The sequence below is a fragment of the Kitasatospora sp. NPDC058063 genome (genome assembly GCF_042885395.1).
In the GTDB taxonomy this organism is placed as follows: Bacteria; Actinomycetota; Actinomycetes; order Streptomycetales; family Streptomycetaceae; genus Kitasatospora; species Kitasatospora lactacystinica.
Window position 1 is genome coordinate 119,614 of record NZ_JBHVSD010000023.1, and the last position, 42,604, is coordinate 162,217.

A 42,604-nucleotide genomic window follows, 5' to 3' on the forward strand; every position below is an offset into this window, starting at 1 on the left:
AGTAGGCTGGTCGGCGAGCGAGAGGAACTGGCATGCGAGGCGGCCCCGAGCTGTTGCTGGCGGGACGGTACCGGCTGACGGACCGTCCCGGACCGCTGAGCGCCCACGCGGTGGACGAGCGGACCGGAGAATCGGTGCTGCTGAGCGCCCTGGAGCTGCCGGGGCTGCTGACGGTGGGGCAGGATCCGGAGGACGCCGCCGCAGCACAGGCGGACCGCCTGGTGCGGCGGGTGGCGGCGGTCGGTTCGGCCGCGCCGGTCGCGCACCCGCGGCTGCTGCGGGGGGTCGGCGCGTTCGTCGAGGGCGAGCTGCTGTGGACGGTGGAGGAGCGGCCGGCCGGGTGGACGGTGGCCGAGCTGCTCGCCGAGGGGCCGCTGCCGCCGTACCGGGCGGCCGAATTGGCGGCGGATCTGGCGGGCGCGCTGCGGGCGCTGCACGCGGCCGGGCTGACCCACGGCGGCCTGACCGCGGAGTCCGTGCTGGTCTGCGAGGACGGTGCGGCGATGCTCGGCGGACTGCTCGCCGGGGTGGCGCAGGAGGCGCTGGCCGAGGAGCTCGGCGGGCCGGCCGGGCGGCGCCGGTACGAGGTGCGGGCGACCCTGGTCGGTCCGGTGGCGGAGCGTTGGCCGCTGGACGGCGGCCCGGCGGGCGACTGCTGGGCGCTCGGGGTGCTGGTGCAGCGGATGGTCACCGGCCGCGCGCCGTACCCGGAGCGGAACGTGCCGGAGCTGGTGACGGCCGTACGGGACGGGCGGCGCGAGCCCTCGGTGGTGTGCGGGCCGCTCGGGCCGCTGGTGGAGCGGCTGTTGCAGGCCGATCCGGTGCGGCGGCCGACGGCGGAGGCGGTGCGCGGGGAGCTGGCGGAGCTGCTGGCGGGGGCGCCGGAGCCGGTCGACGAGGAGCGGGTGGCGGCGATCGCGGTGCCCGCGCCGCCGGTGTCGAGGCAGCCGCGCCGGCGGGGCGGGAGGACCGGGGGCCCCGGGGGCGGCAGGAGTGCCCGAAAGGGCGGGAACGGCGGGGACTTCGGGGCAGGAAACGGTGCGAAACCGCCCCGGATACCCCCGGCCCTATTGGGCCCGCTGATGGTCGGTGGAGTGTTCGCGCTGCTCGTGCTGGGAATTGTCGCGGTGGTGCTGTTCGCGGGCTGACGATCCGCTGGGATTCCGGTCCTGCGGTTCAGCGGGTGGGCATGATTACCCGGGGCGGCAAGGTGCGCCTAATGTGTGCGTGGGATTTGTTCGAACAGTGGTCTGCACCAGGCCCTCCGTCGCTGTGACGGCTGGCGGAGTGTGTGGGGGAGCGGGCGCAGATGGGCGTGCAGGACCGGCCGGAGGCGGCCGAGGCGGAGCGGTTGCTGGCCGGGCGGTACGAGCTCGGCGAGCGGCTCGGCCGGGGCGGCATGGGCACCGTCTGGCGGGCCTGGGACCGGATGCTCGACCGCGAGGTCGCGGTCAAGGAGCTGACCGTCAACCACCTGCCCGAGGAGGACCTCCAGATCCTGCACACCCGGATGAAGCGCGAGGCCAGCGCGGCCGCGCGGATCAAGCACCCCGGTGTGATCACCGTGCACGACGTGCTGGAGCAGGACGGCCGGCCGTGGATCGTGATGGAGCTGGTCGACGGCCGCTCGCTGGCCGATGTGATCAGCCAGGACGGCACCCTGCAGCCGCGCGCCGCCGCCGAGGTGGGCAGCCAGGTACTGGCCGCGCTGCACCGGGGCCACCAGCTGGGCGTGCTGCACCGGGACGTGAAGCCGGCCAACGTGCTGCTGGAGCGCGGCACCGGGCGGGTGGTGCTGCTGGACTTCGGCATCGCGAAGTACGAGGGCTCGACCGAGCTGACCCGGCCGGGGGACCTGGTCGGGTCGCCGGACTACCTGGCGCCGGAGCGTGCCCAGGGTGAGCGGCCCGGGCCGGCCTCCGACCTGTGGGGCCTCGGGGCGACGCTGTACGCGGCGGTCGAGGGCCAGTCGCCGTTCCGGCGGGATTCGCCGATCAGCACGCTCGCCGCGGTGGTCGACGAGCCGCTGCCGGAGTCGCGGCGGGCCGGGCCGCTGGGGCCGGTGCTGGCCGCGCTGATGGCCAAGGACCCGGCCGAGCGGCCCACCGCGGACGAGGCGGCCAAGATGCTGGCCGAGGTGCAGGCCGGGCACACGATGGGCCTGAAGTCGGTCGCGGCGGTGCGCACGCCGACCCGGTCGGTGCCGGTGGTGGACCGCAGCGACGGTCCGGCGCCCGAGGCGGAGCCGGCCAAGGGCTCCGAGGAGCCGACCGAGCCGAAGGCCGCCGCACCCGCCGCGTCCGCTGTCCCCGCCGTTCCCGCAACGCCCGTCGTCCCCGCCGAACCGGACACCACCGGGGGCGCACAGGCCGCTGCCCGGGCGCACACCGGGCCCGTCGCGCCGGTGCCGCACTCCGTCACGCCCGAGCGGGGACCGGCCAAGCGCCGCAGCCTGCTGAAGATCGTCGGCATCGCGGTGGCCGTCGGCCTGCTGGCCGCCGCGGGCACCTTCCTCGTCACCCGGCACGTGGTCGGCGGCGACAGCCCCAACGACCCGACGCCGACCGCCGCGGAGTCCACCGGGCCCGAACCCACCAGCGACGCCACCCCCGCGGTGGCACCGCCCAGCGGCTACCACTGGGTCGACGACCCGGCCGGCTTCCGCTTCCCGCTGCCGAACGGCACCCCGCCCTGGCAGCGGATCAGCGCCGGCGACAACCAGATCTTCTACAGCCCCGACGGCAAGGTGCACTACCTCCAGTTCGCCGTCACCGTCGGCCAGTCGGTCAAGCCGCTGGAGCACATGCGGCAGATGGAGACCAGCGTCTCCAAGTCGCTCAAGGACTACAAGCAGCACCGGATGGCCGGCACGGCGGTGAAGGGCCAGGAGGCGGCGGTCTGGGAGTTCAGCTACCTGGCCAAGGACGGCGGCCGCCGGCGCGCGATCGAGACCGAGTTCATCAGCCAGGACGGCACCAGCTACGCGATCTACTCGTCCAGCCCGGAGCGGGGCAGCGAGTGGAACGAGGCCGAGCAGCGCTTCTACGCCGTGCTCAACAGCTTCACCCCGACCCGCTGACCGGGGCCGGGCGGGGCGCCCGCTTTCACCCGACTGCGGCAGATTCTTGTTACCGACGGGTACCGGACCGGGCGCCGAACGCCTAGGCTGCGCCGTATGTCGGACCTCACAGCAGACGCAGTGGCCACCGGACACCCCGGCACGGGCAACCCGGCGGCACCCGGCGGCGCGCGGACCGTCGCCGCGGCCGTCCCGCCGTCCCTGGTCGCCAAGCTGGCGACCGGCGTCACCGCCACCGGCGAGCCCGACCTGGTGGAGACCGTCGCCCCGCTGACCGGCGAGCGGCTGGCCAGCCTGCCGCAGTCCACCCCGGCCGACGTCGAGGTCGCCTTCCAGCTGGCCCGCCGCGCCCAGGCCGCCTGGGCCGCGCTGCCGGTGCGCCGCCGGGCCGCCGTCCTGCTGCGCTTCCACGACCTGCTGCTCAAGCGGCAGGACGAGGTACTGGACCTCGTCCAGGCGGAGACCGGCAAGGCCCGGCTGCACGCCTTCGAGGAGGTGCTGGCCGTCGCCATGGCCGCCCGGCACTACGGGCGGGCCGCGCACGGGTACCTCCGGGACAAGCGGCGCGGCGGCGCGCTGCCGGTGCTCACCCAGGCCGTCGAGGCCCGCCGGCCCAAGGGCGTGGTCGGCCACATCTCGCCGTGGAACTACCCGCTGGAGCTGTCCGTCGGCGACGCCCTGCCCGCCTTCGTGGCCGGCAACGCGGTGGTCAACAAGCCCGACACCCAGACCGCGCTGACCGCGCTGTGGGCCCGCGAGCTGCTGATCGAGGCCGGGCTGCCGGCCGACCTGTGGCAGATCGTGATCGGCGACGGCCCGGTGATCGGCCCCGCCGTGGTGGAGCACGCCGACTACGTCTCGTTCACCGGCTCCACCCGTACCGGCCGCGACGTCGCCCAGCGCGCCGCCGCCCGGCTGGTCGGAGCCTCGCTCGAACTCGGCGGCAAGAACGCCATGCTGGTGCTCGCCGACGCCGACCTCGACGCGGCCGCCGCCGGCGCCGTGCGGGCCTGCTTCTCCTCCGCCGGACAGCTGTGCATCTCGATCGAGCGGCTGCTGGTGCACCGCTCGGTGGCCGACGAGTTCCTGGAGCGCTTCGCCGCCCGCACCCGGGCGCTGCGCCTCGGCGGCGGCCTCGCGTACGGCGCCGACATGGGCTCGCTGGTCTCCGTCCGCCAGCTGGAGACCACCACCCGGCACGTCGACGAGGCGGTCAAGGCGGGCGCCACCGTGGTGGCCGGCGGACGGGCCCGGCCGGACCTCGGTCCGTTCTTCTTCGAGCCGACCATCCTCGACGGCGTCACCCCGGACATGGCGGTCTGCGCCGAGGAGACCTTCGGCCCGGTCGTCTCTGTCTACCGCTTCGACACCGACGAGGAGGCGGTGGCCGCCGCCAACTCCACGCCGTACGGCCTCAACTCCAGCGTCTGGACCAGGGACCTGCGGCGCGGCCGGACGGTCGCGTCCCGGCTGCGCACCGGCACGGTCAACGTCAACGAGGCGTACGCCGCCGCGTACGGCTCGATCGCCTCGCCGATGGGCGGGATGGGCGACTCCGGGCTGGGCCGCCGGCACGGCGCCGAGGGCATCCTGCGCTTCACCGAGGCGCAGACCATCGCGACCCAGCGGCTGATGCCGATCGCGCCCTCGTTCGGCCTGGACGACAAGCAGTTCGCCGCGGTGATGACCGGCGGCCTGCGGGCGCTCAAGGCGCTGCGCTTCAAGTAGGCCCGCTTCACGTGGGTCCGCTTCACGTGGGTCCGCTTCACGTGGGCCCGTTTCGCGCGGGCCCGGGCGGCGGGCCGGGCCCCGCGGTTGCGCGCAGCCCGGCCCGCCGCCCCACAGACAGGTTCACCCGGCGAAGGAGCGGTGGCAGATGGTGCAGTCCGGCGGTGCGGCGGAGTTCGACTACGACGTGGTGGTGGTCGGGTCCGGCTTCGGCGGTTCGGTCGCGGCGCTGCGGCTGACCGAGAAGGGCTACCGGGTCGCCGTCCTGGAGGCCGGGCGGCGCTTCGACCGGGACGAACTGCCCAGGAACTCCTGGGACCTGCCGAACTACCTGTGGGCGCCGCGGCTCGGGCTGTACGGCATCCAGCGCATCCACCTGCTGGCCAATGTGCTGATCCTGGCCGGCGCCGGGGTCGGCGGCGGCTCGCTGAACTACGCCAACACCCTGTACGTGCCGCCGAAGGCCTTCTTCGAGGACCGGCAGTGGCGCCACATCACCGACTGGCAGCAGGAGTTGGCACCGTTCTACGACCAGGCGCAGCGGATGCTCGGGGTCCGGCTCAACCCGACCCTCACCCCGTCCGACGTCCACCTCAAGGCGGCCGCCGAGCGGATGGGCGTCGGCGACACCTTCCACATGGCGCCGGTCGGGGTCTTCTTCGGCGACGGCGAGGACGCCGGGGGCACCTCCCGGACGGAGTCCGGGGGAGGCGCGGCCGAGGCGGCCCCGGGGGGCGAGGTGGCCGACCCGTACTTCGGCGGCGCCGGCCCGGCCCGCAAGGCCTGCGTGGAGTGCGGCGAGTGCATGACCGGCTGCCGGCACGGCGCCAAGAACATGCTCACCGAGAACTACCTGTACCTGGCCGAGAAGGGCGGCGCGGAGATCCACCCGCTCACCACGGTGGCCCGGATCCGGGAGATCGGCGGGGCCGACGGGGGCCGGGGCTTCGCCGTGGACGTGCGCCGCACCGACGCGCGTTCGAAGACCGACCGGGTGAAGGCGGGTGCGCGGACCATCACCGCGGCCCGGGTGGTCGTCGCGGCCGGCACCTACGGCACCCAGTCGCTGCTGCACCGGATGCGGGACGGCGGCCACCTGCCCCGGATCTCGGAGCGGCTGGGCGAGCTGACCCGGACCAACTCCGAGGCCCTGGTGGGGGCGCAGACCACCGACCGGCGCTACGGCGCCAAGGCGGACTTCACCAAGGGCGTGGCGATCACCTCCTCGATCCACCCGGACGCCAACACCCACATCGAGCCGGTCCGCTACGGCAAGGGCTCCAACGCGATGGGCGCACTGTCCATCGCCCAGGTCAGGGGCGGCGGAACGCTCCCGCGCTGGCTGCGCTACCTGGGCAACTCGGTGCTCCATCCGGTGACCTTCGCCCGCTCGATGAACCAGCGCGGCTGGTCCGAGAAGACGATCATCGGCCTGGTGATGCAGTCGCTCGACAACTCGATCACCGTCTCGCTGAGGAAGGGCCCGCTCGGCAAGGCCCGGCTCACCTCCGCCCAGGGCCACGGCGAGCCCAACCCGACCTGGATCCCGGCGGCCGAGCGCGGCGCCCAGGCGCTGGCCGACGAGATCAACGGCTTCCCCGGCAGCACCGTCGGCGAGATCTTCGACATCCCGATGACGGCGCACTTCCTGGGCGGCTGCCCGATCGGCGACGCCCCCGGGACCGGCGTGGTGGACCCGTACCACCGGCTGTACGGCTACCCGGGGATCAGCGTGGTGGACGGTTCGGCCGTCTCCGCCAACCTGGGCGTCAACCCCTCGCTCACCATCACGGCGCAGGCCGAGCGCGCCCTGTCGATGTGGCCGAACAAGGGCGAGGCGGACCCGCGCCCCGCCCAGGGCGAGGAGTACCGGCGGGTCACGGCGGTGGCGCCGGTGCGGCCGGCCGTGCCCGAGGGCGCGTTCGGCGCGCTGCGGCTGCCGCTGCTGCCCGTCCCGGAGGTCCCGAAGAAGCGCGGCTGAAGCCGGTCCGGCGGGCCAATCCGCCTGCGCCGGTTCCCGGTTGACAGCCGTTCGGGTCCGATGGGATAAACGGGCTCCCTGGGGCGGCCAGGAACTCGTCGAGCGGGGGGAGCGCGGGCCATGGCCAACTGCGCATCGTGCGGGGCGACTTCGGAGGAGGGGGCGCCCGCCTGCGGGTCGTGCGGCCGGCCGTTCGCGCCCCCGGCCCCGCCGGCCGCCCCGCCGGCCGCCGTCCCGCCGCCACCGCCGGGTGCGGCCGCGCCCGTCCCGCCGCCCGTGCCGCCGCCCGGGTACGGGCCGCAGCCGGAGTACGGTCCGCAGCCGGGGTACGGGCCCGCGGCCGCGGCCCCGCCCGCCCTGGGCAGCTGGGGTGCCGGGCAGTCGTACGACAGGCAGCCCGCCCTCCAGCGCCTGCTGACGGCCGCGGACTGGCGCCCGGCGACCAGGGCGGCCGTCGCGCCGACCCTCGTCCTGCTGGCCGTGGCGCTGATCGCGGCGGTCCCGAGCGACTACCAGTACCAGTACCGGTTCGAGGCGCCCGGCTTCGGCGAGCGCTTCGGCGCGATGCTGTCGATGACCCTGAACGCGCTCGGCGCGCCGTTCCGGCTCGCCTACCAGAGCTCGGTGGGCCGGGGCCCGGACGGCTGGACCGAGACCGTCCGGGTGCTGCCGATGACCGTAACGGTCCTGTGGTGCCTGGCGCTCTGGCTCGGCCTGCGGGCCGGGCTGCGCCGGCGCAAGGCGGCCGAGGGTCAGCTGACCCGGGGCCAGGCCGCCGCCGAGGCGATGCGCACCGCGGCGGTCCTCGCGGCGGTGAGCCTGGCGCTCGGCCTGGTCGGCGGTACGGACTGGAGCCCGGACGGCCGCGGCGTGAAGTCCGACTACTTCGACTCCCGGGGGAAGCCGGAGCTGCTGGTCACCGCGGACTCCGGCTGGCTGGAGGCGGTCGCCTGGACCGTGGTGCCGGCCGCCCTGCTGACCTTCCTGGTGTACGGCACCGACGCGCTGCGCTGGGCGGCCTGGCGCAGCCGCTCGGTGCGCGGCTGGGCGGTGGCCGCGCTGACCGCCGGCCAGGCGCTCGCGGTCTCGGTGGGGCTGTCCTCGGTGGCGGCCTTCCTGCTGGTGTCGCTGAACAGCGAGGACGGGGCGTTGACCGGGGTCTCGCTGGCCTTCCTGCCCAACCTCGGCCTCGGCCTGCTCGGCTTCGGCTCGGGGGCGGGCTTCCGGACGCACACCGGTCTGTCCGGTGACGGCGGCGGCTCGTGGCGCGACCGCAGCAACGACACCGAGTTCTCCTTCTTCGACCTGCGGGACCTGAGCGCCGACTGGCGCTGGGCCGGCCTGGCCGCGCTCGTCGCGGCGGGCGTGCTCGGCTGGGCGGCGTACCGGCGGCGCCTGGACGCGACCGACCGGCTGCGCCTGGCGGCCCTGCACGCCGGGGCGCTCACCCTGCTGATGGCGCTCTCCGGGGCGCGGCTGGTGGAGACCACGTCCATGACGGGCTGGACCGAGACCGCCCGGATGGAGTTCTCCCAGGAGTCCTCGGCCGGGCTGGTGTTCCTGGGCACGCTGGTGGCCAACGCGGTCTGGGCGCTGGTCGGCGCCCTGCTGGTGCCGCCGCTGCTGGTGGCCGTCCGCGACCGGGGCGCGGGCGCGCCGAACGGCGCGGTGCCGTACGCCGAGTCCCCGTTCGCCCGTGCCCAGGGTGCCGCGCCGCACCCGGCGACGGTGCCGCCGCAGGTGCCGTACGCGACGCCGCCGCACGGCGTTCCGGCGCAGCAGGGCGGTCCGGTGCCGGGGTACGGCGTTCCGGCGCGGGCCGTCGTGCCGCAGGACGCGCCGTTCGACTCCGGGGGCGGGGTGAGCGAGGTGCTCGGCTCGCACGAGGAGCCGCCCGCCCCGGCCGGCGGGGCGCCGGTGCCCGGCGCGGTGCCGCCGCCCCCGGCCGAGGAGCCGGTCGACCCGAGTGTCTGGCGCAAGCACCCCTGACCCGGGCGGCCGACGGGGTGCCGGAGGCCGGAGGCCGGGAGCACGGTGCCGGAGGCCGGGAGCACGGGGAAAGGGCAAAGGGCCCCGCGGGGGAACGGGGCCCTTTGTCGTTCAGCACTCGGCGTCAGGGCCGCGCCGGTGCTGGGGTGACGGCGCCGGGGGAGGAGCGCCGTCGTGTCGGTCGGCTTCGGGGTGCGCCGCGCGGCTCCGGCGTGGGTGGCCGGCCGTGCGGGGCGCGCACCTCCGTGCGCGGCGGGTCGGCACGCAGGTCTGCGCCGGTCCCACGCTCACGGAGCGTGAACTGACAATCGCTGCCACCGCCCTGCGGCGCGGCTGCGGAGAACGCCGTCGTGGGCCTCCTCGGTGGGCCGTGAGGCGCCGGGAGAACCGCTTACAACGAGCATCGTGCTGGACGAGGGGCTCGCTCTGCAACCGGTTCGGCACAGTTCGGCACAGAGCATTTCCCGACGGGGCCGCCGTCGATGATCACGGTGCGTAGTGGTTCGGATGGTTGTGGCGCACGGGGACGCGCGTAGCGGCACGAGTGGGACGGGGGAGTGCGCCCGGGCGCGCACCGGAACGGACCGGGGGTGCGACGGCCGGTCCCGGGCGTCCCCGGACTCCGGCCGTCCCACCTCTCGGCCCAGTCGCGGCCGGGGTCGCTGTCCCCTGCTCGCCGGCCGCGGCACCCGCGCACGGTCCCACGGAGCCGCGCGCCCGGCTGGCCGGGCGGCGGCACCACGTGCGCCGGTGGACTGGGGTGGAGCTCCACGCGTGGTCCTGCTGCCGTACGGTGCCCCCGCGGGGGCGGGCGGCGCGTCTGGCGGACGCGGCGCGGCCGTACGTTCGTCAGAAGCAACGAACCGCGGCCCCGCCCGGTCACGGTTCATTGGACGGGCAGACGAGTGAAACCGGACAGCCCGGTAGAATCGGTGTCCAGACACCCCACACCGTCCGCCGCAGCCGCAGTCCCGCCGGGGAGGCGGCCACGCGTGACACCTCGATACCGCTGCCGGAAGGCCGTCTGTGTCCTCTGCAATTCCCGTCCAGTCCGCGCCGGACAACGACCCCGTCCTGGTGGTCGACTTCGGCGCCCAGTACGCCCAGCTCATCGCCCGTCGGGTGCGTGAGGCGCGGGTCTACAGCGAGATCGTGCCGAGCAGCATGCCGGTCGCCGAGATGCTCGCCAAGAACCCCAAGGCGATCATCCTCTCCGGTGGCCCCTCGTCGGTCTACGAAGACGGCGCGCCGCAGATCGACCGCGCGATCTTCGAGGCCGGTGTCCCGGTCTTCGGCATGTGCTACGGCTTCCAGCTGATGGCCAAGAGCCTCGGCGGCACCGTCGACAACAACGGCGCCCGCGAGTACGGCCGCACCCCGCTGACCGTCTCCCGCACCGGCTCCACCCTGTTCGAGGGCGTCCCGGCGCAGCACTCGGTGTGGATGTCGCACGGCGACGCCTGCTCCGCCGCCCCGGAGGGCTTCGCCGTCACCGCCTCCACCGACCTGGTCCCGGTCGCGGCCTTCGAGAACGACGAGGCCCGGCTCTACGGCGTCCAGTACCACCCCGAGGTGCTGCACTCCGACCACGGCCAGCAGGTCCTGGAGCACTTCCTCTACCGCGGCGCCGGCATCGCCCCGACCTGGACCACCGGCAGCGTGGTCGACGAGCAGATCGCCCTGATCCGCGAGCAGGTCGGCGACAAGCGCGCGATCTGCGGCCTGTCCGGCGGCGTGGACTCCGCGGTCGCGGCCGCCCTGGTCAACAAGGCCATCGGCGACCGGCTGACCTGCGTCTACGTCGACCACGGCCTGATGCGCAAGGGCGAGACCGAGCAGGTCGAGAAGGACTTCGTGGCCGCCACCGGCGTCCAGCTGAAGGTCGTCGACGCCGCCGAGCGCTTCCTGAACGCACTGAAGGGGGTCACCGACCCCGAGGAGAAGCGCAAGATCATCGGCCGGGAGTTCATCCGAGTCTTCGAGCAGGCCCAGGCCGAGATCGTCGCCGAGGCCGGCGAGCAGGGCGAGTCGGTCGACTTCCTGGTCCAGGGCACCCTGTACCCGGACGTGGTGGAGTCCGGTGGCGGTACCGGCACCGCCAACATCAAGTCCCACCACAACGTCGGCGGCCTGCCCGAGGACCTCCAGTTCCAGCTGGTGGAGCCGCTGCGCAAGCTGTTCAAGGACGAGGTCCGGATGGTCGGCCAGGAGCTGGGCCTGCCGGAGGAGATCGTCCAGCGCCAGCCGTTCCCGGGCCCGGGCCTGGGCATCCGGATCGTCGGCGAGGTCACCAAGGAGCGTCTGGACCTGCTCCGCGACGCCGACGCGATCGCCCGCGAGGAGCTGACCGCGGCCGGTCTGGACCGCGAGATCTGGCAGTGCCCGGTCGTGCTGCTCGCCGACGTCCGCAGCGTGGGCGTGCAGGGCGACGGCCGCACCTACGGCCACCCGATCGTGCTGCGCCCGGTCTCGTCCGAGGACGCCATGACCGCCGACTGGTCGCGCCTGCCGTACGACGTGCTGGCGAAGATCTCCACCCGGATCACCAACGAGGTCCGCGACGTGAACCGCGTCGTCGTCGACGTCACCAGCAAGCCGCCGGGCACCATCGAGTGGGAGTAACCACTCCCGCCGGCCGCCGGGACGCCACTTCGTCCTGAGGCCGATGCCTGAACGGTCGCGCCGTCGTTCCCGTACTTGAGGGAGCGACGGCGCGACCGTTTGCGGTGCGGGCGTCGCTCTCCGGGAGGACCTCCCACCGAAAGCGGCCGGGAGCGGGCAGAATGCGGACCGGACCTGTCAGGGACTGGCAGGCGGCGAGGGAAGGTGTGAGGGATGTCGGAGGCCAGCAACTCGGTGCCGGCCGGTGGCGGCGCGGCCGGCCGGGCCGCCAGGGCGGCGCAACTGCGGGCGCTCGCGTCCAAGTACGCGCTGCTGCCACTGCGGCTCTTCCTCGGCGTCACCTTCGTCTACGCCGCGCTCGACAAGCTCTCCGACGCCCACTTCCTGGCCGGGGCGGGCGACCCGGCGTCCTTCGTCTCGCAGACCCAGGCCGCCAAGGCGGGCGGCAGCCCGATCTCCTTCCTGCTCGGCCCCGCCCTCGACCACCCGACCCTGTTCGCGCTCGCCGTCGCCTTCGGCGAGCTGGCGGTGGGCCTGGGCACCCTGCTCGGCCTCTGGGGCCGGGCCGCCGCGCTCGGCGGCGCGCTGCTCAACCTCAGCCTGTGGCTGACCGTCAGCTGGAGCGTCTCGCCGTACTACCTCGGCAACGACCTGGCCTACCTGATGGCCTGGACGCCGCTGCTGCTGGCCGGCACGCCGTACCTGTCGGTGGACGGCTACCTGGCCCGCCGGGCCGGACGGGACCGCGCGCGCGGGCTGGGCGAGGACCACGTCAAGCGCCGGGCCCTGGTGGACGGCGGGATCGCGGCCGTCGCGATCGGAGGGGCCGGGCTGCTCACCGGCTCGCTGACCCGGACCTTCGGCCGGGACAGGTCGGCCGCGCCCGAGCCGTCGGCGGCCCCGGTCTCCGCCGCCGCGTCCGGCGCGGCCCCGGCCTCCGCCGCCCCGGCGACGGCGCCCACGGTGCCCGCCGCGAGCGTGCCGGTCGGCGGCTCGGCCCAGGTCAAGGACCCGGCCACCGGGGACGCCGTCTACATCGTCCAGCCCAAGGCCGGCCAGTACTGCGCCTTCTCCGCGGTGTGCACCCACTCCGGCTGCGCCGTGGACGCGCCGAAGAACGGCCAGCTGTACTGCCCCTGCCACGGCTCCCGGTTCGACGCCGCGACCGGTGCGGTGGTCAACGGGCCGGCGGTCAAGCCGCTGCCCAAGTACGCCGTCAGCAAGGACGGGGACCGGCTGGCCCTGGGCCCGCAGCAGAGCTGAGGGCCCGGAGCCGGTCAGGGGCGGCGCGGGACGTCCGGGGGCCCGCCCCGGCCGCTCACTCCTCGCGGTCGGGCCGGCCGCGCCGGGCCACCGCCGCGACCGCGCCGGCCAGGCCGCCGACACCGAGCACGATGAAGGTGACCGGGATGACGATCCGCCCGTTCACCGACTGGTCGTTGAGCGCCGCGACCAGGTAGAGCACCGCGAGTACGGTGAACAGCGCGCCCGCGATCAGCGAGAACAGGTCGAGCCGGTGCTTCCTCACTGCTGGACCACCTTGATGTTGCCGAGCCCGATTCCGAGTTCGAGATTGAGGGTCCCCTTGGCCGGCTGCCCGTTGGCAGGGCCGATCAGGTAGGTGTGCCGCCCGGTGCCGTCGCTCCGCTCGCCCGGGACGGTGACGTTGCCCAGGCCGATCCGGGTCACCAGGTTCACGGTGATGTCGTCCGGCACGGTGACCGTCATGTCGCCGGTTCCGAGGTCGACCTTGGTGGCGAGGGTGGCCCCCGCCGGGTCGAGCGCGGAGAGGTCGAGCCTGATCTGCCCGGCGCCCAGGTTGTACCGGTCGTGCAGGTCGGTCGACGAGGCGACGGTCCAGGTGCGGTCGCCGACGGCGTTGCGCATGGAGTCCGGCGAGTGGCCGACGAAGGCCAGTGCCAGGGTGAGCAGCAGGCCGGTCACCGCCAGCCGGCGGGCCCGGCCGAACTTCGCGCCGACCAGCAGCGTCAGGCCCACCACCAGCAGCGCGGTGGCCAGCACCGTCGCACCCAGCACCGTGGGGTCGTGGTGGTCGGCGGAGACGGCCCAGACCGCGGCGCCCGCGCCGATCGCCAGCAGGAAGCCGAAGAAGCCGAGCGCCGAGCGCTCCCGGGGGCGCCGTACGGCGGCGGGCGCGGGGCGCCGCGCGGGGTGCTCCTTGCGCAGCGGGTCGCCCTGCGGCAGGTCGGCGCGCTGCCACCAGGGCCGGGCCGGTCCACCGGCCGGCGGCACCGGGGTGCCGAACGGCGGCGTCGGGGTGGCCGAGGAGCCGCCCCCGTAAGGATTGCGCTCGGGGTGGCGGGGGTCCCACAGGTAGCCGCCGGCGCCGGGGGCCGGGCTGTCGGCGGGGCCCTTTCCGGCCCGGGCGGACTCGTCCTGCTCCGGCCGCGGCCAGCGGTAGGCCCCGGCGCTCCCGGCGCTCCCGGCGCCCGCCGTGCCGCCGGTGACCCCGGTGACCCCGGTGCCCTCGGACCCGTCGGACCCCGGGACGTGGCGGTCGTACGGCCCGCCGCCGCGGCGGTCGCGCCCCCGGCCGCGGCCCCGGCGGCGCTCCGGGTCGTAGCGCACCGCCAGGAAGACCAGGGCGGCGAGCAGCAGCAGCGGGAACATCTGGTCCCCGTCGCCCATCGAGGAGAAGAACACCCCGGTGCCGATCACGGTCAGCAGCACCGCGCCGACCGACTGGCCGTCCACCCGCCCGGTGAGCACCCGCTGGAGCTCGGTGCGCCCGCCGCGGCCCTTGGACTCGTCGTCGGTCGGGACGATCAGCCAGGCCAGGCCGTACAGGAACAGCCCGAGGCCGCCGGAGAGGCAGAGCACCACCGTGACGATCCGGAAGACCACCGGGTCGATGTCCAGGTGCCGGCCGAGGCCGCCGCAGACGCCGGCCACCACGCGGTGGTGCTCGGCCCGGGTCAGTGGCGGGCGGTCCGGTTCCGGCGGGGCGGCGGGCCCGGCCTCCTCGATGCGGGGGTCCTCGGTCATGGGCACCATCCTTCCGGCAGCGGCGGGCCCGGCCCAACCGGGTCGATCCCTGTCCGTACCCTGACTTGTCCCTGATACGCGATGGGGACACACCCTGATGCGCCCGTGGGCGCGCGCGTGGAACCATCGGTGCCGTGGCAGCCCCCGGTACCGATCCCCGACCCACCGCCCCCGACGCCGCGTCGTCGGCCGGCGCCGACCCGAGCGCGCCCGACGACGGGAGGCCGCCCTACCGGCGGCTCTACCGCAGCCCGCAGGGACGGATGCTCGGCGGCGTCGCGCACGGCCTGGCGGTGCACCTCGGGCTGCCGGTGCGGTGGGTGCGGATCGCCTTCGTCGTGCTGTTCTTCGCGCAGGGGATCGGCGCCCTGCTGTACGCCGCGTTCTGGTTCGTGGTGCCGATCGGCATCGGCGAGCCCTCGCAGCGCGGCGGCGCCCAGTGGGTGTACGTCAACGGGGTGTTCGTCCCGGCCTCGCCCGGGCTGCAGGGCGGCCTGCTGAGCAAGGGCGGCCAGGCCAGCGGCTGGGTGGCCCGGATGCGCCGGCTGCTCCAGCACACCCTGCAGGGCGAGCCGGTGGGCGCCCCCGCGGAGGGCGAGGAGGCGGCGCCGGCCGGCAAGGCCGGGCAGGGCGGCCTGGGCCAGCTCGCCGCCCTGGTGATGACGGTGATCGGCCTGATCGCCCTGCTCAACGTGCTCGGCCTGCAGACCGCCAAGCCGTACACCTGGCCGCTGCTGGCGATCGGCGTCGGCGTGGCGCTGGTCTGGCGGCAGGCCGACGACTCGCGCTGGCAGCGCTGGTTCGGCATCGAGGAGGGCGAGAAGCGGCGCGGCGCCTACACCCGGGTCGGCGCCGGCGTGCTGCTCGCGGTGGCCGGCACCATCGCGCTGCTCGCCATGCAGGGCAGCGGTTCCACGCTCGGCTCGGTGGTCGAGGCCTCGCTCGCGGTGCTGGCCGGCGTGCTGGTGCTGCTGGGCCCGTACGGACTGCGGCTCTGGCAGGACCTCGGGGCCGAGCGCACGGCCCGCATCCGCGCCCAGGAGCGGGCCGAGATCGCCGCGCACATCCACGACTCCGTGCTGCACACCCTGACCCTGATCCAGCGCCGGGCCGAGGACCCCAAGGAGGTGCTGCGGCTGGCCCGCTCGCAGGAGCGCGAGCTGCGGCTGTGGCTGTACCGTCCGGAGGCCGCCGCCGAGGCCGCGCCGGACACCATGGCGGAGAGCCTGCGGGCCGCCGTCGCCGAGGTCGAGGACCGGCACGGCGTCCCGGTGGAGCTGGTGATCGTCGGCGACTGCCCGATGGACGAGAGGATCGCGGCACAGATGCAGGCCGCGAGGGAGGCGACCGTCAACGCGGCCAAGTACGGTGGCGGGGGACCGGTCCAGGTCTACGCCGAGGTGGAGGGGAGGACGGTGTCGGTGTTCGTCCGCGACCACGGCCCCGGCTTCGACCCCGACACGGTGCCCGAGGACCGGATGGGCGTACGGGAGTCGATCATCGGCCGGATGAAGCGCAACGGCGGCACCGCTCGGGTGCGGCCGGCGGCGGGCGGCGGCACCGAGGTCGAGTTGGAGATGGAGAGAGCGGATGACTGAGGCAGCTCCGGAGCGTACTGCGCGGGTCGTGCTGGTGGACGACCACCGGATGTTCCGGACGGGGGTCAGGGCCGAGATCGGCCGCACCGAGGTGACCGGCATCGACGTGGTCGGCGAGGCCGACGACGTGGACTCGGCGGTCCGCGTGGTCGCCGAGACCAGGCCGGACGTGGTGCTGCTCGACGTCCACCTGCCGGGCGGCGGCGGCGTCGAGGTGCTGCGCCGCTCGGCCGGGGTGATGGGCGAGGGGTCGGGCGGCGCGGCGCGCGGCGCCTCGGACAAGAACGGTGGCGAGCGACGGGAGGGCGTGAAGTTCCTGGCGCTGTCGGTGTCGGACGCCGCCGACGACGTCATCGGCGTCATCCGCGGCGGCGCGCGCGGCTACGTCACCAAGACCATCACCGGCACCGACCTGGTGAACGCGATCTTCCGGATCGCCGACGGCGACGCGGTGTTCTCGCCCCGGCTGGCCGGCTTCGTGCTGGACGCCTTCGCCGCCACCGACACCCCGCCGGTGGACGAGGACCTGGACCGGCTCACCCAGCGCGAGCGGGAGGTCCTGCGGCTGATCGCCCGCGGCTACGCCTACAAGGAGATCGCCAAGCAGCTCTTCATCTCGGTGAAGACGGTCGAGAGCCACGTCTCCGCGGTGCTGCGCAAGCTCCAGCTGAGCAACCGCCACGAGCTGACCCGCTGGGCCACCGCCCGCCGTCTGGTCTGAGGCTCCGAGGCTCTGAGGGGCCCGAGGCTCTGAGGGGCCGGGGCGCCCGGCGCCCTCGAAGGCCGGTGCGGGCCCGTCCGACCGGCCCGCACCGGCCCGAACCGGCCCCGGTCGCCCGGGGCGGGCGGGCTTGTCGGTGGGTGGCCATAGACTCGATGTGCCATGAGTAGCCTCTTTGACGACCTTCCGCTCCCCGGTTTCGAGGCACCCGCCGCCGGGTCGAAGCAGCCCGCCGCTCCCCTCGACGAGGAGCCCCCGCCGTACGACGACGACGTTCCGTACGACGCGTACGAGGAGGCCATCCCGGACGGGCTGTTCCGGACCGACCACTCCGCCGAGGCGGAGCGGGACGCCTGGTACCGCAACGGCGCCGCGCGGACGGTGGTGGACCCGGCGCAGCTGCTGGAGGGGATGAACGACCCGCAGCGCGAGGCGGTGCTGCACGCGGGCTCGCCGCTGCTGATCGTGGCCGGCGCCGGCTCGGGCAAGACCCGGGTGCTGACCCACCGGATCGCCCACCTGCTGGGCGCCCGCGGGGTGCAGCCGGGGGAGATCCTGGCGATCACCTTCACCAACAAGGCGGCCGGCGAGATGCGCGAGCGCGTCGAGGCGCTGGTCGGCCCGCGCGCCCGGGCGATGTGGGTCTCCACCTTCCACAGCGCCTGCGTGCGCATCCTGCGCCGCGAGTCCAAGCAGCTGGGCTTCACCTCCAGCTTCTCGATCTACGACTCGGCGGACTCGCAGCGGCTGATGTCGCTGGTCTGCCGGGACCTCGACCTGGACCCGAAGCAGTTCCCGCCGAAGTCCTTCACGGCGAAGGTCAGCAACCTCAAGAACGAGCTGATCGACGAGGAGACCTTCGCCGACCGGGCCGCCAACCCGATGGAGAAGAAGCTCGCCGAGGCGTACGCGCTCTACCAGCGGCGGCTGCGCGAGGCCAACGCGCTGGACTTCGACGACATCATCATGACGACGGTGAACCTGCTGCAGGCCTTCCCCGACGTCGCCGAGCACTACCGGCGCCGGTTCCGGCACATCCTGGTCGACGAGTACCAGGACACCAACCACGCCCAGTACATGCTGGTCAGGGAGCTGAGCGGGGGCTCCGTCGCGGCCGCGCCCAGGCGCACCGCGGACGGCGACCTCGTGAACCCGGCGGCCGGGCGGCTCGCCGAGGTGCCGCCGGCCGAGCTGTGCGTGGTCGGTGACGCGGACCAGTCGATCTACGCCTTCCGCGGCGCGACCATCCGCAACATCCTCCAGTTCGAGGAGGACTACCCGAACGCGACCACGATCCTGCTGGAGCAGAACTACCGCTCCACCCAGACCATCCTGAGCGCCGCCAACGCCGTCATCGAGCGCAACGCCAACCGCCGCGAGAAGAAGCTGTGGACGGCCGGCGATCACGGCGAGAAGGTCATCGGCTACGTCGCGGACGACGAGCACGGCGAGGCCCAGTTCATCGCCGACGAGATCGACCGGCTCACCGACAAGGGCGAGGCCAAGCCCGGCGACGTCGCGATCTTCTACCGGACCAACGCCCAGTCCCGCGTGTTCGAGGAGGTGTTCATCCGGGTCGGCCTGCCGTACAAGGTGGTCGGCGGGGTGCGCTTCTACGAGCGCAAGGAGGTCCGGGACGTCCTGGCGTACCTGCGGGTGCTCTCCAACCCGGAGGACACCGTGCCGCTGCGCCGGATCCTCAATGTGCCCAAGCGCGGCATCGGCGAGCGGGCCGAGGCGATGATCGACGCGCTGGCCGCGCGGGAGCGGATCTCCTTCGCCCGGGCGCTGGTCCGGGTCGACGAGGCCTACGGGATGGCCGCGCGCTCGGCCAACGCCGTCAAGAAGTTCAACACCCTGATGGCCGGGCTGCGCCAGGTCGTCGAGTCGGGCGCGGGCCCGGCGGCGGTGCTGGAGGCCGTCCTGGAGGAGACCGGCTACCTGGCCGAGCTCCAGGCGTCGACCGACCCGCAGGACGAGACCCGGGTGGAGAACCTCCAGGAGCTCGCCTCCGTCGCCCTGGAGTACGAGCAGGACCCGGGCGAGCGGCCGGACGGCGACGCCGAGGGCACGCCGCCGGTCGGCTCGCTGGCCGACTTCCTGGAGCGGGTCGCGCTGGTCGCCGACTCCGACCAGATCCCGGACGACGACGAGAACGGGCAGGGCGTCATCACGATGATGACCCTGCACACCGCCAAGGGCCTGGAGTTCCCGGTGGTCTTCCTGACCGGCATGGAGGACGGGATCTTCCCGCACATGCGGGCGCTCAACCAGGTCAAGGAGCTGGAGGAGGAGCGCCGGCTCGCGTACGTCGGGCTCACCCGGGCCCGCGAGCGGCTGTACCTGACCCGCTCGGTGCTGCGCAGCGCCTGGGGGCAGCCGGCCTACAACCCGGCCTCGCGGTTCCTGGAGGAGATCCCGGAGACGCTGGTGGAGTGGAAGCGCACCGGGGCGGCGCAGGCGCCGGTCCAGCGCGGCTTCTCCTCCGGCTCGTCCTGGGGCAGGTCCTCGTCCGGGGGCGGCGGTTCGCGGTCCTCGTCGACGGCGGCCGCGCCGAAGGCGGGCTGGGGGCAGTCGGCCCGGCGCGGCGGCCGGACGGTGGAGCGCGAGGCCGTCTCGCTCGCGGTCGGCGACCGGGTCACCCACGACAGCTTCGGGCTGGGCACGGTGATGGCCGTCACGGGCGCCGGCGACCGGGCGCAGGCCACCGTCGACTTCGGTGCCGAGGGCCGCAAGCAGCTGCTGCTGCGCTACGCGCCCGTCGAGAAGCTGTAGGGCGGCTCAGCGCGGGTCCAGCCCGTTCGCGAGGAACCAGGGCAGCGGGTCGATCGGTCCGCTGCCCTGCGGCCGGATCTCGAAGTGCAGGTGCGGGCCGGTGCTGTTGCCGCTGGTGCCGACGAAGGCGATCACGTCGCCCTGCTTCACCGGGCCCTTGCGCACCTTGTACGCCCGCAGGTGGCAGTACCAGGCCTCGGTGCCGTCGGGCATCTTGATGATCGTCATGTAGCCGTAGAACGGGTTCCACTGGGTGCGCAGGGTGCCGTCGGTCACGGCGTAGACCTCGGAGCCGCCGTCCACCGGGAAGTCGATGCCGGTGTGCCGGTTGGCCCAGTGGGTGCCGGCCTCGCCGAACTGTTCGCCGAGGCCGTGCCGGGCGACCGGCATGACCACCTTGGGCCGGACCGGCTCGGGCGCCGGCTCGGCGGTGGGCTGCGCGGTGGGGGCCTCGGTGGGCTGGGCGCCGGCCAGCGGCAGGCGGGCGTCGCCGCGCGAGGCCTGGGTCGGTGCGCCGGCCGCGACCGCCTGGGCCGCCGCCTGGGCGGCGGTGGTGTCCGGGGCGTTGTCGGCCGCGCTCCGCGGCACCTGTCCGGCGGCCTGGGCGCGCTGCTGGTCGGCCTCCCCCTGCACCGTGATCGCCGCCGCCGCGGCCACCCCGAGCGCGGCCACCGACGGCAGCGCGACCCGCAGCAGCGCCGTCCGGGTGGCCGCCCTGGCGGCGCCGCGGCGCTGGGCACGGGACTGCTCGCGGGCGGCGAGGCGCAGCTCCGCGCGGGTCGGACGGGCGGCTGCATCGGGAGCCATCGGGGGCTGCCTCCTCGGTGGGCCTCGGACGTCGTCGGGCGGGGGAAGACAGCCGTGACTGTAGCTCCCTGGCCGACGCCCCGGAAAAACCTCCGGATGTCAAGGGGGCGGCCGGGGGGTCTGTGCGGAGGTTGCGGGGAGGTGGGGTAGGCCCGCCGGTGGCAAGGGCCGGAGCTGTGACTTTGCCCTCCTCTTGGGAGGTGGCACGGTCAACCGTGCCGGGTGGCGCTAACCTCCCCTCAGGTTGGTTATTGACCGTTAACCGCGACGGCGGCCCACGAGGCCCGGTCGGATGGTGGACGACGACGTCCAGGAGGCAGTCATGAGTGTGTCGGGGCCGATCCGTGTGGTGGTCGCCAAGCCCGGGCTCGACGGTCACGACCGTGGTGCCAAGGTCATCGCGCGCGCCCTGCGCGACGCCGGTATGGAGGTCATCTACACCGGACTGCACCAGACGCCCGAGCAGGTCGTCGACACCGCGATCCAGGAGGACGCGGACGGCATCGGGCTGTCCATCCTCTCCGGCGCCCACATGACGCTGTGCGCGCGGGTCCTGGAGCTGCTGAAGGAGCGCGACGCGGAGGACATCAAGGTCTTCTGCGGCGGGATCATCCCGGACGAGGACATCGCCGAGCTCAAGGCGATGGGTGTCGCGGACATCTTCACCCCGGGCACGCCGACCCGCGACGTGGTCGCCTGGGTCGAGTCGAACCTGCGGGCCGGCTGAACCACCGCGCGTCGAGCGGGCCGCCCCTCCCCGGGGCCGGCCCGCTCCGCCGTTCCGGGGCCCGGAAGGCCCCGGAAGGCCCCGGGCCGGCCCGTCGGCCCCGGCAGCCCCCCGGCTCAGCCCGCCAGCTCCGCGAGCATCGCCGCCCGGAAGCGCAGGGTGCCGGCCAGCCGGGTGAAGGTCTCGGACCACGCGGAGTCCGGGGCGGCCCCGGCGGCCAGCTCCTCCACCGCGGCGGCCGTCTCCGGGGCGAGCGCGCGCTCCGTCATCCCGAGCACCCCGCTGTGGCTCCACGGGTACGCCCCGGAGGCCGCCGCCCGGGCCAGGGCGGCCACCACGGCCGTGGACAGCGGCGGCGTCCACGGGGTGGCGCAGGCGCCGAGCAGCTGGAAGGCCTCGCCCAGCCCGTGCGCCGTGATGAACGCCGCCGTCCAGACGGCCCGCTCCTCCGGCGGGAGGACGGCCAGCAGCTTGGCCGGGGCGCCGGTGGCGCGCGCCGCGCGGGCCCGCGCACCGCGCCCGGACGGGGCCGGGCCGAGCAGCGCCCGCGCCCAGTCGGCGTCCTGCTGGCGGACGGCGGCCCGCGCCCAGGCCTCCCGCAGGTCGTCGGCCCAGCTGCTGCTGGTCTCGTCGATGCTGTCGCCGACCCGCAGGGCGAGCAGCTGCTCGGGCGTCAGCCCGGTGCTCTCCGGCCAGAGCGACAGCGGCGCGGCGGCCACCACCTCGCCGAACCACCAGGCCCGTTCGCCGCGCCCGGTGGGCGACTTGGGCGCGATCCCGTCGCGCTGCATCTGCGCGTCGCACTCGGCGGGCGGGGTGACCAGCAGATGCGTGCCGGTGCCGGCGAGCCGGACGGCGGCCCGCGCCCGCTCGGCCATCCGGCGGGCCAGGGCCGAGCCGGGCAGGGTGGAGAGCAGTTCGGCGGCGGTGGCCCGGACGTTCTTGCTGCGGTCGCCGAGGGCGGCCTCCAGGAACGGTTCGTCGGCGGGGGAGAGGCCGTCCTGGAGGGCGTCCAGGAAGAGCAGGCGGTCCTCGGCGCGCTCGGTGGACCAGGTGCCGCGCAGCAGTTCCAGGCCGGCCGCCGGATCGCGCCGGCGCAGCAGCGTGAGGTGGGTGACCCGCTCGGCGAACAGGCCCTCGTGCCAGAGCCGGTCGTCCGTCGGCTGCTGCGGCAGGTCGGGGGCGGTGGTGCGCAGCACGAACCGCCAGTCGGGGTTCTGCTCGGCCAGCCAGCGGCCCGGCGGACCGGCCAGGGCCACGGCGTCGGGGCGCAGTTCGCTGCGGGCGCGGGCGGCGTCGAGCAGGCCGGGTATCAGCGCGGCGGGCGGGCGCAGGCCCCGGGCCCGGGCGGTGGTGAGCCACTGCGGCAGCAGCTCGGCCAGGTTGGCCAGGGTGCCGCCGCCGCTGCCGGCCCGCCCCGAGAGCAGGACGGCCAGCCGGCGGGCGGCCGGCTCGGGCAGCTCCGGGCGGGTGTCCTCGGCCGAGGGCGGGCCGGGCGGCCCGGCGGCCGGTACGGGCAGCGCTCCGGCCCGGCGGCGGACGGCGGCCAGCGCGGCCAGCTCCAGCAGGGCGGTGGCCGGATCGCTCCGGTCCACGGCGTCGGCGAGCGGCAGGGCGGTGGCCGGGAGCGGGCGGCGGTCGGTGCCGAGCAGGGCGCTGGTGTGCAGGGTCTCCCACGGGTCCTGGGTGATCGTCATGCCGGGTTCTCCTGGGCAGTGTCTGGGGTGTGTCCGGGGCACGCTCCGGGGCGTGGCTGGGGCACGCCCTAAGCGTTGGTGAGGCCGACCGGGCGTCGGCCGGCGGCCCAGGCCGTGACCGGGGCGAAGCCCTGGTGGCCGTACTCGCCGAAGACCGTCAGCGGGCGGCCGGTGGAGACGGCGGCCAGCCGCCACAGGGCCGTCTCCGGGACGGTCGAGGCACGGACCGGCACGGTGTGGTGGCCGTCCGTCAGGAACCAGCCGTCCGGGGTGCGGACCGGGACGACGTCGCCGAGCACGGTCGGCCGGCTCTCCAGCCACGGGTCGTCGGCGACGGCGGTGCCGTAGCCGGCCACCGCCTCGGCGACGGTGAGCCCGGCGGGCGGTTCGGCGGGGCCCGGCTCGGGGGCGCCGTAGCGCTCGCCGAGGGTGGCGCGCAACGGGTGGGCGCCCGGGTGGTAGGCGAGGTCGGCCTCCACCAGGTGGCCGGTGGGCAGGGCGAGGGCGGGGGCCTGGCCGGTGCGGGCGAAGGAGAGCAGCAGCGCCGGGCGGCCGGTCTTGGCGCCGCGCAGCCAGATCCGGCGGGTGATGAGCCGCTCGTCCGAGGTGTCGCGGCTGCCGAGCACCAGCCAGCGGTCGCGGACGGTCGGGCCGGCCAGCACCTCGTTGCTCTCCACGGTGTAGCCGACCCGGGTGCGGACGGTGGCGGCCAGCTCGGCGGGCAGTTCGTCCAGCCGGGTGGCGGCGGTGGCGAGCAGGTGCAGCATCGCGTACTCCTCCAGCAGCCGCTCCTGCGGCAGCGCGTCCAGTTCGCGGACCCGGGCGGCCAGGCCGGGGGCCTGTGCGTCGACCATCCGGGCGGCGACCTCCTCCCAGGGCCCGGCGGTGGACCGGTCGGCGAGGCCGTGCCGGATCCGGTCGGCCAGTCGCAGCCGCAGCTCGGCCGCGCCGGCCGCGACCCGGGCGCTGCGCCGCTCGGCCCGGCGCCGGGCGCCCTCCGGATCGACGACCTGCTCCTTCACGCGCTTCTCGGCGCGCTCCTGGCGGGACGTGAGCCACTCGGCCACCCAGTCGGCGGGCTCCCCGGCCGGGACGGCCTGCGGGGTCCCGCTCCACAGCAGGAGGAGCCCGAGCGCGTGCTTGCACGGGAACTTCCGGCTGGGGCAGCTGCACTGGTAGGCGGGCGTGGCGAGTTCGATCGCGGTGCGGTACGGCGTGCGGCCGCTGCCCTTGCACTCGCCCCACAGCGCGGTGCCGTCGGTGCCGGTGCCGGACCACGGCGCGGGCGCGGACAGCTTGCCCGCGGCCTTCTGCGAGGCGGCGTCAGGTGCCAGGGACAGGACGTGTTCGGTGCTCCAGCGTTCCTCCATGCGACCGACCGTAGGCGGCGGCACTGACATCGGCTGACGGCCCGTCCGGGGCCCCGCCGGGTTGTCAGTGGCTCGGTGCAGGGTGGGTTCCACAGGCCGGGACGCCGACCTGGCTCCCCCCGATCACCCTTGCGCCCGAGGCACCCGTGTGCCCGGCGGCAGACCCGAAGGAGCCCCCATGACCGACGTTCTGCGGCAGCACGCCGAGGACGCGTTCGCCGGCGAACTGGCCGCGCTGGCCGCACAGGACGACCGTCCGCGTCCCGAGCGCTGGAAGCTCTCGCCGTGGGCCGTGGCGACGTACCTGCTCGGCGGCGAACTGCCCGACGGCACCCGGATCACCCCCAAGTACATCGGCCCGCGCCGGGTCGTCGAGGTCGCCGTGACGACCCTGGCGACGGACCGCGCGCTGCTGCTGCTCGGCGTGCCGGGCACCGCGAAGACGTGGGTGTCCGAGCACCTGGCGGCGGCGATCAGCGGCGACTCCACGATGCTGGTGCAGGGCACCGCCGGCACCCCCGAGGAGGCCGTCCGGTACGGCTGGAACTACGCCCAGCTGCTCACCCGCGGGCCCAGCCGGGACGCCCTGGTGCCCTCGCCGCTGATGCGGGCGATGGCCGAGGGCAGGATCGCCCGGGTCGAGGAGCTCACCCGCATCCCGGCCGACGTGCAGGACAGCCTGATCACCATCCTGTCGGAGAAGACGCTGCCGATACCGGAGTTGGGCTCCGAGACGCAGGCGGTGCGCGGCTTCAACGTGATCGCCACCGCCAACGACCGCGACCGCGGCGTCAACGAGCTGTCCAGCGCGCTGCGCCGCCGCTTCAACACCGTGGTGCTGCCGCTGCCGGGCTCGCTGGACGAGGAGGTCGACATCGTCACCCGCCGGGTCAACCAGCTCGGCCGCTCCCTGGAACTGCCCGAACTGCCCGGCGGCGCCGAGGAGATCAGGCGCGTGGTCACCGTCTTCCGGGAGCTGCGGGCCGGGATCACGGTGGACGGCCGGACGAAGGTCAAGACCCCGAGCGGCACCCTCTCCACCGCCGAGGCGATCTCGGTGGTGACCAACGGACTCGCGCTGGCCACCCACTTCGGCGACGGCGTGCTGCGCGCCGGGGACGTGACGGCCGGCATCCTCGGCGCCGTCGTCCGCGACCCGGTGGCGGACCGGGCGGTCTGGCGCGAGTACGTCGAAGGGGTGGTGCGCGAGCGCGACGGCTGGAAGGACTTCTACCGCGCCGCCCGTGAGGTGGGGGCATGACGGCGCCCGAGGTCGCCCTGCTGGGCATCCGCCACCACGGCCCCGGCTCGGCCCGGGCGGTCGCCGCCGCGCTGGCGCAGTGGCGGCCGGACGCGGTGCTGATCGAGGGCCCGCCGGAGGCCGACGGCATCGTCCACCTGGCCGCGGAGAAGGACCTGGTCCCGCCGGTCGCGCTGCTCGCCCACGCGGTGGACGACCCGGCGAAGGCCGCCTTCTGGCCGTACGCCGAGTTCTCCCCGGAGTGGGTGGCGATCCGGCACGCCGTGGAGCACGACCTGCCGGTCCGCTTCATCGACCTGCCCGCCGGGCACGGCTTCGCGCCGGCCCCGGAGGAGAACGCGGAGGGGACGGCCGAGGAGGGGACGGCCGTCGAGGGCACGGCCGCCGAGGAGGAGGACGCCGGGCCGGTCGCCGACCCGCTGGCGCTGCTCGCCGAGGCGGCCGGGCACGACGACGCGGAGCGCTGGTGGGAGGACGTGGTCGAGCACCGCGCGCCCGGCGACGACGCGCTGGCGCCGTTCGCCGCCGTCGCCGAGGCGATGGGCGCGCTGCGCGCGGAGGGCCTCGGGGAGTCCCGCCGGGACCTGCTGCGCGAGGCGTACATGCGCCAGCAGATCCGTGCCGCCCGCCGTGCCGGGCACCGCAGGATCGCCGTGGTCTGCGGGGCCTTCCACGTCCCCGCGCTGGAGCGGATGCCCACCGTCGCCCACGACCGGGCGCTGCTCGCCGCACTGCCGAAGAAGGTGCGGACGGACATCACCTGGGTGCCGTGGACGCACCGCCGGCTCTCCCAGGCCACCGGTTACGGCGCGGGTGTGCAGTCGCCCGGCTGGTACCACCACCTGTTCACCACCGACGGTGACCCGGTGCCGCGCTGGCTCACCCGGGCGGCCGACCTGCTGCGCGCCGAGGACCACCCGGTCTCCTCCGCGCACGTGATCGAGGCGGTCCGGCTGGCCGAGACCCTGGCCGTGCTGCGCGGCCGCCCGCTCGCCGGGCTGACCGAGACCCTGGACGCTGTGCGCGCGGTGCTCTGCGAGGGCTCGGACGTCGCCCTGGAGCTGGTCCGGGACCGCCTGGTGGTCGGCGACGCGCTCGGCGAGGTCCCGGACGCCGCACCGGCGGTGCCGCTCCAGCGCGACCTGACCCGGTTGCAGCGCTCGCTGCGGCTCAAGCCCGAGGCCGCGCCGAAGGACGTCGACCTCGACCTGCGCAAGGACACCGACGCGGCCCGCTCCCGGCTGCTGCACCGGCTGCGGCTGCTGGGCGTGGACTGGGGCGTGCCCGCGCGCTCCTCGGTGAACTCGACCGGGACGTTCCGGGAGAGCTGGCGGCTGTGCTGGCAGCCCGAGTTCGCGGTCCGGATCGCCGAGGCCGCCCAGTGGGGCACCACGGTCGAGGAGGCCGCGGCCAACAAGGCCGTCGGCACCGCCCGCGCCGCCGGGGAACTCGCCGAGCTGACCGGCCTGGTGGAGACCTGCCTGCTGGCCGGGCTGTCCGGCGCACTGCCCGCCGTGATGCGGGTGCTCGCCGACTGCGCGGCGCTGGACACCGACATCGCGCACCTCGCGGGTGCGCTGCCCGCACTGGTCCGCGCGCTGCGCTACGGCGACGTGCGCGGCACCGACCACGGCGCGCTCGCCGAGGCGGCCGCGGGCCTGGCCGAGCGGATCTGCGTCGGACTGCCGTCCGGCTGCGTCGGCCTGGACGCGCAGGGCGCGGAGGCGATGCGCGGCCGCCTCGACGAGGTGCACGGCGCGATCGGTCTGCTGGCCGCCGATCCCGGCGACGCCACTACCGCCGGCACCACCACGGCCGACACCACCACCGTCGGCACCGCGCCGGACCCGGACGGCCTGGCCGGCCTGCCCGACCGCTGGGCCGCCGCCCTGCGCTCGCTGGCCCGCCGCGAGCCGGCCGGCGGACCGGCCACCGGCGCCCCCGGGCTGCTGCGCGGCCGGGCCGTGCGGCTGCTGCTGGACGACGGCCGGCTCGACTCCGCGGAGGCCGGCCGACGGCTTCGGCTGGTGCTCTCCGCCGCCAACGCCCCGGCCGACGCGGCCGGTTGGGTCGAGGGCTTCCTGACCGGCGGCGGCGCCCTGCTGCTGCACGACCCGCGGCTGCTCGCCCTGCTGGACGAGTGGCTGACCGGGGTGAGCGGCGAGGCCTTCACCGACGTCCTGCCGCTGCTGCGCCGCACCTTCGCCGGACTGGAGGCGGGCGTGCGCACCACCATCGGCGGCCGGGTCGCGGCCGGCCCGCTCGGCGAGCCGCCGGCCGTCGACGCCGCGGCCGGTGAGCTGGACCGGGCCCGGGCCGACGCCGCCGTCCCGGTGGTGGCCCTGCTGCTCGGGATCCGCCCGAGGATCCCCCGGCAGGCCGCCGGCCGCGACACCTGACACCCGCCGCGGTGGCACCCACCGCACCGAACGCCTGCCCCACCGCAGGACCCGCTGAAGGAGGACGAGATGGCAGCGCCCACGACCGACGAACGGCTGCGCCGCTGGCGGCTGGTGCTCGGCGGCGAGGCCGACGGCACCGGCTGCGCCCTGCGCGGCCGCGACGCCGCGATGGACGGCGCGCTCGCCGCGCTCTACCGCGGCGCCCCCGAGGAGGGCGCCCGGGCCGGGCGCACCGGCCGCCGCGGTGCCGGGCTGGGCGGCTCGGCCCCGCAGGTGGCCCGCTGGCTGGGTGACATCCGCGAGTACTTCCCGTCCACCGTGGTGCAGCTGATGCAGCAGGACGCGATCACCCGGCTCGGCCTGGACCGGCTGCTGCTGGAGCCGGAGATGCTGGAGGCCGTCGAGCCGGACGTGCACCTGGTCGGCACCCTGCTGTCGCTCAAGCACGCGCTGCCCGAGACCACCCGGGAGACCGCCCGGGCGGTGGTCGGCAAGGTGGTCGCCGACCTGGAGCGCCGGCTCGCCGACCGCACCCGGGCCACGCTCGGCGGCGCCCTCGACCGCAGTGCCAGGGTCAGCCGTCCCCGCCACCGCGACATCGACTGGGACCGCACCATCCGGGCCAACCTGAAGAACTACCTGCCCGAGCACGGCACCGTCGTCCCCGAGCGGCTGGTCGGCTACGCCCGTGCCCAGCGCGCCGTGAAGAAGGACGTCATCCTCTGCATCGACCAGTCCGGCTCGATGGCGCCCTCGGTGGTCCACTCGGCGGTCTTCGGCGCGGTGCTCGCCTCGATGCGCACCCTGGACACCCGGCTGGTCGTGTTCGACACCTCGGTGGTCGACCTCACCGAACAGCTCACCGACCCGGTCGACGTCCTGTTCGCCACCCAACTCGGCGGTGGCACCGACATCAACCGCGCCCTGGCCTACTGCCAGTCGAAGATCACCCGGCCCTCCGAGACCGTCGTGGTGCTGATCAGCGACCTGTACGAGGGCGGCATCCGGGACGGCATGCTCAAGCGGGTCGCCGCGATGAAGGCGGCCGGCGTCCAGTTCATCGCCCTGCTCGCGCTCTCCGACGAGGGGGCCCCGGCGTACGACCACGCGCACGCCGCCGCCCTGGCCTCGCTCGGCGCGCCGGCCTTCGCCTGCACCCCGGACGCGTTCCCGGAGATCATGGCGGCGGCGATCGAGAAGCGCCCGATCCCGGTGCCCGCGCAGGGGGGGTGAGGGATTCACCCGAACGCGCTAATCGGACCGATCGGTGGACCGGCCGCCCACCCCGTCCCTCCTGGGCATTCTGTGACGGTTCTCACCCATGCCGGGCAGGCCCCGGGCGGAACAGTCCCGTCCCGCGGGGATAACCTGCCAGACGGACGTGACGCGCGTGTTGATTGACGTGTGCGCCCGTGGCTGTGTGGGCCGCAAGGCCGTACCTCTGCGTACCCGCACCGCCCCGACGACCCGCAGCGAAGATCCTGCCGTGGCACGCTCGTAGAGACACAATCCGCGACCACGAACAAGGACAAACACGTGGACCTGTTCGAGTACCAGGCGAGGGACCTCTTCGCCAAGCACGGCGTGCCCGTGCTTGACGGCGATGTCATCGAGACCGCCGCAGACGCTGCCGCCATCGCGGAGCGCTTCGGCGGCCGCGCCGTCGTCAAGGCTCAGGTGAAGGTGGGTGGCCGAGGCAAGGCCGGCGGCGTCAAGCTCGCCGCCGACCCGGCGGACGCCGTCGCCAAGGCCGAGCAGATCCTCGGCATGGACATCAAGGGCCACACCGTTCACAAGGTGATGCTGGCCCAGACCGCGGACATCAAGGACGAGTACTACGTCTCGTTCCTGCTGGACCGCACCAACCGCACCTTCCTGGCCATGGCCAGCGTCGAGGGCGGCGTGGAGATCGAGGTCGTCGCCGAGCAGAACCCCGAGGCGCTCGCCAAGATCCCGGTCGACGCCAACGAGGGCTGCACCCCGGAGAAGGCCGCCGAGATCGTCGCCGCGGCGAAGTTCCCGGCCGAGGTCGCCGACCAGGTCGCCGAGGTCCTGCAGAAGCTGTGGACCGTCTTCATCAAGGAGGACGCCCTCCTCGTCGAGGTCAACCCGCTGATCAAGTCCGGCGAGGGCAAGATCATCGCGCTCGACGGCAAGGTCTCCCTGGACGAGAACGCCGAGTTCCGCCAGCCGGAGCACGAGGCCCTGGAGGACAAGGCCGCGGCCAACCCGCTGGAGGCCGCCGCCAAGGCCAAGGGCCTGAACTACGTCAAGCTCGACGGCCAGGTCGGCATCATCGGCAACGGCGCGGGCCTCGTCATGAGCACCCTCGACGTGGTCGCGTACGCCGGTGAGAACCACGGCGGCGTCAAGCCCGCCAACTTCCTCGACATCGGTGGCGGCGCCTCCGCCGAGGTCATGGCGAACGGCCTGGAGATCATCCTGGGCGACCCCGACGTCAAGTCGGTCTTCGTCAACGTCTTCGGCGGCATCACCGCGTGCGACGCGGTCGCCAACGGCATCGTGCAGGCCCTCGCGCTCCTGGAGGGCAAGGGCGAGAACGTCACCAAGCCGCTGGTCGTCCGTCTGGACGGCAACAACGCGGAGCTGGGTCGCAAGATCCTCGACGACGCCAACCACCCGCTGGTCCAGCGCGTGGACACCATGGACGGCGCCGCTGACCGCGCCGCCGAGCTGGCCAACAAGTAAGGAAGGGGACTTAACACCATGGCTATCTTCCTTACCAAGGACAGCAAGGTCATCGTCCAGGGCATGACCGGCGCCGAGGGCATGAAGCACACCCGCCGCATGCTCGCCTCCGGCACCCAGATCGTCGGCGGCGTGAACCCGCGCAAGGCCGGCACCACGGTCGACGTCGACGGCACCGAGATCCCGGTCTTCGGCTCCGTCGCCGAGGCGATGGAGAAGACCGGGGCCGACGTCTCCGTCCTCTTCGTGCCGCCGGCCTTCACCAAGGCCGCCGTCGTCGAGGCCATCGACGCCGAGATCGGCCTGGCCGTCGTCATCACCGAGGGCGTCCCGGTGCACGACACCGCCGCCTTCTGGGCGCACGCCGGTGCCAAGGGCAACAAGACCCGCATCATCGGCCCGAACTGCCCCGGCCTGATCAGCCCCGGACAGTCGAACGCCGGCATCATCCCGGCCGACATCACCACCTCCGGCAAGATCGGTCTGGTCTCGAAGTCGGGCACCCTGACCTACCAGCTCATGTACGAGCTGCGCGACATCGGCTTCTCCTCGGCCGTGGGCATCGGCGGTGACCCGGTCATCGGGACCACCCACATCGACGCCCTCAAGGCCTTCCAGGAGGACCCGGAGACCGAGATCATCGTCATGATCGGTGAGATCGGTGGCGACGCCGAGGAGCGTGCCGCGGCCTACATCGCCGAGCACGTCACCAAGCCGGTCGTCGGCTACGTCGCGGGCTTCACCGCCCCCGAGGGCAAGACCATGGGCCACGCCGGCGCCATCGTCTCCGGCTCCTCGGGCACCGCCCAGGCCAAGAAGGAGGCCCTCGAGGCCGCCGGTGTCAAGGTCGGCAAGACGCCGTCCGAGACCGCCCGCCTGGCCCGCGAGATCATCGCCGCCCAGGCCTGATCCCGCCCCGCGCGTGACGAGCGCCCCCGCCCTCCCGGGCGGGGGCGCTCGCCGTTCGCGGCTCAGTGCCGCCCCGGCCCCGTGGTGCAGGGCAGCGGCGACCACTGCCGGCAGGCCGCCGGGCCCTGCGGCGGCGGAGCGGCGCCCCGGGCCGCCGGCGGCAACTCCCAGCGCGCGACCGCCTGGGGCTGCGGATCCACCAGGACGGCCTCCAAGCCGGGCGCCGGGCTGCACCAGATGCTGGTGATGCCGTTCGGCGCCCCGTCGGGCAGCAGCGGCACGGCCGGCTCCGCCGCCTGCGCCGCGGTGGCGGCCAGGCAGAGCGTGGGCGTCGGCGGGATGGTCGGCCGGAACAGCTCCGCCGGGCGCACCCCCGCCAGGGTCGCCAGCGTCGCCCCGCCCACCGCGACCGTCAGCAGTGCCGCCGCGCCCGTCCGGCTCGCCGTCCGGAGCCGGTACCGGGCCCGCAGCACCGGCACCGGCGTCCGGTGCGGCTCCGGGCAGCCGCGCACCGCCGCCCGGTGGAGCAGCCCGCACAGCCCGTCCGCGAAGCCCGGCGCCGCCGGGTCCGGCCCGACCAGGTCCGGCACCCACGCGGCCAGCGCCGCCCGGGCGGCCCACACCCGTCCCTCGGCCGCTGCCAGGGTGGACTCCACCTCCACCGCGACCGCCACGGCCGGCAGCCCCAGCCCGTCGTGCAGCACCAGCGCCCGGCGCTGGGGGCGGGACAGCCGCTTGAGCGCCTTCAGCAGCGCCCGGTCCCGGTCGGTCAGCCGGTCGTGGTCCGGCAGCACCGCCTGGGTCTCGTCGGCCGGCCGCACCTTGATCCGCCGGTGCGGCAGCCCCCACGCGTGCGCCCGCCGGGGGCCGCCCCGGTGCCACGGGGACAGCGCCAGCTCGCAGGCGCGCGCCCGTACCCAGCCCTCCGGGTTCCCCGAACCGGCGGCCGTGCCCCAGCACCGCCGGGCCTCGCCGAACGCCCGCCGCACGCAGTGCACCGCCCGGTGCCGGCAGGCGGTCAGCAGGAACACCTGCTGCACCAGCCGGGTGTGCGCGGTCTCGTAGAGCTCGTCGAAGCCCATCGCCGGGGGTTCGGCGTCGAGGTCGTCGTCCGCGCCCGAGGGAGCGGCGGCGGCCAGCGCCGTCCGGCCGGGACTGGCGGCGGCAGGGTCCTGCGGCTCCGGCCGGGCCGTCCGCGCCCGGTCGGGTTCGGCGGCCGGTGGCCGTTCGGCGTCCGGCCCGGTGTCCGGCTCGGTGTCCGGCTCGGGTGCGGCCGGGGCCCGGACGGGCGCCGCGGGGGCGGCGGTGGCGCTGTGCTCGGCGTGCTCCGGCGGGGCGTTCCGGTCCGGGCCGGAGCCGACGGCGGTGGGCGCCACGAACTCGGCGGCCGGTGGCCGTTCGGTGTCCGGTTCGGGTGCGGCCGGGGCGTGGTGCGGCGTGTCGCCGTGGCCGGCGGCCGGGCCGGCGGGGGCCTCCTCGGACCCGCCTCCACCGGCCGCGTCGGCGGCCGGAGTGCTCGCCTGCCAGGCCGGCCCGGCGGCGGGAGCGCCGGGCAGGCCGCCGTGCCGGTCGGGGTCCTCGGGGGCCGTCGGAGGGTGGCCGGTGTCGGTCGGCTGACGCCGCCCGTCGTCCGCCGCCGCGGCCGGAGGCGCCTGGAGGGCGGCGGATCCTGGCCGGTCCCCAGGCGTGCACGGCTCCTGCGCGCGCCCGGGGGCGGCGCTCCTCCCGTCGGCCTGCGGCCCGTCGGCGGCCTGCCGCGGCTGCTCGGCCGGGGCCGTCCGCCGGGTGCCGTCCGAGGGTCCCGGGGCGGGTTTCCCGGCTCGGGTGCGGCTCCGTTTCCCGGTCGCCTCCCCGTCCGTGGCCGCGTCGGCCCGCGGGCGGTCCGCTCCCGCCACGGAACCGGGGGCGGCCGGGGCGGAGGAGTCCGGGACCGGCCGCAGGAGGACCGGTTCGTCCGGTGGGAGCCCGGCACCCGGGGCCGGGCCCGGGTCGGCCGGGTCGAGGCCGGTGAGGTTCGCCGGGCGTCCGGTCGGGCCGGGGTCCTGGGGGCGCGGCGGCGTGCCGGCCAGCAGGGCGAGTGCCTCCGCCGCGGTGCGGGTGCCGAGCTTGCGCATCGCGCGCTGGAGGTAGCTGCGGGCGGTGGTGGGGGTGACCCCGAGGGTGGCGGCGGTGCGGGGGAGGTCGTGGCCGGCGGCGAGGTGGGCCAGGGTCTGGGCCTCACGGGGGGTCAGCTTCCGCAGCAGGCGGCCCGGGTCGGTCTCGGCGAGGGCGGGCCTGCGGTGGCGCTCCGGAGTGGGGGAGTCGGCGGTGGGTGGCGTGGCCATCAGACGCTCCGGGCCGGGGCGCCGGCGGCTTGGGGGCAAGGTCTGAAAATGCGCATAAGCCAATAATCTGGGACACGGCGGCGGTTTGGCGCTTCACGGAGCATGGCGAGTCGCCTTGGCACCATGTGGCCCATGACGCAGCTGATGGGCCGTCCGATCCTGGAGTCGCCCGGTGAATTGGGCGGACGCCCCGCGCTGGCCGACCTGTTGGCGGGTGTACGGACGGCGTTGGTCGGCCTGGCGGTGGTCGGGGCGCCGGTGCTCGGGCTCTGGGTGGCGACGCCGTACGCGGACGACGGCGCGGCCGTTGTCACCCGGTTGGCGGGGGCGCTCTGGCTGCTGGGGCACGGAGCGCCGCTGCTGCGCGGTCCGGCGGACGCCCCGCTGACGGTCACTCCGCTGCTGCTCGGCGCCCTGGCCGTGGTCCGGCTCCACCGGGCGGCCGCCGGGGTGGCCGCCCGGCGCGGGCCGCGCCCGCGCTGGGGCGGTCCGGTGGCGGTGTGGGCGGGGTACTGCGCGGTGGCCTTCGCGGTGGCGCTGCACTGCGCGGCCACCGGGCCGTTCCGCAGCCGGGTGCTGCTGGACGTGCTGGTGGTGGCGCTGGTGGCGGGCCTGGCGACGGCCGCGGGGGCCCGCTCGGTGGCCGTCCTCGACGTGCCGGTCGACTCCCCGCTGGACCGCCTCCCGCCGCCGTACCGCCCGGTCGACGGTGCGCCGGTGGTACGGGCCGCGGCGCTGGCGGCCGGGGCCGGGCTGGTCGCGGCGGGCGGTCTGCTGGTGGTGTTCTCGGCGGTGCTGGACGCGGTGGCGGGCGGTGGGCACGGGATGGCGCTGCTCGGCGGCGGGCCCGTCGCGCTGCTGGGGCTGGTGCTGCTCGCGCTGGCGCTGCTGCCGAACGCGGTGCTGTGGGGTGCGGCGTACGCGCTGGGGCCGGGCTTCGCGCTCGGCGCCGGGACGGTGGTGTCGCCGACCGGTGCGGTGCTGGGCCCGGTGCCCGAGTTCCCGCTGTTCGCCCTGCTGCCGGCGGACGGGCCGGGCGGCTGGCGGCTCGCGGCGTCGGTCCTGCCGCTGCTGGCCGGGGTGGTGCCGGCGGTGCTGCTGGGCCGTGCGGCGGCGGGCCGGCGGCTGCCGGTCTCCGGGGCGGGGGCCGGGGAGCGGCCCGAGCCCTGGACGCCGGCCGCGACGGTGGTGGCCGCGCTGGCGGCGGCGCTGTGGGTCGGGGCCGGGGCGGCGGTGCTGGGCCGGCTCTCCGGCGGGGCGCTGGCGGGCGAGCGGCTGGCGTGGGTGGGGCCGCTGCCGTGGACGGGTCCGGCGGCGGCGGGCTGGATCGCGCTGGTCGCCGTCCCGGGCGCGTTGCTGGTCCGGTACCGGATGCTGGGCCCGGCGGACGGCGTGGGCGTGTACGCCCGGCTCGCGCGCCAGGCCCGCCGGGGTGCGCTGGGGCTGCGCGCCTGTACGTACGCCCTCGTGCTGCGGCTTTCGGAGCCGGGTGCCGGGCCCGCCGCCGGCGGACCGGGCCCCGCCGGGCGGGACCCGGACGACCGCGCGGGCCCCGAGGACTGAGCGGGCCTCGACGACCGACCGGGGCCGGGGCGACCGGGCGGACCCGGAGGTCCGGCTACTCGGTGTTCCCGGTGAAGTCCACGTACCACTGCGGCGCGTACCGGTCGCAGTTCTGGGCGCCGACGCTGGTCAGCGAGTCCTGGACGCAGGTGACGTAGTCGCGGTAGTGGTACCCGAGGCCGATCACCGAGGTCGCGACCACGATGGTCATCGCACCGGTCAGGACGCCGGCGAGCGCCGCCGGGGTGAGCGGGTTCGGGGCGGGGGCCGCGGGGAGCGGCCCGGCCGGCCCGGCGACGGTGGCGGCCGGGGCGGGCCGCCGGGTCCGCAGCGCGCCGACGCCCCAGACGACGCCGAGCGCCCCGATCAGCAGGGCGATCCAGTGGAACCCCGCGAACAGGCAGACCAGAGCGAACGGCCCGGCCAGCGCCGCGTTGCGGGCCTTGCGGTGGGCCGGATCGGCGAGGTCGAGCCGGGGCGGCTGCGGGGACGGCGGTCGCTGGCCGGTGCGGCCGTCGCCGGGGCCCCACGGCGGCGGCAGCTGCGGACGCTCGCCGCCCCTGCCGTCGGAGCCGCCCGGACCGGTGGAGCCGCCCGGACCGGTGGGGCCGCCCTGCCCGGTGGGGCCCGCTTGGCCGTCGGAGCCGTGGCCCCCGCCGGCCCAGGGGCTGCGCGGCTGCCACGGCTGGTCCGGGGCATCCGCCGGCGGCGGCGCGAAGGGGTTGCGCTCGCCGGTGTCGTCGCCGCTGCTCATGGGTTCAGCCATTCCTTCTCGGTCGGGGCTCGTTCGGAGGTTCTCGCGTCGGAGCGGTCTCCCGCGCCCCCAATGATCCCGCAGTCGTCCGTCGGGCCACCGGCGGCCCGGTGCGGCGGGGTGGGCGGGGACGCCGGGGCCGGTGCGGTCCGGGGCAACTCCGGTGCGGTGGGCCGGAGGAGATCCCCGTCTCAACTACGCGCGTAGCGCCGCCGGGAGGGTGCGGAGGCCCTCCGACCAGCCGTTATCGTGGTGACGGTCAGCAGCCCACAGAGGTTCCCCGGGGCCCGCGTCGCGGCGGATTTCCCCGGAGTTCCCCCTCGCTCGACCTGCCGTTCGTAGTGGCCCCACCACCGGTGGACGTACCAGCGGACGGCGCCCGACCTACGGAGAGACGCGCAGTGGCCGCCGCCCCCGCCCAGCACTTCCCGCCCCGTACGCCCGGACCGGCCCGCCTGGTGGTGCTGGTCTCCGGCTCCGGCACCAACCTGCAGGCGCTGATCGACGCCGTCGCCGACCCGGCCTACGGCGCCGAGATCCTCGCCGTCGGCGCGGACCGGGACGGGATCGCGGGCCTGGAGCGCGCCGGGAAGGCGGGCCTGCCGACCTTCGTCCACCGGGTGAAGGACCACCCGGACCGGGCCGCCTGGGACCGCGCGCTGACCGCCTCCGTCGCCGAGTACCAGCCGGACCTGGTGGTCACGGCCGGTTTCATGAAGATCCTCGGCCCCGAGTTCATCGCCGCCTTCGCCGGGCGGACCGTCAACACCCACCCCGCACTGCTGCCCTCCTTCCCCGGCGCCCACGGCGTCACCGACGCGCTCGCGTACGGCGTGAAGGTCACCGGCTGCACCGTCCACCTGGTCGACTCCGGCGTGGACACCGGGCCGATCATCGCGCAGGGCGTCGTCGAGGTCGTCGACGCCGACCACGCCGATGGCGGCGAAGCGCTGCACGAGCGCATCAAGACTGTCGAGCGCCAGTTGCTCGTCGACGTCGTGGGCCGGCTGGCCCGCGAAGGTCACCGCATCGAGGACCGAAAGGTATGGATTCCGGCATGAGTGCCAGCTCCACCACGCCCGTTTCGGAGAACGTCCGTCCGATCCGTCGCGCGCTGATCAGCGTGTACGACAAGACCGGTCTGGAGGAGCTGGCCCAGGGCCTGCACGCCGCCGGGGTCGCCATCGTCTCCACCGGCTCCACCGCCGGCCGGATCGCCGCCGCCGGTGTCCCGGTGACCGAGGTCTCCGAGCTGACCGGCTTCCCGGAGTGCCTGGACGGGCGCGTGAAGACGCTGCACCCCCGGGTGCACGCCGGCGTACTGGCCGACCTGCGGCTGGAGTCGCACCGCGCCCAGCTGGCCGAGCTCGGCGTCGAGCCCTTCGACCTGGTCGTCGTGAACCTCTACCCGTTCAAGGCCACCGTCGCCTCCGGCGCCACCCCGGACGAGTGCGTCGAGCAGATCGACATCGGCGGCCCGAGCATGGTCCGCGCCGCCGCCAAGAACCACCCCTCGGTGGCCGTGGTGGTCGACCCGGCCCGCTACGGCGACGTGCTGAAGGCGGCGCAGGAGGGCGGCTTCGACCTGGCCACCCGCAAGCGCCTGGCCGGTGCCGCGTTCGCCCACACCGCCGCCTACGACGTGGCCGTCGCCTCCTGGTTCGAGGACGGCTACGCGCCCAGCGACGAGCGCTTCCCCGAGTTCCTCGGCTCGACCTGGGAGCGGCAGAACGTGCTGCGCTACGGCGAGAACCCGCACCAGGGCGCCGCGCTCTACAGCGACGGCACGGGAGGCCTGGCCGGCGCGCAGCAGCTGCACGGCAAGGAGATGTCGTACAACAACTACGTCGACACCGACGCCGCCCGCCGCGCCGCCTACGACCACGCCGAGCCGGCCGTCGCGATCATCAAGCACGCCAACCCGTGCGGCATCGGGACCGGCGCCGACGTCGCCGAGGCGCACCGCAAGGCGCACGAGTGCGACCCGGTCTCCGCGTACGGCGGCGTGATCGCCGTCAACCGCCCGGTCACCGTCGCGCTGGCCGAGCAGATCGCCCCGATCTTCACCGAGGTCGTGGTGGCCCCCGGCTACGAGGAGGGCGCCCTGGAGGTGCTCACCCGCAAGAAGAACCTGCGGGTGCTGCTCGCCCCCGAGGCCCCGGCCAACCGCCAGGAGGTGCGCCCGATCTCCGGCGGCGTGCTGCTCCAGGACGCCGACCGGGTGCACGCCGAGGGCGACGACCCGGCGAACTGGACCCTCGCCAGCGGTGAGGCGCTGACCGCCGACGAGCTGGCCGAGCTGGCCTTCGCCTGGCGGGCCTGCCGGGCCGTCAAGTCCAACGCGATCCTGCTGGCCAAGGACGGCGCCTCGGTCGGCGTCGGCATGGGCCAGGTCAACCGGGTGGACTCCTGCAAGCTCGCGGTCGAGCGGGCCGGCGAGCGCGCCAAGGGCGCCTACGCGGCCTCGGACGCCTTCTTCCCGTTCGCGGACGGCCCGGCGATCCTGATCGCGGCCGGTGTCAGGGCGATCGTCCAGCCCGGCGGCTCGATCCGGGACGAGGAGGTCGTCGCGGCGGCCGCCGAGGCCGGCGTGACCATGTACTTCACCGGCGCGCGGCACTTCTTCCACTGATCCCGCCGATTCCACCGGTCCCGCCGACGGCGTGACGGTGTGACGGCGTGACGGAACGACAGAGCGGCCCGGCCCCCTCCGAGGAGGGAGCCGGGCCGCTCTGCGTCGGTCGTGCGGGCCGGTCAGTAACGCGGCCGGTTGAACCAGTTGACGCCGTCCTGGACGCACATGGCGGTGATCCAGATGATGCTGATCGCCAGCCAGAGCAGGGCCATCACCAGGCCGACCGCGGTGCCGCCGGAGATGGCTCCGAGCAGGATCAGCAGGCCGACCAGGGCGCCCAGCGAGCCGTACACGATGGTGGTGACGCGGACGGCGTTGCCGCCCTTGCCGAACTTCACACCGAGCGTGATGGAGAGCGCGGCGAACAGCCCGAACAGCACACCGACGACGAGCAGGACACCGGCGGCGGCGTCGCCCAGCGCGGTGAACGGGTTGTCGTCGCTGGTGGTCCGGCTGGCGGCGTTGGTGACGTCCTTGGCCGCCGCACCGATGATCACGTAGGAGATCGCGGCGAGCGTCTGGACGCCGCCGACGATGAACAGCAGCACCCGGGCCGTGGTCATCAGGCCGGGCATGGACGGCGGGACCATCGGCGCGTACCCGTAGGCCGGGGCCTGCTGCGGGTAGCCGTAGCCCGGGGCGGCCTGCGGCGGGGCCTGCTGCGGGTAGCCGTAGCCCGGGGCGGCCGGCGGCTGGCCGTACGGGTTGTTCGGGTCGGGCGGGTACGTCATGGATGCCTCCGGGCAGTTACGGGGACGCGGGGACGGGACGCGGACGGTCCCGGTCGGTGAGTCGGGTCACCGGCCGAGGGGGACGTCGGCGGAGCGGGGAACGGCCCGGCGGCGGTGACGGGCGCCGCGGCTCGCAGCGTGGTGAGCGTCAGGGGTGCGGGACGGCCGACGGGTACGGCGCGGGCGGAACGGTGCCCCCGCGGTCGGACTGCTCGTTCTGCTGTGGTCGGCTCACTGGCTCTTTCCCCCGGGTACGCCCCGCCGCGGGGTCCGTCGGCCCGTCACCGGGCCGGTATCGCGGCGGGAATGCGCGCTTATCGTCATCCGGACGGCGGCGCCCTGTCCAGCCGGTTCCGCGTGCCGCGTCAAGACTGTGGCGCAACCGCAACGTGCGTCGGACCTTCGTACCCGTCCGTTCACCCGTCCGTTCACCTGTTCGTCCACCCCGGAGGCGTGCCCGGGACCGGGCCGGAGCCGCGCCCGGAGCCGCGCCCGCAACCGGGTCCGCGAGCGCGGCGGCAGCGGTCGGACGCCCTCGGTACGGAGACCCCCGGCGATCCGGGAGAATGGGGTCATGACTGCCCAGATTCTCGATGGCAAGGCCACCGCCGCCGCGATCAAGTCCGAACTCGCCGCCCGCGTGGCGGTCCTCAAGGCGAAGGGCGTCACGCCCGGCCTCGGCACCGTCCTGGTCGGCGACGACCCGGGCAGCCGCTGGTACGTGAACGGCAAGCACAAGGACTGCGCCGAGGTCGGCATCGCCTCGATCCAGCGCGAGCTGCCCGCCACCGCTACCCAGGAGGACGTCGAGAACGTCGTCCGCGAGCTCAACGCCGACCCGTCCTGCACCGGCTACATCGTCCAGCTGCCGCTGCCCAAGGGCCTGGACCAGAACCCGGTCCTGGAGCTGATGGACCCGGACAAGGACGCCGACGGCCTGCACCCGACCTCGCTCGGCCGGCTTGCCCTGGGCATCGAGGGCCCGCTGCCGTGCACCCCGCTCGGCATCGTCGAGCTGCTGCGCCGCCACGACGTCGAGATCAACGGCGCCGAGGTGGTCGTGGTCGGCCGCGGCATCACCGTCGGCCGCTCGATCGGCCTGCTGCTGACCCGCCGCAGCGAGAACGCCACCGTCACCCTGTGCCACACCGGCACCCGGGACCTCGGCGCCCACCTGCGCAAGGCCGACATCATCGTGGCCGCCGCCGGCGTGCCGCACCTGGTCAAGCCGGAGGACGTCAAGCCGGGCGCGGCGGTGCTGGACGTGGGCGTCAGCCGCAGCGAGGGCAAGATCGTCGGCGACGTGCACCCGGGGGTGGCCGAGGTGGCCGGCTGGATCTCCCCGAACCCCGGCGGCGTGGGCCCGATGACCCGCGCGATGCTGCTCAACAACATCGTCGAGGCGGCCGAGCGCCGCGCCGGCATCTGACACCCCAGGGACGGCGAGCATGACTGAACCGCGACCGGCACGGTCCCGCCGCAGGCCGGTCAGGACGACCGGCACCCTGCCGCCCGAGGGCGCCTCCGCGGCCCTCGGACGCGAGCACGCGCTGCCGGTGCGGCAGTGGCCGATCACGCTGGTCCTGCTGGTCGTCGGCGCCGGCCTCGCGGTCACCTGGTTCGCCGACTTCAAGGACGGGTTCAAGTACGGGCTGCTGATCCTCGGCTGCGGCGTGCTGCTCGGCGCGGTGCTGCGGCTGGTGCTGCCCGAGGTCGGGATGCTGGCGGTGCGCAGCCGCTTCACCGACGTGATCGTGCTGAGCTTCCTGGGCATCTCGATCGTGCTGCTGACCCTGGTGGCGCAGCCGAACCCGTGGCTGCAGATCCCGCTGCTCGACAACATCGGCCAGCTGATGGGCCGGCCCAGGCACTGATCCGCAGGGCCCGCGACGGCCCCCGCCCGGTCCCGTGGAAATCCAGGGCCCGGGCGGGGGCCGCCTTGCTTCTGTGACGCATCAGCCACGCCGGGACACCGGGCATACGCTTCCCTTTGCGATAACCTGACGCCGGTCTCTCGACGTCGAGAGAGATCATCCTGGCTCCAGTGCCGGTGTGCCTGGGGCGCCTGGCGATTTGCTGGAGAAGGTAGAAATGACCCGCACCCCCGTCAACGTCACCATCACCGGAGCAGCCGGCCAGATCGGCTACGCGCTGCTCTTCCGCATCGCCTCGGGCCACCTGCTCGGTGCCGACGTGCCGGTGAACCTGCGCCTCCTGGAGATCCCGCAGGGCCTCAAGGCCGCCGAGGGCACCGCCATGGAGCTCGTCGACTGCGCCTTCCCGCTGCTGCGCGACATCACGATCACGGACCAGCCGAACGTGGCCTTCGACGGCGCCAACGTCGCGCTGCTGGTCGGCGCCCGTCCGCGCACCGCGGGCATGGAGCGCGGCGACCTGCTGTCGGCCAACGGCGGCATCTTCGGCCCGCAGGGCAAGGCCATCAACGACAACGCCGCGGACGACATCAAGGTCCTGGTCGTCGGCAACCCGGCCAACACCAACGCCCTGATCGCCCAGCGCAACGCCCCGGACGTCCCGGCCGAGCGCTTCACCGCGATGACCCGCCTGGACCACAACCGCGCCGTCGGCCAGCTGTCGTCCAAGACCGGCGCCCTGGTCTCCGACATCAAGCGCGTCACCATCTGGGGCAACCACTCCGCGACCCAGTACCCGGACATCTTCCAGGCCGAGATCGCCGGCAAGCCGGCCTTCGAGGCCGTCGGCAGCGACCTGGCCTGGCTGGAGGGCGACTTCATCCCGACCGTCGCCAAGCGCGGTGCCGCCATCATCGACGCCCGCGGCGCCTCCTCGGCCGCCTCGGCCGCCAACGCTGCCATCGACCACGTCCACACCTGGGTCAACGGCACCGCCGAGGGCGACTGGACCTCCATGGGTGTCGTCTCCGACGGCTCCTACGGCGTTCCGGAGGGCCTGATCTCCTCCTTCCCCGTCACCACCAAGGACGGCAAGTTCGAGATCGTCCAGGGCCTGGAGATCTCCGACTTCTCGCGCGCCCGCATCGACGCCTCGGTCAAGGAGCTGACCGAGGAGCGCGACGCGGTCCAGGAGCTGGGCCTCATCTGAGCCCGCCCCGCACGGTTCCGCCGGCGGGGGCCGCCCCCAGAGCCCGAGCCCGGGGGCCGCGGGGCGGGTTTGGGTGTGCCGCGGGGGCGGGGGGCGACGAAGGCCGCCGAGGAAAGGGACAACGGGGGGGGC

Annotated in this window: 29 protein-coding genes and 2 pseudogenes; 23 read left to right on the plus strand and 8 right to left on the minus strand. The window is 75.1% G+C overall.

Annotated features, from left to right (window positions below; all coding sequences use genetic code 11):
- Positions 1-32 precede the first annotated feature (32 nt).
- The 7 genes from ACFVUY_RS32595 (at position 33) to ACFVUY_RS32625 (ending at position 12,662) form a co-directional block, all read left to right on the plus strand.
- The gene (locus tag ACFVUY_RS32595) at positions 33-1,148 is read left to right on the plus strand and encodes a protein kinase (protein ID WP_387735857.1); all 1,116 of its coding nucleotides are present in this window, start codon (positions 33-35) and stop codon (positions 1,146-1,148) included.
- Positions 1,149-1,309: 161 nt separating this feature from the next.
- On the plus strand, positions 1,310-3,079 hold the full coding sequence (locus tag ACFVUY_RS32600) for a protein kinase (protein ID WP_387735859.1): 1,770 nt from the start codon (positions 1,310-1,312) through the stop codon (positions 3,077-3,079).
- 96 nt (positions 3,080-3,175) lie between these two features.
- A complete protein-coding gene (locus tag ACFVUY_RS32605; RefSeq protein WP_387735861.1) occupies positions 3,176-4,807 on the plus strand; it encodes a succinic semialdehyde dehydrogenase in 1,632 nt (543 codons plus the stop codon).
- Between the two features lie 148 nt (positions 4,808-4,955).
- Positions 4,956-6,788, plus strand: a complete 1,833-nt coding sequence (locus tag ACFVUY_RS32610) for a GMC oxidoreductase (RefSeq protein WP_387735865.1) — start codon at positions 4,956-4,958, stop codon at positions 6,786-6,788.
- A gap of 120 nt (positions 6,789-6,908) precedes the next feature.
- Positions 6,909-8,777: a hypothetical protein gene (locus tag ACFVUY_RS32615; RefSeq protein ID WP_387735867.1), complete on the plus strand. Its 1,869-nt coding sequence runs from the start codon at positions 6,909-6,911 to the stop codon at positions 8,775-8,777.
- Positions 8,778-9,803: 1,026 nt separating this feature from the next.
- Complete coding sequence (gene guaA / locus ACFVUY_RS32620; RefSeq protein WP_380548910.1) at positions 9,804-11,399, plus strand: glutamine-hydrolyzing GMP synthase; 1,596 nt, start codon at positions 9,804-9,806, stop codon at positions 11,397-11,399.
- Between the two features lie 213 nt (positions 11,400-11,612).
- Positions 11,613-12,662, plus strand: coding sequence for a Rieske 2Fe-2S domain-containing protein (locus ACFVUY_RS32625; RefSeq protein WP_387693166.1), 1,050 nt, complete (start codon positions 11,613-11,615; stop codon positions 12,660-12,662).
- Between the two features lie 55 nt (positions 12,663-12,717).
- On the opposite strand, the gene ACFVUY_RS32630 is transcribed toward ACFVUY_RS32625, so the two are convergent.
- Positions 12,718-12,927 carry a hypothetical protein gene (locus ACFVUY_RS32630; RefSeq protein ID WP_359911252.1) on the minus strand — a complete coding sequence of 70 codons (210 nt, stop codon included), beginning with the start codon at positions 12,925-12,927 and terminating at the stop codon, positions 12,718-12,720.
- Positions 12,924-14,405: a PspC domain-containing protein gene (locus ACFVUY_RS32635; RefSeq protein WP_387735869.1), complete on the minus strand. Its 1,482-nt coding sequence runs from the start codon at positions 14,403-14,405 to the stop codon at positions 12,924-12,926. The genes ACFVUY_RS32630 and ACFVUY_RS32635 overlap by 4 nt, the downstream gene beginning before the upstream one ends.
- A gap of 263 nt (positions 14,406-14,668) precedes the next feature.
- Between ACFVUY_RS32635 and ACFVUY_RS32640 the strand changes: the two genes are divergently transcribed.
- The 4 genes and pseudogenes from ACFVUY_RS32640 to pcrA all read left to right on the plus strand — a co-directional run bounded on the left by ACFVUY_RS32640 (position 14,669) and on the right by pcrA (position 19,499).
- A complete protein-coding gene (locus ACFVUY_RS32640) occupies positions 14,669-16,003 on the plus strand; it encodes a PspC domain-containing protein (protein ID WP_387735893.1) in 1,335 nt (444 codons plus the stop codon).
- Positions 15,996-16,239: pseudogene (locus ACFVUY_RS32645) on the plus strand (response regulator transcription factor); the annotation flags it as partial. The gene ACFVUY_RS32640 and the pseudogene ACFVUY_RS32645, both read left to right, overlap by 8 nt.
- Before the next feature lie 71 nt (positions 16,240-16,310).
- Positions 16,311-16,724: pseudogene (locus ACFVUY_RS32650) on the plus strand (LuxR C-terminal-related transcriptional regulator); the annotation flags it as partial.
- 162 nt (positions 16,725-16,886) lie between these two features.
- Entirely contained in the window at positions 16,887-19,499 is a 2,613-nt protein-coding gene (gene pcrA / locus ACFVUY_RS32655) for a DNA helicase PcrA (protein ID WP_387693170.1), read from the plus strand.
- Between the two features lie 6 nt (positions 19,500-19,505).
- On the opposite strand, the gene ACFVUY_RS32660 is transcribed toward pcrA, so the two are convergent.
- The gene (locus ACFVUY_RS32660) at positions 19,506-20,306 is read right to left on the minus strand and encodes a M23 family metallopeptidase (RefSeq protein ID WP_387693171.1); all 801 of its coding nucleotides are present in this window, start codon (positions 20,304-20,306) and stop codon (positions 19,506-19,508) included.
- A gap of 322 nt (positions 20,307-20,628) precedes the next feature.
- Here ACFVUY_RS32660 and ACFVUY_RS32665 point away from each other — a divergent pair, with 322 nt between their 5' ends.
- Positions 20,629-21,033: a cobalamin B12-binding domain-containing protein gene (locus ACFVUY_RS32665; protein ID WP_224285525.1), complete on the plus strand. Its 405-nt coding sequence runs from the start codon at positions 20,629-20,631 to the stop codon at positions 21,031-21,033.
- A 116-nt stretch (positions 21,034-21,149) separates the two neighbouring features.
- On the opposite strand, the gene ACFVUY_RS32670 is transcribed toward ACFVUY_RS32665, so the two are convergent.
- Together ACFVUY_RS32670 and ACFVUY_RS32675 are read right to left on the minus strand one after the other, a co-directional pair.
- Positions 21,150-22,730, minus strand: a complete 1,581-nt coding sequence (locus ACFVUY_RS32670) for a DUF5691 domain-containing protein (protein WP_387735872.1) — start codon at positions 22,728-22,730, stop codon at positions 21,150-21,152.
- 68 nt (positions 22,731-22,798) lie between these two features.
- Positions 22,799-24,100 (minus strand): SWIM zinc finger family protein, encoded by a 1,302-nt coding sequence (locus tag ACFVUY_RS32675; RefSeq protein WP_387735875.1) that lies wholly within the window; start codon positions 24,098-24,100, stop codon positions 22,799-22,801.
- 178 nt (positions 24,101-24,278) lie between these two features.
- On the opposite strand from ACFVUY_RS32675, the gene ACFVUY_RS32680 reads away from it, so the two are divergent.
- The 5 genes from ACFVUY_RS32680 (at position 24,279) to sucD (ending at position 31,381) form a co-directional block, all read left to right on the plus strand.
- Positions 24,279-25,361 carry an AAA family ATPase gene (locus ACFVUY_RS32680; RefSeq protein ID WP_380548889.1) on the plus strand — a complete coding sequence of 361 codons (1,083 nt, stop codon included), beginning with the start codon at positions 24,279-24,281 and terminating at the stop codon, positions 25,359-25,361.
- A complete protein-coding gene (locus ACFVUY_RS32685; protein ID WP_387735877.1) occupies positions 25,358-27,760 on the plus strand; it encodes a DUF5682 family protein in 2,403 nt (800 codons plus the stop codon). Before ACFVUY_RS32680 ends, ACFVUY_RS32685 begins: the two co-directional genes overlap by 4 nt.
- Positions 27,761-27,829: 69 nt before the next feature.
- Entirely contained in the window at positions 27,830-28,996 is a 1,167-nt protein-coding gene (locus ACFVUY_RS32690) for a VWA domain-containing protein (RefSeq protein ID WP_387735880.1), read from the plus strand.
- Between the two features lie 303 nt (positions 28,997-29,299).
- Positions 29,300-30,472, plus strand: coding sequence for an ADP-forming succinate--CoA ligase subunit beta (gene sucC / locus ACFVUY_RS32695; RefSeq protein WP_359911285.1), 1,173 nt, complete (start codon positions 29,300-29,302; stop codon positions 30,470-30,472).
- Positions 30,473-30,490: 18 nt separating this feature from the next.
- The gene (gene sucD, locus ACFVUY_RS32700) at positions 30,491-31,381 is read left to right on the plus strand and encodes a succinate--CoA ligase subunit alpha (protein ID WP_387693181.1); all 891 of its coding nucleotides are present in this window, start codon (positions 30,491-30,493) and stop codon (positions 31,379-31,381) included.
- Between the two features lie 62 nt (positions 31,382-31,443).
- Here the strand turns inward: sucD and ACFVUY_RS32705 are convergent, their stop codons facing one another.
- On the minus strand, positions 31,444-33,705 hold the full coding sequence (locus ACFVUY_RS32705; RefSeq protein WP_387735883.1) for a LuxR C-terminal-related transcriptional regulator: 2,262 nt from the start codon (positions 33,703-33,705) through the stop codon (positions 31,444-31,446).
- A gap of 132 nt (positions 33,706-33,837) precedes the next feature.
- Between ACFVUY_RS32705 and ACFVUY_RS32710 the strand changes: the two genes are divergently transcribed.
- Positions 33,838-35,268: a DUF6350 family protein gene (locus tag ACFVUY_RS32710; RefSeq protein WP_387735886.1), complete on the plus strand. Its 1,431-nt coding sequence runs from the start codon at positions 33,838-33,840 to the stop codon at positions 35,266-35,268.
- 55 nt (positions 35,269-35,323) lie between these two features.
- On the opposite strand, the gene ACFVUY_RS32715 is transcribed toward ACFVUY_RS32710, so the two are convergent.
- Entirely contained in the window at positions 35,324-36,022 is a 699-nt protein-coding gene (locus tag ACFVUY_RS32715; protein ID WP_387735889.1) for a hypothetical protein, read from the minus strand.
- A 401-nt stretch (positions 36,023-36,423) separates the two neighbouring features.
- On the opposite strand from ACFVUY_RS32715, the gene purN reads away from it, so the two are divergent.
- Positions 36,424-37,083 carry a phosphoribosylglycinamide formyltransferase gene (gene purN / locus ACFVUY_RS32720; protein WP_359915185.1) on the plus strand — a complete coding sequence of 220 codons (660 nt, stop codon included), beginning with the start codon at positions 36,424-36,426 and terminating at the stop codon, positions 37,081-37,083.
- Positions 37,080-38,654 carry a bifunctional phosphoribosylaminoimidazolecarboxamide formyltransferase/IMP cyclohydrolase gene (gene purH, locus ACFVUY_RS32725; RefSeq protein ID WP_387693189.1) on the plus strand — a complete coding sequence of 525 codons (1,575 nt, stop codon included), beginning with the start codon at positions 37,080-37,082 and terminating at the stop codon, positions 38,652-38,654. Before purN ends, purH begins: the two co-directional genes overlap by 4 nt.
- 122 nt (positions 38,655-38,776) lie before the next feature.
- On the opposite strand, the gene ACFVUY_RS32730 is transcribed toward purH, so the two are convergent.
- Entirely contained in the window at positions 38,777-39,388 is a 612-nt protein-coding gene (locus ACFVUY_RS32730; protein ID WP_359915188.1) for a hypothetical protein, read from the minus strand.
- A 574-nt stretch (positions 39,389-39,962) separates the two neighbouring features.
- On the opposite strand from ACFVUY_RS32730, the gene ACFVUY_RS32735 reads away from it, so the two are divergent.
- From ACFVUY_RS32735 to ACFVUY_RS32745, 3 genes are all read left to right on the plus strand, one after another.
- On the plus strand, positions 39,963-40,817 hold the full coding sequence (locus ACFVUY_RS32735) for a bifunctional methylenetetrahydrofolate dehydrogenase/methenyltetrahydrofolate cyclohydrolase (RefSeq protein ID WP_359915190.1): 855 nt from the start codon (positions 39,963-39,965) through the stop codon (positions 40,815-40,817).
- A 19-nt stretch (positions 40,818-40,836) separates the two neighbouring features.
- Positions 40,837-41,262, plus strand: a complete 426-nt coding sequence (locus ACFVUY_RS32740; RefSeq protein ID WP_359915192.1) for a DUF3017 domain-containing protein — start codon at positions 40,837-40,839, stop codon at positions 41,260-41,262.
- A gap of 217 nt (positions 41,263-41,479) precedes the next feature.
- Positions 41,480-42,472, plus strand: a complete 993-nt coding sequence (locus ACFVUY_RS32745) for a malate dehydrogenase (protein ID WP_359915194.1) — start codon at positions 41,480-41,482, stop codon at positions 42,470-42,472.
- The last annotated feature ends 132 nt before the right edge of the window (positions 42,473-42,604 follow it).

What these genes read in the sequence shown, in the direction of transcription:
- ACFVUY_RS32610 (WP_387735865.1), top strand. Translation starts at nt 4,956, where the DNA reads ATGGTGCAGTCCGGCGGTGCGGCGGAGTTCGACTACGACGTGGTGGTG.
- ACFVUY_RS32665 (WP_224285525.1), top strand. Translation starts at nt 20,629, where the DNA reads ATGAGTGTGTCGGGGCCGATCCGTGTGGTGGTCGCCAAGCCCGGGCTC.
- ACFVUY_RS32715 (WP_387735889.1), bottom strand. Translation starts at nt 36,022, where the DNA reads ATGAGCAGCGGCGACGACACCGGCGAGCGCAACCCCTTCGCGCCGCCG.
- ACFVUY_RS32680 (WP_380548889.1), top strand. Translation starts at nt 24,279, where the DNA reads ATGACCGACGTTCTGCGGCAGCACGCCGAGGACGCGTTCGCCGGCGAA.
- ACFVUY_RS32675 (WP_387735875.1), bottom strand. Translation starts at nt 24,100, where the DNA reads ATGGAGGAACGCTGGAGCACCGAACACGTCCTGTCCCTGGCACCTGAC.
- ACFVUY_RS32745 (WP_359915194.1), top strand. Translation starts at nt 41,480, where the DNA reads ATGACCCGCACCCCCGTCAACGTCACCATCACCGGAGCAGCCGGCCAG.
- ACFVUY_RS32660 (WP_387693171.1), bottom strand. Translation starts at nt 20,306, where the DNA reads ATGGCTCCCGATGCAGCCGCCCGTCCGACCCGCGCGGAGCTGCGCCTC.
- ACFVUY_RS32635 (WP_387735869.1), bottom strand. Translation starts at nt 14,405, where the DNA reads ATGACCGAGGACCCCCGCATCGAGGAGGCCGGGCCCGCCGCCCCGCCG.
- ACFVUY_RS32690 (WP_387735880.1), top strand. Translation starts at nt 27,830, where the DNA reads ATGGCAGCGCCCACGACCGACGAACGGCTGCGCCGCTGGCGGCTGGTG.
- ACFVUY_RS32595 (WP_387735857.1), top strand. Translation starts at nt 33, where the DNA reads ATGCGAGGCGGCCCCGAGCTGTTGCTGGCGGGACGGTACCGGCTGACG.
- ACFVUY_RS32605 (WP_387735861.1), top strand. Translation starts at nt 3,176, where the DNA reads ATGTCGGACCTCACAGCAGACGCAGTGGCCACCGGACACCCCGGCACG.
- ACFVUY_RS32625 (WP_387693166.1), top strand. Translation starts at nt 11,613, where the DNA reads ATGTCGGAGGCCAGCAACTCGGTGCCGGCCGGTGGCGGCGCGGCCGGC.
- purH (WP_387693189.1), top strand. Translation starts at nt 37,080, where the DNA reads ATGAGTGCCAGCTCCACCACGCCCGTTTCGGAGAACGTCCGTCCGATC.
- ACFVUY_RS32705 (WP_387735883.1), bottom strand. Translation starts at nt 33,705, where the DNA reads ATGGCCACGCCACCCACCGCCGACTCCCCCACTCCGGAGCGCCACCGC.
- ACFVUY_RS32640 (WP_387735893.1), top strand. Translation starts at nt 14,669, where the DNA reads ATGCTCGGCGGCGTCGCGCACGGCCTGGCGGTGCACCTCGGGCTGCCG.
- ACFVUY_RS32710 (WP_387735886.1), top strand. Translation starts at nt 33,838, where the DNA reads ATGACGCAGCTGATGGGCCGTCCGATCCTGGAGTCGCCCGGTGAATTG.
- ACFVUY_RS32740 (WP_359915192.1), top strand. Translation starts at nt 40,837, where the DNA reads ATGACTGAACCGCGACCGGCACGGTCCCGCCGCAGGCCGGTCAGGACG.
- sucD (WP_387693181.1), top strand. Translation starts at nt 30,491, where the DNA reads ATGGCTATCTTCCTTACCAAGGACAGCAAGGTCATCGTCCAGGGCATG.
- ACFVUY_RS32670 (WP_387735872.1), bottom strand. Translation starts at nt 22,730, where the DNA reads ATGACGATCACCCAGGACCCGTGGGAGACCCTGCACACCAGCGCCCTG.
- ACFVUY_RS32600 (WP_387735859.1), top strand. Translation starts at nt 1,310, where the DNA reads ATGGGCGTGCAGGACCGGCCGGAGGCGGCCGAGGCGGAGCGGTTGCTG.
- ACFVUY_RS32735 (WP_359915190.1), top strand. Translation starts at nt 39,963, where the DNA reads ATGACTGCCCAGATTCTCGATGGCAAGGCCACCGCCGCCGCGATCAAG.
- ACFVUY_RS32615 (WP_387735867.1), top strand. Translation starts at nt 6,909, where the DNA reads ATGGCCAACTGCGCATCGTGCGGGGCGACTTCGGAGGAGGGGGCGCCC.
- ACFVUY_RS32730 (WP_359915188.1), bottom strand. Translation starts at nt 39,388, where the DNA reads ATGACGTACCCGCCCGACCCGAACAACCCGTACGGCCAGCCGCCGGCC.
- ACFVUY_RS32685 (WP_387735877.1), top strand. Translation starts at nt 25,358, where the DNA reads ATGACGGCGCCCGAGGTCGCCCTGCTGGGCATCCGCCACCACGGCCCC.
- pcrA (WP_387693170.1), top strand. Translation starts at nt 16,887, where the DNA reads ATGAGTAGCCTCTTTGACGACCTTCCGCTCCCCGGTTTCGAGGCACCC.